Origin of the sequence: Halobacteriovorax sp. RT-2-6 (assembly GCF_047085025.1) — a bacterium.
In the GTDB taxonomy this organism is placed as follows: Bacteria; Bdellovibrionota; Bacteriovoracia; order Bacteriovoracales; family Bacteriovoracaceae; genus Halobacteriovorax_A.
On record NZ_JBKIYH010000001.1, the window covers coordinates 1623506 to 1680490 of the forward strand.

Below are 56985 nucleotides of genomic sequence, written 5' to 3' on the forward strand. Positions count from 1 at the left end.
TTATAGTATTGAAGATTTAACCCTAATGTAAAATTGTCCTTGGCCATTGACCTCTGAACGCCTAAACTTGCATTAAAGGATCGATAGTCGTACTCAGAAGAGAATCCAATTGATACACTTGTTTCCCAATCACTAACTTCTTTGCGCACACCAATATTACCTGAGAATCGAGATTGCTCTTTACGACCTGCTCCACTGGCCCCTGTCGATCCATCAAGCTTTGTATCAGAAGCAGCAGTCCAAAAATCAAAAACAAAATGTGCATTAATAGCAGTACTTTCTGTTATTTGATGTTCTATAAAGATCATAGGCTCAATAACATTTGCCTCTTCCTTTCCGGAGTCATCATAAACTTGATTACCTTCATCACCATTTTGATGATAAATATTAAAAAGTAGTTTAAATTTGGTTTTTCCACTTTCCATCATTTCAGCAAATGTATTTTTTGTTGCAAGAAATAACAAGATACTTCCAAACAATACTTTGTTGAGATTAGTTGCATCCACATCCACCCCCAACAGCATTTGTACCGCCAACAGCACCTTCTCTAAAAGCACGTACTTCATTTTGAAAAATACTTTCTTCAGGATGGGGATCTAATTGCATAATTTGTTTTGATAATAGTCCACGATCAATTTGATCGACATTAGCGCAAGACATAAATATTAGTAAAAATATAAATATATAGATTTTCATGGGCATCCTTTTTCACACTCACATCACCTAAGCTATTTTGGAGTCAAAGGACAAAGTGCATCTAGCACTAACGAAGGTGACTTAGTAAAATCATCAAACCATTTACACTCTGACAGATCTCTATAATGATTTGAAAGAAATATTTGACCATTTAATTTTTTACTACAGAGTGAAACAGAATTCTCCTCACCACTTTGTAAATTTGTTAATTTATCTTTTAAACTTTTTAAAGCTTCTTCTGTAAGAATTTGGTAGATAGTTGCAAGTGCAATTCCTGCTCCGTCAGAGTCGAGATGATTTACAAATAATTTCTTCTCATTACCACGAAGGGGCCAATCCCTTAGCATTTGATTGCGACAAACTTCAAAACGTTCTACTATACTTGCTTCATAAGCAATTGCATCACTCATTAGTCGTGCGACTTCCATATTTTGATAGAAGTTAAACCAATGTGCACGAGATGGCTCAACAGGTATGGGCTGCTTTGAACTACGTACAAGATAATTATAAAATGAAGTTTGAAATTGATCGTTATAGCCCCAAGGAGTGTATTCCATCGCCATATAAAGACCAGCATCTGACGAAAGCATTGTAGATTTTATTTTTGATATGAGAATTCTAAATTCTTCAATATCTCGAAGGTTTTGAATTGGCACAGAAAGTGGATTAACCCCACGAAACTCTGCATAGAGAACAACTGCACGATTAGCTAATTCTCTGTTTAATTGAGCTCTTAGCTTTGGCTCGGCCGTTGAATCAAATAAACGAATATAGGCTTCAAACAAATTTGTAAAGACTGTGTCATCACCATCTGCACTTCGATTGAATACAATTGTGAACCAAGCACCTGCATATTTATTAAAAGAATTCACATAGCCACTACTACATAACTCACTAAAGCCAAAAAAATCACCATTCACAATTAATTGATTATATCGTGTATTTATGTCGACATAATCAGTATCACGCTCCCGTGCATATGTAGTTTTATGTAGTGCGATTTGGAATGCATTCGTTATTTTTTGATCTTGTGCCTTAAGTATTTTATCAACATGACTACTATAAATATTATTATAATATTTACTGAAGAATGGATTAAATAGGTTTGTTCCAATCACTTTTTGATGAAAATCAAGTTGAATGTTAGATTGCTGTGTGCCTTTAAAGTTCTCGAGATTGAAACATGTATTTGATTGTTTAAATAGTTTTCTTGAAAAACCATCCAGTAACTTAAGATGACCATTAATTTGTGTCACGCGAGGATCATCAATGTAGATTGATGAGTGAAAGTTTTCTTCATTTATTGTATTTTGTAGAGGAAGGGCCATTGAACTGGCCCCGCCTAGGAAAATCACTAAAAATATTTCTAATATTCTTTTCATATATTATGCATCATCAGGAATTATCACTCTGGCCAACTCTGGCATACAGTAGTTATCTAAAAGTGGTGAAACAGGAACCCCCGTAAGTCTTGCTTCAACACACGCAGGTATATTTCTAAAATGTACTTGATCAATACCCTGCTCATGGATTGCCTTAATACAGGCCAAGGCTCCAGTTTCTGGCTCAGGTGTAGGCTCAGCTTGACCATAATTGAAAATATAATTTGCGATTAAGTATTCCTCCACCTTATCAGTTGAAAGAACAGCATCAAACGCCTCTAATGAAATTTCGGAACTCTGACTATTCGGTTGAGAAAGATTTGAGAAGAATGTGTTCTCTGGTTCGTACCCTCCTCCAAAGTCGTCATCAATATTCAAATACTCATCTTCTAAAATTCGTCGACAATTACTTGCTTTAAAATATTGATCTACTTGAGCTCTATCAATACGATCTAGCTCGCTTATAATTTCAGCATTTGCTTCTAAATTCTTCTTTTTCTCAAATAGTAACTTATCTTCTTCATCTTCAAGTTCTAAGAGATCTTGAAATTGAGTATTTTCAATCCAAGGTGCTACTTCCATTGTCGTTATACGACCAGCGTTTGGATCTTGCATTGTTTTTACAACATCACGTACAGAATCTTTAAAGCTGTCTATGTCAGTAGGAATAATATCCGCTAGTTCGCCTTTACCAAGCCCATATGCCCAAATATTGATTTCAAGTCGTTTTGTTTGAGTTTCAGTTCTAAACTCAGTTGATATCGTTGTATCAGTGGATCCACCAGAGAAGAACCCTCGCATTTTAGATTTTAACTCTAACTCAAAATTGACATCTCTTTCAACTGAAGTCGTACGGTAGCGTAGAAGACCAAGAAAGCTAGAGTGTCTCCCAATCGAGCGAACATAATATGGTCCACAGGAATCAAAGAAACCAACCACATCCCCTTTAGTTAAGAGACTTGCAGCACTCTCGCTTAAATCACTATTTCCTTCTGATAAAGAATGGTAGTAACTATCAACATCAATGTCTGCAAATATATAATGGTAGTGATAGGTAGTATTGCCTTCTACTTCTGAAAAGACATTTACATTATTTTTAAGGAATAAAAATTTAAATGTATTCTTCGTTTCAAATGAACGGCGATATTGTGTTTCCCAATCTTGTTCAATTTCAATGTATCGATATTTTAAGTCATAAGATGGTTGTGTAGTTTCGATCTTACTCAAACAAGTACTTTGATATGTATTTGTAGCTATTGAATATCCCCTGCCAAGTACTGGCGCAATTCCTAAATCTTTTAAACGGTTGTCACGAATTACTCTCGATGAAGCAGAAACAGACGTTGCGACCGTTGAGATAACGGCCAAGGCAACTGCCATATTTGTTAACTTTTTCACATATCCTCCTATGATATTGTTCAGTCCCGAAAAAAATTTGTATATTAAATAAATGCCAGTGAGTAAATCATGTCAAATTAAGCTAAGGTTAAAACAAGACAATTAAAACTAACTCAAAACACGGAGTCTTTATGAGCATGAAAGCAATAGGTATTGCATGTAAAAAAATTGAAAACTCTCTCAGGTTTTACGAACTTCTTGGATTAAAATTTGAAAAGTTTGGTGAAGGACACTATGAAGCGAAAACACAGCAAGGAATCAGAATTATGCTCGATTCGCATGAATTATTAAAAGAAATAAATAACGAATGGAAAGAACCTGTTACTCCAGGAATCACTCTTTGCTTTGAACAAGAGTCATCGAATGATGTTGATCAAATTTTTGATAAAATCATCAAAGCTGGATATCAGAAAGAGAAAAAAACCTGGGATGCTTTCTGGGGTCAAAGATATGCATCAGTGAGAGATCCAGATGGTAATCAAATTGACATATTTGCTCAACTTTAAAAAACAAAAAAAAAGGCCCTCGCATAAATGCGAGGACCTCTTTCGATGCCCACAGACAGTAGCTGCGAGCTGAGCAGTCATCCAGAAAGGATTCCTACCATCTTCATAATAGCAGAAAAACAGGTTCATACATTTAATTTCATCTTAATTTTTCCAAATCATAAGCACGTAAAAACTAACCTATTGTTAAGTATGCTTTGGTCTAATAAAATAGATTTATCTAAATTGGAGGCTTAAATGTTAAAATCCCTAGTACTTTTAAGTACGTTACTGATTACTTCTTGTGCAACTAAGGTACATGGACTTAGAAAAACCGCAGATTTTACATATTCAAATGTACAAAATGGACGCCTCACTATTGCTGGAATAGTTCATACAAGTGAGAATTGGGATTATAAAAAACAGATAACAACAGCAAATCAATTTCGAGTTGAATTACAAGAAAAAAGAAGAGATCTAGTTGTCGATAACGCTGGACCTTTAATTAAAAAGATTGGCCGAGGGTTATATCGAGAACTACTAAGAGAAGTAGAAGAAGATGGAATCCTTAGTGAAAACTCACTTACAATACTTTCTCAAAATGTAACGAATCGTCGCTATATAGTATTTGGAAGAGTAGAAAGTGATATTGTTGAAAATGATAGAACAGAAACGGCACTAACGAATTCAGAGGGAAAAGAAACCGGTGATAAAAGTCTTACGACAACAACAAAAAGAAGCATGGATATCAATTTCTCTGTTTACGACATTAGAAATAAATATCTTGCCTGGAATGGTGTTATAAAAAAAACAGATCGTAATGATTTAGAATACACTATTAGAAAAAGAAACGGTGTTGATCAGATCATCGATCTTGTTGAAGCATTTTCATCAAAAAATGCTGAGAGTATGAATAAGAAGTATCCGTTCCCTAAAGCACCTGTTGATCGAGATATTTTATCTTATGCATTCAAAGGATTTGCTGAAAATCTTCCTCAAAAAGACTAAGGTTATAACAATGAATTTCGAAACATTCACATCATTCCTAGGGTATTGTTCTATTATAAATATGAGCTTTTTACTACTATCAACTTTTATGATTTTAGTATTAAAAAAACAAGTCATTGAGATACATTCAAGTATGTTTGGTATTAAAGAAAAGAAGCTCCCTAAGATGTATTTTAAATATTTAGCAAACTTCAAATTACTAGTGATTGTCTTTAATATTACACCATATCTAGTTCTAAAGTTTATTTTATAAAGCTATTACTGGAAAACTAATTCAATCTCTTCGAGAGGAATTTGCACAACTTCTGTTGCGTCATGAACACTTGTGAGTTCTGCAAATTTCCTATCCTCAGATAGCACGATTACACCATCTTCAACTTCACCATTGTTAAGTCGTACAGATACAAATTCACCTTCATAGGTTTGTACTTCTTTTCTCGCAGCAGCAGAAGGATCAAATGAAGAGAAATGATAAACCTCTTCTAAAGGAATCTGATATTTCACCCCTTGTAAATTTTGAAAACTAATTGTCTCACCATCTGTTTTAAAATTTTGACCTTTTATATCCTCAAACTCTAAATTATTTAGAACTCGAACTATTATATGATCTGCACTTGTTTTATTAATTTCAGCAGCAAGAAGTAAACGATATATTTCAACTGAGTTAAGCTCTTTTCCGTTAATTGTTGATATTTCATCATATGAAATTAACTGGTGGCTACCGTAACCTCTAATTTCGATACCACCACGTGCATAAGCAACAATTTTCCCGTTAACCTTTCTTTCATTATCTTTAAGCACAAGATTAACTTTCGCATAAGGCTCAATAACTTTAGGGCCTAGGAAAGAGCTAATTGCGCTCATACAATTTTTAATAAGTCCTTCACTTGCGATTGATCGCTGGATTGTTCTTGATTGTTCAATATAGTTTTCAGTAAAGTAAAAAGTAGATGCACCAATTGCTAGTACGGCCACCCCGTACTTTAAGTCTTTTATATTCATAGGGTTCTTATCGACAACCCGAGCATTTTACTTGAGTATTTTTAATGAATGTTACTTTTCTTTTAGCTTCTTAATACAAGCTATTAATAATAGGACAGCACCTGCCTCATCGAGATTGCCAACATATGGAATATTATCTGGGATTATTTCAATTATTCCTGCAGTGGGATTTAAAAGATAAATCACAGAAATAATCAAACCTATGAATGGAAATATTTTGTTTGAAAGTAACTTCATTTATTTTCTCACCAATATTAGTTTTACTCAGATAAATTGTAACAAATTTAATTTCAAACTTACAAAATTGTTAGCTCTTCGAACATAAAAACTGATTAACATCACTAACAAATACATTTCTTTTACCGAAGTTATAGCAAGAATCTTTAGAAAATGTATAGAAAATCAGGAGTATTATGAAAACGTTTGTGAAAAGTCTAAGTTTAAATACTAAGATAATTTTAATGGCCCTCATACCATTCTTTATCTTTACCTCAATCTTCATTGCCTATTCTTATAGCTCAACAAAAGCTGCTCTCTTACAAGAGAAGAAGAATCAAATTGAAGACGTTACTAAGACTGCTTATCATTTTCTTGAATCAATGGATGAGAAAGTTAAGGCCGGAGAATATTCGCTAAAGGAAGCCCAAGAAATTACTAAGCATTACATAGCATCAATTCGTTATGGACGAGATATGGATGATTATGTTTGGATTAACGACCTTGAGCCAAGAATGATCGTTCACCCTAGTAATAGCCTTCAAGGAAAAAGTGTTAAGACATTTGTTGATAAAGCGGGGAAACCACTTTTTAATGACGTTGTTGCACTTGTAAAAAAACAAGATAAAGGTTTCGTTAACTATATCTGGAATAGTAAAACAGATAGTAATAAGTTTGTTGAAAAGTATTCTTACGTTGAGTTATATAAACCTTGGGGCTGGGTACTTGGTACAGGAATTTATGTTGATGATGTAAATGATTATATCTTTAGTGTATTTCTCAATCAGGCCATGTTTGGTTTCGTAGGACTACTAATCATCGGTGCACTTTTTACTTACGTATTAAAAACAAGTGTTTCTAACCCTCTTCTAACGATGGCAAATCAACTTAAAGAAACATCTCTTCAAGTTGCTAATGGTTCTAAAATTACTTACAACACTTCAACACAATTATCGGCTGCAACAAATGAACAAGCAGCTTCACTTCAAGAAACTGTTGCCTCAGTTGATGAAATATCATCAATGATTCGTCGAAACACTGAGTTTGCAGAGGATTCGAAAAAATCAGGTGAGCTTTCAGAAATGGAAGTACAAAATGGTAAACGCACGATTGATGAAATGCTTTATGCAATTGAGAATATTTCTAAAAGTAATACTGATGCTATGAAGAAAATGGAAAGCAGTAACGGGCAAGTACAAGAGATATTGAATATCATTAAAGAAATTGAAGATAAAACAAAAGTAATTAATGATATTGTTTTTCAAACAAAGCTGCTCTCTTTCAACGCTTCTGTTGAAGCTGCAAGATCGGGAGAAAGTGGAAAAGGATTTGCAGTTGTTGCAGAAGAAATTGGCTCACTCGCTTCAATGTCGGGAGCAGCATCAGATGAAATAAAAGTTTTAATTGATGAATCAATCAAGAATGTAGAAGCAATTGTTTCTGGTACAACAACAATGGTAAATGAAGTTATTCAAAGTAGCTCAAAGACAGTCGAAGCTGGTCGCCAGAAAGCAGGACAATGCAAGGAAGTACTAGATAAGATTGTATTCAATGTACAAAACGTAAATGGAAAAATCACAGAGATTGCAAGTGCATGTAATGAACAAACACAAGGTGTAAATGAAATTACAAATGCAATCAGATTAATTGATGAAACAACAATACAAAACAACAATTCAGCACAAGAAGCCTCACGCTCAGCGGCCAACCTTAAAGGCCAAGCAGACAATCTAGACGACATTGTAAGGCTAGTAATAGATCTCGTCGGTGGTGATAAGGCCGCCTAACCATAAATAACCTTGTGAGTAGGGCCCCTCCCTACTCACTCCCTATTTTCAAGTATTTATAATTTTCAATTCACCCTGTTTTACATATCAAACTTTTATTTGACATTAACTACCAAGGTGTTATTATAGTTACAGATTTAGGATTTATATCGGTTAGATGATGTGTTTCAGTATACTTTAATCACTTCTACTTTCTTTTTTATAGCAATTCATTCTTATATATCTTTTTGAACATTCCCAAATACACATCTGACCGTATAAATTTCCTAATCTGATTCTTAACTCAAATATCCCAGTCGTTTTCTTTACTCTTTAGTATTTTCCAACGTAAAATATTTATATGGAAAAAAAATTTGAAACATTATTCTATTTTATGAATGAGAATGTATCGATTATCGAAGTAAAAAAGTTGGGATTAGCTGATGACGCTCCAAAGTCAGAAATCTATCACTGGTTTTTTATTTTGAACGAAGAACTCTCTTTAGATAAACTTAAGTTTGAATCTTCATTTGTAGATCAGGTCAATGGCAATGAAATTAATGTGCGTACTTTTGAAAATGCGGAATTTCGTTTTGATGATAGTTTTGGTAAATTTCAAAACAAAGAAGGTGGCCATATTATTATGAAAGTACCTAACAACATCCTTCCAAAACCGCTCTCAGAGCTTATTTCAAACAACATATAAAGAACTTTTTTCTCTCTTAAATAAATTTTAATAATACTTAACAATGAGTTTAATATTTATTTAAGGGAGAGATATGAAAGTTTTATTTCCAATTTTAATTCTATTTTTATTAACTTCATGTGCAGCAAAATATGGAATAGTTGCTGGTGCACAAATGCCATCATATGAAGAAGAAGCAACAATCAACGATCTCATGAGTGGAACAAGTACAACTCTTCCTCGTTTCAAAAATAGTGGGTTTGGTTATCATATTGGTATCTCAGAAGAAACAGATATTCTACTTACTAAAATTACTTATTTTGCTAATAGCTATGACAAGAAGTCATATACATATGAAAGCGTAACTGAAGATTATTCAATTGAAGAAAGTGGAATCGAAATTAGTACAGCATTTAAACTTTGGTGGTTTCAACCACTTTTCGGTGTGAAATTTTATAATTCAGAGTATACAGGCGAAACAAATAGCAATGAAGGAACATATGCTTCATTTATTTTTGGACTCGACTTTGAAGTGCCTATCTCTGATCGCTTCTATGTTTATACAGGTTATCATTACGAAAAAGGCTATAAGACTAACATCACAACAGAAGTTGATTACTATCACTACAATTATGTTGTTGGCCTAAGATACAATTTTTCAAAGTAAGTAATTAATGAAACTAGTATTAATTTCACTTTTATTTATTTTAACATCTTGTGCTGAAAAGTATGGAATTATCGGTGGTGCCCAAAAGTCGACAGTATATTATGAAACGACTTCTTGGGATTACTCGATGGGATTTGAATCTTATGAAATTGATTATAAGAATAAATCAGATACATACTTTATCGGCATGTCTTTTGAAAACGATATTTTCATTGGGAAATTTAGTTACTTTAAAAGCTCATATAAAGACAAGTTAATTGACGAAAATGGCACTGACCAGATTGCGAAATACAATGAGAATGGCTTTGAACTCACATATAGTTTTCCTTATAAATGGCTTCAACCACTTGCAGGAGTAAGACTTATAAAAAATGATTTTGAAAGTAGTAATCAAAGTTCATTTGAAAGAACCTTATTCTTTGTTATAGGCCTTGATGTTGAATATAAATTCAACGAACGCTTTGCTCTCTATGCTGGATATCATTATGATATAGAAATGATGTTTTTATATTCGAGTGCCAATGATGAAAAAAAATATCATTCAAATATTGTAGCTGGTTTTCGCTTTATCGTATTTTAAGACTTAAACTTATCCCACAACTCTAGGAGCTTTATTGGAATAGGCTCCTTAAGTTGTGATATCTTATATTGCTCATAAAGATACTTATTAGCTCTATCCTCTGCGCTTTCATACAAATCATTGCGTTCTTCTTGAATTGATAGATCACTTTGACAGTTCCCACCATCCTCTTGATTCGCTTCACATGGATTAAATGCAATACATCCGTAAGGTTTATGATCAACACCTAGTCCACAACCAAAACTTGGATAAAAATAGAAAGGGCATGTATATGACTTTCTAAAAAACTCTCCAGGGCCTATTTGAATATACTTATCTAGGCGAAACTCTGAAATACAATCTTCAAGCCTTTTCTTAGTTTCATCATTAAGAAGATTCTTCTCTTCAAGAACGGCCATAGCCTCTAGAGCCTCAATTGAAGTCATTTGCATCGAATTTGCTTCATACGTACAACATCGGCCAGTACACTTAAGACAATCAAGACCAGAAGCTTCATTAGCAAACATTTGCTCGACAAGAAGCTCTCGACGCTTCTTTGCTGGTTTCAATGATGTATTTGAATATACTTGCTCCAAGGCACTTTTAAAGCTCAAAGAATTCCTCTTCTAGTATTTGCTTACTTCCACTTTCTTTAACAGTTACCTGCTCAAATGAAAGGGCTTCCTTTTGATAGGCTAACATCTCTTCTTCCGATATGGCCTTAGTAACTTTCATTTTTCGAAGGATTGAGTTAACTGTTGTCGTTGCATACTCAGTTAGCTTCTTGTCTCTAAACGATTGTGAATAAATTTTTGGATTAGGAAGTAACATTGCTAAAAAAGCAGATTCTTTTGGATTTAAATCAGCAGGGCGCTTTTTAAAATAGTACCAACTTGCGTCTTTTATTCCATACAAGCCTTTTCCAAATTCAATGACATTCAAATAGGTTTCAAGAATTCGATTCTTTGATAACTTTTCTTCTAAATACATTGTCGTAAAAAGTTCAAAGACTTTTCGTTCAAGACTTCTTTCACTCTTAGTATAAAGATTCTTTGCAAGCTGCTGAGAAATTGTACTTGCACCTCTCAACTTCTCACCTTTTAAGTGATCACTAACAGCATGATAGATTTGTCTAAAGTCGACACCTTGGTGCTCATAAAATGACCAATCTTCACTAACAATGAAGGCATAGTAAACATGCTTCGGCATAGTATTGATATAGGCCCAATTGCGAGGTCTCTTACTTGTTACAAGATAAGACACATCTTCATTCTTTACAGTCGTTTTAACATAACCACTGGCCAGTCTATTAATGTTTAGAACGGGCACACGTGATAATACATAGCCTGCTAAGACAAATAGAAAGATGATAAATAGGAACGTAATTTTCTTGAACATTTCTCGCACTTTAACACAAAAACTCGATTCTTGAATAGTCTATCAAAGTGAACAACTACTGTATCAACGAATGTAAATTTAACAACTTAGACTCAACTAAAGCGGCATTATTTACCCTTTTTTCTAAGAGCTCATCAAATTCTACGTAAAGCATGAATTTATCCCGATTTTGTTTGTAACCACACACAATCAAACGGAGTTGTTTATGTTGAAGAAGTCATGTCAAATGATAGCGGCATCCTATTGCCTAATTTTCACCAATATTTCCACGGCCTATGCCAATGATCTTAATGAGAAACCAGCATTTCCTATTGGAAAAATCAACCAGCTGAATGCTAATTATACAAGTCCTAAAGGGACGGGAACAAGTAAAGAAATTTCAATTAAGGGCTTTGGAGACTTTATCAATCCAAATCTAGAAGTTGAAAACTATGGTGGAACATTAATCTTTTCTATTGATAACGAATCTTTTGAGTTAGACCTTTCATCACTTCAAATCAACGATGCCGATAAAATTGGAATCTCAAATATTAATTACAATAACGGCGACACTAATATTGGATTGAACTTAAACCAAGTACAAGCTAGTGGAGAAGGATTTTCAACTCGTCTATCCGGAACAAGCTTAGAGTGTCAAAAGCAAAGCCGTGAAGGTAATGAATACGAGCAGCTTCTACAAAACTGTTTTAATTATCTTAGTCTAAATGTTGGTAGTGCATTTTTTCAAAGTAGCGAGAGAAGTTTCTACAATCTAACAAATGAATATGAAACTCTTGGAAGTGCTGTCGAAATTGATGACTTAAAACTTAATATTCGTGGTGGAAAGTTTGATGGCCACCTTAAAGGAAATGTTTCTAAAGGTGTAAAAGTTAAGTTTGAAGGACGTGCATCTTACGACCTTGGAAATAAAATTGTTAATATTAGAATTGATAAGGCAAAAGCTGGACTATTTAATGTTCGTCGTACAATTTTCAAAGAATTAGAAAGATTTGAAAATGATAAAATCGAAATCGACGAGCCAAATATTTATATTATTCTACAAGAATAAAATATATGAGAGGATCTTAATTGATCCTCTCCATTAATTCTTCATTTGAATTTAAAATCGTAATCAACTCAAAGTGCTCTTTCGAGATAAATCCCTCAGCAACTGAATTTTCAATATGTTTAATTAAATGATCAAAGTAGCCGTTTACATTAACTAAATAGATTGGCTTCTTGTGATATTGAAGCTGTGCCCATGTTGTAATTTCAAATAATTCATCAAGTGTTCCAAACCCACCAGGATAAGTCACGAAGACATCTGAAAGCTCATACATTCTTTCTTTACGAGTATGCATTGTATCCACTTCTATAAACTCAGTTAGACCTTGATGCCCTACTTCCCAATCAATAAGAGACTTTGGCATAACACCAATAACGTGTCCGTCTTTAGCCAGCATTGTATCTGCAATCTTTCCCATTACACCAATAGAGGCACCACCATAAACGAGGTAGTGGCCATTACCGACAAGCTTCTCACCTAAGTCCTTGGCATAATTTAGATACGTTTCACCCTTTCCACTTGATGATCCACAAAATACACATACTCTCATTTTATTCTCCAACTTCTTTATTCAAATCTTCTAGCGAAAGAAGAGATTTAGCGTTCTTCTTTAAATATAAAAAGTATTCTTGATTTCCACTCTTACGTCCTTTAATTACACAAGGCTTAAATCCAAGAATCCCAAGTCCCATGGCCTCACATTGAATCTTCATTTCTTCAACGGCCCTTAGAACATAACTATTATCTTTTACAATTCCCTTCTTACCAATACCATCTCTTCCAACTTCAAATTGAGGTTTAAAAAGAACGATCATTTCAGCATCGTCATTACTGATATCAACTAAGTTTTTCCAAATCAAGTTCAGGGAAATAAATGAAAGGTCAACAACACAAAGATCAACAGCTTTGTCTAACTTATGAAGCTCCCTTATATTTGTCCCTTCGAGGTTTACCACTCTAGCATCACAAACAAGACTTGGTGCAAGTTGTCCATGCCCAACGTCAATGGCAAAGACTTTAGAGGCCCCATGATTTAGGCAAAATTGCGTAAAACCACCAGTGCTGGCACCAACATCTGCGACTAATTTATTTTCAATAATAACATCAAATGCTTCGAGGGCACCGGCAATTTTATGAAAGCCACGGCCAACTTCTTCGCTACTTTCATTCAGTTGAACGTCATCGCTACTTGAAACTTTATATGACGTCTTAGTGACAACTTTACCCGCAACAGTAACTTTACCATCACCTATTACCTGTTGGGCACGACTGCGAGTAGCAACAAGGCCAAGCTCGACGAGTTTCTTATCTAATCTTTCAAAATTTTCTTCAGACATTAATGAACTACTGGTTTGATTTTAATTTTTGTTTTTTGTCCAAGCTCAGGTTCACTGAAAACAACATCACCTTCAGTTCCTAAATTAAGACTCAGTTCAAAACTCTTTGAGAGCGTTTTGGAAAGAACTCTCCCTTCTATTCTAACCATAGCACCTGGGCCATAGATTTCACCGCTATCAACAAATTGACCACTTAAGAGAAGATCGATCTTACTCTTCATCACAAATCGGCTCATCTTTTCTGGCTGAATATTTTCTATGAAGTGAAGTTCACTCATGAGAATCGTTTGCCCTTCGAAGTCCTTTTCATGAGTCATCACAACTTCCACAAAAATTGTGGCATATGTGTTTAGACATAGAAGGAGAAGTAATAAAAACTTTTTAATCATTAAATTCACCAGTATAGACAAGTTTTGTCTGGCCCCCAAGATAGATGAAGCCATCGACTCTTTTAACAAATAGTATACCACCATTTGTGAGAAATTCTATTTCGTCTCTATGTTCATATTCCTTATCCCACAGCATACATGCCGCTGCGACATTCCCCGTCCCACAAGCAAAGGTCTCGGCTTCGACCCCACGCTCATATGTTCGAATACGCCACTCACCTTCATCAATTTGATTAATGAAATTAGCATTTGAGCCTCGAGGGAAATCTTCATCAAAGCGAATGCGTCTGCCAACAGAATCAACATCAACTTCTTGTGCGTCATAGACCATAAATACACTGTGTTCAACACCAGTATTAATATAGTACGAATCCTGAGCATCTTCATATTTGCTAGAGAGATCGTATAGGTCAGCATCTTTAATGACGGCCATGTGAACCCAGATCACATCACCTTCAATACCCGAAGAGTAGAGCCCACTTCCCGTGGTAAATTTAAAGTCAGTATTCTTTGTTTGCGTCGTACGGCGATAGAAGTCAGTAATGGCGCGAGTTGCATTTCCACACATACTCTCTTCATTGCCATCGGCATTGAGGTAGCGCATATGAAAGTCATACTTGTCACTACTTTCCAGAAAAACCACACCATCGGCACCAATGCCAAAGCAGCGCTGACATAGTTGCTGCCATTTTTGTGTGTTGCCAACGTCTTGCTTCCCATCGCGATTATCAATGAGAATGAAGTCATTTCCATTAGAGCTATACTTACTAAACTTTGTCATAAATTAATCATTTCATTATTTTGCGTATTTGACTACTCCCGCCAATTACACATCGCACCACTGCCACATAGCAAAATTTTGTAGCCAGATTACCAAAACTTGGATAAATTTAAGTTTCAAAATTCCAATTGAGGGCCATTAGCTCAGTTGGTTAGAGCCCCCGGCTCATAACCGGGTGGTCGCAAGTTCAAGTCTTGCATGGCCCACCAAATATAAAAACCACCCTTGCGGTGGTTTTTTTATTTTCCACCAGCGGTACGCGCCACCTTTTGAAGATTACAACGACTTACAAATTTAAAATGACTTTTTTAGCTTCTATTAATGGATTATTTAACATTTTATAAATATCGCTAATACAGCATGACATCAAACATAAGAACAAACTTATACTCCAATCAAATTTTGGGAAAAACAAAAATAATTAACTGCTAAAGAATTGAAATACTCAAAAGGTGGCGCGTACTGATCAGGGAAGGGCGAGAGATCACCCTTCTTTTTTATGGGCGCTATAATTCTATCTTAGATTTCAATAGAAAATTCAATATATTAAATAGCTTAGGGATTAAGGAGACATAGTTCATAGTAACATCGATGTCCCACCACTAAAAAAGCTCAGGCGTTTACGTCTGGGCTTTTTTGTTTTGGGTCAAGCAAGGTCATTGAAACTAGTGACTCGCAAGTTGTTGAGGCGGCAAATGCCACGATGGCATTTAAAGCAGAGCATCGCTGACGAGCGAACACAAAGTGAGCGAGAGAGCATCCCTCTCACACCACGAAACCAATTCTAAAAATGAAGCCGAACAAATTCGAGTCTGCATGACTTAACAACAAAAAAGCCTTCTATAGAGAAGGCCCTTATTTTTAAAAATAAATTTAAGACTCAGCTGTGGTGGGATCAATAATAGTTCCAACCTTAGCAATACTAGTAATAGGAAAATCACCCTTATGTGCGTGTTCCCTAATAAGATCTTCATTAGGAGCTATGTACTCACAATAGATCTTATCATTTGTTACATAGCTTTGTACCCACTGAATACTTGGTCCCATTTCCTCTAAAACATCACAAGATTTCTGAGAGAGACCTTGTAGATCCTTTTGCGATAATTTACCAGCACCAGCAAGCTCCCTTTCAATGATGTATTTTGGCATGATAACTCCTTAGTTTAGATTATGTACAATGACTCTACACCTAAAGTGTTAACCAACTATCAAAATTAATAGTAGAAAGTATAATAGTGTTCAATCCATTTAGATCAACAACACTGAGGAAAAGTTATTTTGAAAAAATACTAATTATTCTCAATTCTGATTTTTTATTGAAATTATTCACCCAAATTTCCCCTCTTCCATACATAAGCCCCGTTGACTTACAGAAAAAGGAATCTTGATCTTGTTTTAGAATTATTCTTTTAATTTTTTTATTAATAATAGAATCGTAATTTTGTATAAATTCACTTTTGCTTTTCACAACTTTTTTCTCAGAAAGCCTCAGAGGATAGTTAATCATACTGGCAAGTTCTGTTTTTTTATCTTCTTTAATATGGCCAACTAACTTGTTGTGAAATTTCAAAAAGTCTTTTTTATCTGCAAGTCCGAGAGAATGCTTAACATTACAACCAGAACTTTCCTTTGTAACTGGAGTCAAAACTGGATCATTTGCAAAAGCACTCATGCTTATTAAAGTTATAATTAAATTTTTCATACATTTATCATCTCTTATTTTAAACAATATTCCCTTACTTAATTTCAGATATTTTCTTATAAGAGGTCTCAAAAGATGAAAATAGTTCTTCGCATCTATCAATAGCGTCATTTTCAGAAATAGTTGTCTCTGAACACTCTTTTCGAACAACATTATAAGAGTCTAAACTTCGAGCAGCAGATCGTCGTAGTTCTTTAAACTCATCACTTGTCGTTCTCTCAAAGAAAGGCTTTAGAGAGAGCATCTCTTTTTGAATCTTAAGTGAAGCAGAAATATTATCGAGTATGCCTCTTTCATGGTCATGAGCAACTTCGATTACAATATCCATAAGCCTAGGAGGCAACATATTTGAAAAGAGAGCTAATCCTAGGACCTTCTCAATTCCAATGGAATCATTTAAGACACTGCTTGGATTTGTATTAAGATATTGTGCAAATAATGTTGGTGAAATTTTCTTATAATTACTTTGAGAGCAAATATTAGAACAGAAAGACTTTATCGAGTTAGCTTTTAAAAGATCATCGACAATAATTCGTGCGCTAGTAGCGGCATTTGTCATCTCTCGCATTTTCTCTACTCGCGAGACCTCTTTATTATCCTTCTCATTTTTTTTATCGTTTGATTCTTCAATAGCAGCATTAGGGATCACATTCTCTTCATCAGAATTATGTACTTCTTTATTATCATGCTTATTAGATTTTTTATTATTAACTTTAATTACTTGGGGGTCTGCGACTTTAATGCCCCTAACAACATAGACTGTCGTTCCTAAGAAAATCATATAGCTTACGATGACAATAGCTATGATTGCGATAATAAAAACCTTTATCAATTTTTTGAATAATTTTATAACTCTCTCCACGAATTAGTCTGTCTTTAGTTAATGGTGTGAATCTTCAGGTACCCAATAGGGTGCTGTAATAATCAAATAAATAAATTCGTCATTACCATCATTTATAAAGGCATGCTTTTCATTCGGTTTCGTATAGACCAAACTTCCGGCCTTAATATGATTTTCGACTCCATCAATAATTGCCCTTCCTGTACCGCTAATAACAAAGTATGACTCTTCTCTTTCTTTATGGTAATGCTCGTCTGATTTTGTACCTGCAGGAAGCTTTACAATTGCAACTGTATGGTGCTCGCTTGCACCTGTTGAGTCATGCCTTCCAACAAGTACGCTGAACATATCTCCACCTGGAAAAGTTTTAAAATTAACATCTTTTACTGAGTCGATAATTTTCATCTAATCTCCAATAATTTATAAGGTGGCGCGTATCTTTTTCTTAAACTTTTAGAATCGTATCTAAGACGATATCTGATACTTGATGTGATGACCAAGATGAAACTAAGTTAGATGTTCTGATATAAACATAGCTAAAAAAACAAGACCCTAAGAACACAAGACATTTAAACTCAAATGGATATTGAGTATGTGTACTAACCATAATCAATGATGGAATAACTATCGCAATCCATTTATTGCGAAATAGAGCTAGAGTAACACCAACAAGTAGGGCCCTATAACTTATTTCTTCATAATAATTAGAGAAAATATTCCCAAGAATACTTTGAGAGTTAATTAGAAATTGAAAATCATATCCGCGGATTAACCAATAAATAATAAAAAGCACAGATAAAGCAAGAGCACTTACTATACCATATAAGAGGGCCGCCTTTATATTAACTAAATACTTTGGGAGTCTTATTACGCCTAATTTGTAAGCAATAAAAATCATAACATATGAGCAAATCGCGCTAAATATTGATCCATAAATAAGTAAGTGACTAAAAAAAAGCTTTGGTTTTAAAACACCGTTTTTAATATAACCATAGAAAAGATTCATTAAAATATCTTTCCCATAGTACCAACTTACATAATAAATAGTTATGGCCATGATAAATATGGCAACTCTTTTTAATAGTTCGCAATCTTCATAGTATAATTTTTCATTTAAATTAGAATTCATAACCTCTACTTTCATTTATTCTCATATAATCGTCTATTTCACTGGTGCATATATCATTTTCAATATAATGACAGAATTAATAGAATTGAGGTCATAATTGGAATCATTACAGAATACTGTCTGAAAAACATACAAGTCTAACTAAACTATACGGTACGCGCCATAAAAACGATGATTAGCTACAAGTAGGATCGATATCCACGTCGCAAATTCCGCACATCTCTTTCTTATCAGCATACTGTGTGTTTTCACAGTAGCCAGCATAGTCACCGTGGTCTAAGTGATCTTGAACTGCGTTCTTATTGATTGTGATTTCCTTAGCCTTATCTGGATTTCCTGGAGGCACGTGACAGATAATAATCTTGTTACCTTGCTTTGGGCATCTAAGAAGTGGTCTTCCTTTGGCGAAGATAGAAGACGTTGCCATGGCCAATACTAAGAATGTGATTGTTACTTTCATAATTCCTCCAAAATCTCCTTTATTATAACATCAAATAAGGAAGCTCCTGCTTTTGTTAAACCATTAAAAATACGAGATTTTTCAAGATTACTTTAATCAATAATTAATATTCAAACACTCAACATATTGAAATCCTTATGTATAATTATGAGTGATCGAAAATTTTGAGGGATATATGCCAAATACAAAAATCAGAGAAAGTTACGACTATATTATTATTGGATCAGGTTTCGGCGGTTCGGTTTCAGCACTAAGACTTGCTGAAAAAGGATACAGCGTCTTAGTCGTTGAAAAAGGGAAAGACTTCTCTGATACAACGAAGTTTCCAAAAACTAATTGGAATCTTCCAAGGTGGATGTGGCTTCCTCAGTTGAAGTTCTTTGGAATCCAGCAATTGACCTTCTTTAAGCATATTTCAGTTCTAAGTGGCGTTGGTGTCGGTGGCGGATCTCTTGTCTACGCAAATACACTTCCAAAGCCTAAGTCACAATTCTTTAATCACGGCCCTTGGAAGAATTTGAATAATTGGGAAGAAGAACTATCACCTTACTACGATCTTGCATGGAAGATGCTTGGAGCAGAAAAGACAAGACACTATGGTGATGCAGATCATACGATGCTTGAGCTTGCTAAAAATATTGGACGTGAAGAATATTTTGATTCAACAAAAGTCTCCGTCTATTTTGGAGAAGAAGGTAAAGAAGGTGTTGAAGTAGCAGATCCATACTTTAATGGGAAAGGCCCAAGCCGCTCTGGCTGTATCTCATGCGGTGCCTGCATGACAGGTTGTCGTCATAATGCAAAGAATACTCTTGATAAGAATTACCTCTATCTTGCACGACAACTTGGAGTTGATATTCTTGCTGAAAATAAAGCAGTAAAAGTTTCACCTCTCGATGGTGCTAATGGAAAGACAGGTTACGAAGTTGTTTTAAAAGAATCGACAAGGTACTTTGGAAAAACAAGAAACCTGAAGGCCAATGGGGTTATCTTTAGTGCAGGTGTTCTAGGAACTATTAACTTACTACTTGATTTAAAAAAGACAACGCTTCCAAAATTATCACCAGCTCTCGGTGATACTATCAGAACAAATAATGAAGCGCTTATTCTCAATACGACCTATAGGAAAGATATTGATATGACCAAGGGAGTTGCTATTGGTTCAATTATCGACATTGATGAGCACTCTCATCTTGAGCCAACTCGTTACGGCAAAGGATCGGGATTCTGGCGTGTGCTTATGGTTCCAATGATCTCAGAGCCTAATTTCTTTTTAAGAATGATTAAGCTTGCGATAGAGCCATTAAGAGATCCTATTAAGTGGTTTAAAGTTTTAACAGTAAAAGATTTCGCAAAACAAACAAATATCCATCTATTTATGCAGCACCTTGATAGTACTCTAAAATTCACAAAGGGTATTTTTGGAATGAAGTCAGTTCTCTCAAAAGGAGAGGCCCCTACTGCGTTTATTAAAACAGCACATCAAATGGCCAAAGAGTACTGTAAAATCATTGATGGAAAGCCAATGGTTATGTTTACTGAAACCTTAACAGGGATTCCTTCGACGGCACATATTCTGGGAGGAGCATGTATGGGAGAAAGTGAAAAAGAAGGTGTTATCGACAAAGACAATAAAGTATTCAATTACGAAAATATGTATGTCTTTGACGGATCAATGATCTCAGCGAATCCTGGAGTTAATCCTTCATTATCGATTACTGCAATTACTGAATATGGAATGAGTAAAATACCAGCTAAGAGCAATTAAGATACTGGTGGCCACTTAAGGCCACCTACTTCCCATGCCAGACGACAGAATATAAATCATGTCTGCGATCTTTTAAATTTTTCACAGCTCCATTTTGTCTTGCTTCTAAAAGTGTATCAATTCTTAAGTCTGCAATTGCGACCATCTCAACATTTGGCGTTGTATCTGCAGCAATTCCATCTTTTGCAAAAGGAAAGTCACATGGAGTTAGAATACAACTTTGAGCGTATTGGATATCGACATTGTTTACACGAGGAAGGTTTCCAACATTTCCGGCCATGGCTACATAGATTTGATTTTCAATGGCACGGGCCTGACAACAAAACTTCACACGACAATAGGCTTGTCGGTTATCAGTTAAGAATGGAACAAAGAGAATGTTTATCCCTTGATTGGCGAGGTGTCTTGTGAGCTCTGGAAACTCACTATCGTAACAGATTAAAACACCAATCGGGCCACAGTCAGTATCAATAACCTTAACCTCATCTCCCCCTTCAATATTCCACCAATATTGTTCATCTGGCGTTGGGTGGATTTTTGCTTGTTCGTGAATCTGTCCATCACGAAGGCAAATATAGCTAATATTATGGACACGATCCCCAACTTTTGTTGGATGAGAACCAGCGATAATATTGACGTTATACTTTACAGCGAGGCGCTGAAAGAGCGCTTTTACATCTTCTGTGTAAGCAGTCATATGCTCAATTGCAACATTGGCCTCAACTTCTTCATTTTTGATTGAAAGCAGCTGCATCGTAAACAATTCTGGAAATAGAACGAAGTCAGCACGATAGTCTGCCGTTACATCAACATAGTATTCAACAAGATCTTCAAACTCCTTGAAGCTAGAAATACCTCGTTGTTGATACTGAACACTAACGACTCGAACTGAATTTTGCTGAACAGGGCGATCTTTCTTACTCTCTTGCGCTTGATATTCAGGGTTCTCCCAAATCAAGTGAACTCCATATCCCATAGACTCTTTATCAGTAGGAAGATATTTTTTAAGAACACCCAAAACTTCAAAACCATTTCGAAGTTGGAAGCCAAGAGTTGTATCTCTAATTTTTTTCTCTTTTACTTTTTCAATATAATCTTCAACACTTTCAACTTGTTTGATACGTCGGTGTAAACTTGGAATGCGACCGACAAATACGATACCTTTTAATCGCTCATACTTAACAAGTCTTTTTCTAGCATTATATAATCTTTGACCTATTCGATGACCACGAATTGATGGGTCGACACAAGTTTCATAACCATAGAGATAATCTCCATCTTCATCATGAGTCGAGCCATATCCCCTTCCTGTAATACTGGCCCATGTGTGTTTTTTAAATACTGTTTTTTCAGGAAGTAGAATACTTGCCGAGTAACCAACAATTTTACCATTTAGTGTAGCAACAAAGTTTCCTTCTGGATAATTTGTAATCTGACCGCGAATCATTCCCTTTGTATAATCATCAGGAAACCCAGTATAAGAACGGGCCACTAAATCATGAATTCCATCAATATCTTTTAAATTAGAAAGCCTTACTTCAAGCTTCACATCTTTTGCTTTTATCGTCATTTAATCATCCTTGATAAATCTATTTTATCAATAAAATCGCTGCTTTCAAGGCTCACTTAAGTATTTAAAATCTTTAGAGAAAATAAAGCTTTTTTACAATTTTGGACCATGTTACAATTAACATATGACAGCAAAGCGTGATGAATTCACTATCATTACTACATTCAACTGCAATTGGGATTGTACTTACTGCATTATTGATACTCATGAGCGCAATAAAAAGAATCCAATTAGCAAGGAGATGCTGCTCGACAAAGTTTACTCTGTTACAGAAGGTGCACAAGTAAGCTTAAGCGGGGGTGAGCCTGGCCTTATCGATCCCAAAACAATGGAAAAGGTTTTTGATCATTTAGTAAAACTGAATTGTACTATTGATGTTTTTACAAATGGTCTTTTTATCAAAAGATACGGTGATAAGTATTTAAAACATATTGATGAAGTCCTTTATCACTGTGTTGAGTATCTAGATCACGAAATCGAATTTCCTGACTTAGATGAAGAACAAGTCACCTACGTAATTATTGTAACAAATGATAATCATCATCAAGTTGATGACTTCCTTGATCGCTACCCTCATATTTCATTCAAACTGGCCTGTAACTCGAAACATGGCCAAACCCTGAACCGTGGTGATGCCTTTAAGCTATTTATGAGAAATAAGCATAGAATTAGCGAAGATAGTTTTGAAACTCTCTTCCGCTATCACTGTGACTGTAACCTTATCTAATAATAGACCTTGATCGAACTACTTAACTCGTCTCTTAGAACTTGAGCAAAGTCTAAAATAGCACCGTTTTGATTAACAAGATTTAACCAATCATTCGCAGTCATTTCGACAAATTCATTATGAGCAACGAGTGTTAGAACAAAATCAAAGCCGCTGTTTTTATCTTTTTTATGATCACGATAAGGATCATAAGCTTCGACAACTCGATCACTTATATTCTTGAGTTCTTCATAGACTTGCATCGCTCTAGAATCTCTAAAGTCATTACAATTCTTTTTATACGTAAGACCTAGTACGAGAATTTTATCATTATTCTTAGTTAAGGAAATAACCCTACTTACAATAGACTCAACCATGGAATCATTTATACGACGTGAGTGAAGTATTATAGAATCTGAAGAGTTATCTAGGAACTTAGAAAGGTAGTGCGGATCAACACTAATACAGTGTCCACCGACAAGGCCCTTATTAACATTTGGGAAATTCCACTTTGTTCGTGCAAGCCTTAGGGCCTCATTGAAATCGATACCTTTGCTTATTGCACCAAGATAGAATTCATTCATCATGGCGATATTGATATCTCTAGACGTATTTTCTAGAAGCTTAGCAAATTCACTTGCAATGATGTCATAGCTTCTCTCAACTTGCTTAAATATCTTATTATAAATTCCAACAAGTTCTTCAAGCTTCTCACTAGACTCACAGGCTACAACCTTAACAATGTCTTCAAACGCTACAGTATTATCACTGGGACTAATTCTTTCAGGAGAAAAAGCAAAGTTCACATCATCCCTACCAAGATACTCTTTAAGCGCGTTTGTTGTACCAGGTACGACAGTTGATTCGATAACTATCGTATCTCCAGGGTACAGGTAATCTCTAAGCCCCTCTATGGCCTTAATAACAAGATCCTGGTTTGGTTGTTGATTAGAGTCTATAGGAGTTGGAACCGTAATTAGATAGAAATCAACGTCCTTTAAAGCAGATACATCAGAGCTGAAATCACAGCCACATTCAAGAATGTCATTTTTAGAGAATTGATTAGACGGATCGACACCTTCCTTTAGAAGGTTGATCTTTTCTTCATCAATATCATAGGCAATTGTTTCAAAGAATTGTGGGAATCTAACAGCTAAGTTGATTCCCACATATCCGACACCGATAATGGCGATTTTTGTCTTATTCATTTTTTTATTCTAAAGGTGCTATAGGAATAGAGCAAACCTCTTCATACTTATGTGCATCTTCACCATTACAAAGAGCATTCATTAGTAGATTTACTCTAAACTTGAGTTCATCGTTTTCACGCTTAAGCTCTTTAATGGCGGCAGTGTTTACTGCTGGCATTTTTGTATATTGTACATTCAGTAAACCAGTTTCAGGATCTCTCTCAACAACTTCAGGAAATACCTTTTCTAAATCTTGTGCGATATAACCAATATCTTTTCTTCCAGTATCCTTCCACACAAATGAAACACCTTTTACTCTTTCAAGTTTATCTAGTACCCCATCTAATACTGCTACATCATCTTTAACACTTTCGTCTGAAAGGAAGTTAATGTACGAACCGTCATATAAATTAATAACTCTAGTAGTGGTAATTGTCGAACTTGGATCACCTATATTCAAATTACCATATAAATTCAAATGCGCTACTTCTTGTGATTTACCAATTGTCACACTTGGTCCATATGGATTTAAATGTAAGCTTCCAGTAGATGTACCATTTGACACCTGAATCTCATTTTCATCAAAGGCCATAAAAGTTGAGCCTGCTCCCATAACTTTAAGAGGCGCATTCGCAGGTGCTGTTGTTCCATTACTAATCTCTGAAGATCCTGCACCACCACCTACTTGGACACGGCCAAATGGGTTTAATTCAAGTGGACCACCATTCGTTTGTATAGAACTATCATCAACAGATAAGTATCGACTTGCACTTCCTAGTTTTACTCGTAAAGGAGCATTGGCGGCACCAGCATCACCAATTGCAGCAGAATCACTACTACCAATAGTTACAGCATTAGTAATTGAAGTATCTGGCGTAGTTTTAAGAGTTGTTAGCTTAACGTCTTTACAACCACCATCGACTCCATCAATTGTTCCACCTAGATTTCGACAAGCACTATCAAGGAACTCATCCGCTGTACTATAACAAGACTGTATTTGTCCTGCAGCATTTACAACGACCATCATGCTGATTCGCTTTGTAATATCGATACTACCAACAGAACTCTTCTTAATAACATCATCACTTGTTCCAACTGTTCCCTTTCTAAATGTGATGAGTAGTTGTGCTTCTAACTTTGTAAAAGGGACTGCTCCAACTGTATAATTTTGAAGAGAACCATAAGTACCTGTCTTAGGATCAAAGTATCTTCTTACCTGCATTGAATTAACGTTTACAGTATCTGGACCTGCACCTAATTCCTTACCTATTGTATAGATATTATCGTCATTTGCATCTTTAATCGCTGGTACATTTTGAGTAGTTGAATAATTAGGAGCATTACCGATATCTATTCCTTGTAACGTATTCTTACAGGCATCTCCATTAGATAAAATCCCCGTAATTCTTTGTGTTTCTTGCTGAACATTAAAGACTTGAGATGCACGCTTAGAAGTTCTGTTAATATTACTCATCATATTAACAACCGCAAGCGATAGTACACCGATAAGACCGGCCGCAACCATTACTTCAGCGAGAGTAAAACCAAATTGATTTGAGTTATTTTTCTTCTTCATTGAGACACCCCAGAAACATGCAATATGCTATAATTATAAATGTAATTAAAATTTGATGCATTATTATTAACTAAATAATTTTACCAATAGATAAAATTACTGCAAGTGGCTGAATTTATGACCAGACGTAAAATGATAGTAAGTGGTGGCCTTGGCTTCCTTGGTAGCGAAATCGCCAAGAATTTCTTTCAAGAATTCGACATCACGATAATCGACAATTTATCGACAAACGTCCTTACAATAGACGATTTAGCACGTATATGTGGTGAAATCTCGTACAAAAATATGGACTTGGCCAATATGTCTGAAGAGGATAAAATCTGGCTTAATACTGAACTAAAAGACACCACAATTTTTTGTCACTTTGCTGCCGCTGTAGGAGTAAAAAAAATTGATCAATCACCCAGAGATGCAATCATTAATGAGAACAAGATAAATCACGATCTACTACCACTTTTGGCCAAATTCAAAACAAGGTTGATCTTTGCATCAAGTTCTGAGGTTTACGGTAACCAAGAGGATTGTAAAGAAGAGCAAAATCTACAAATAGGCTCTCCCGATACACTTAGATGGGGATATGCCTGCAACAAGCTTATGACAGAGTTCTTAATCAAGAGTCACGAAATTCCACATATTATTTTAAGACTATTTAATGTAACAGGACCAGGACAATCACCTGAGTATGGCATGGTTATTCCTAAAATGGTTAGGGATGCTAAAAGAGATGGAAGAATACAAATATTTGGAGACGGAAAACAAACGAGGGCGTTTTGCCACGTTAAGGACCTTATCAGCGCAATGAAATATCTTATCAACGAAGATCGATTTGATAATCAGACAATTAATATTGGAAATGATAAAAATCGAGTCACGATCGAAGAATTAGCAACTCAAATCAAGTTAACATTAGATAAAAGTATAAAAATAGAAAAGAAACCTTTTAACCATGAGTATAGTAAGAATTCAAAAGATATTTTGAAGAGATCTCCAAATATTGAAAAACTAAAAAGCTTCTATACTCCTAAAGTTACACTTCAAGAAATAATTAAAGACATAGTGCAAGGTTATGATGAATAAATTGGATAAACCTATATTAATGATTCATGAAGTATATGAATGGATGCTTAATTTGGATCTTTCAGAATATATCATTACATTTGATGATGGTCTTTATTCTCAGTACAAATACTTAGAGCATTTCTTAAAATTTGACACACCAAAAATCTTTTTTATTTCTACAAATATAATTTCTCCAGAAGACGAAATTCAAAATAAAGAGACAATTCCATGTGCAAGGGCACATGAGCTTTTCTTTAAGAATAAAGTAACAAATAATTATATGAAATGGAGCCAAATTAAAGAAATAGCAAATACAGCAAATTGCTATATAGGTGGCCACTCTCATAAACATAAAGATCTAAGAAAAAATATAAGTTTAAAAGAACTACATAGTCACTTAAAAAATGATACCGACACGATGATAAGTGAATTCGAGAAGAAAGGAATCCAGATCAAAGACTTTTGTTTTCCATATAATTACGAAGCGCCATTATATAAAGAAGTCTTAAAACAAAAAGGTATTACTAATATATACGGGAGCGGACGAATCGCAATTGAGGAACTCAAAAATGCAATATAACAATCAAGACATTATTGCTATTGGAGAAGGATCCCCTCTAAACATAAATTGGGAGATGGTATCTCATTGTCAATTTGACTGTAGTTATTGCTATTACAGACCATTTACAAGTGACACTAATTATTCAACATTAAGTAAAATCGTTTTAAAGAAACTCAAGGCAATAGAAGAAGACTTCATCATTAATTTAATTGGTGGTGAACCCACACTACACCCAAATTTCCTAGAAATAATTGAAGAATTAGTTAAGATTGAAAAATTAAGAGAAATTAGAATAGTTACAAATTTTGTAAAACCTGAGAATTTTTGGTCTAAAATACCTAAGAATAACAAAATCAAAATCACTGCAAGTTTTCACCCTGAATACCCAAACAAAGATTTTGTAAAAAAAGCGGATATTCTATCTGGCCAGTATAAAATTGATATTGCCTTTCTATTCACTAATAAAATAGATGAGTATAATCAATATAAGAATATATTTGATGATTTATACAGACTAGCTTCAGATAAAAAATTAACTTTAAATTGCATAAGACTACACAATGAGACACAACAACAAGTTTCGTATGAAGCATATCAAGAAGTAATCGAATCCTTTATAAAAGAATGTGAAGCTAAAATAACTCTACTAGAAAATAAAGAAACAACCTTAATAAAATTAAAAAACTCGATTCACCACCTTTCTAAATCAGATTTTTTAAATCATGGTTATAATAGGCTTAAAGGTTGGAGGTGTGACATTAGGGCATTTATCATTCATTATGATGCTCAAGTATCCTATGCTTGTAAAAACACGAAAAAACACATTCTAACTTGTGACTTTAAAACGACAGCAATCACATGCCCTTTTGAAGTCTGCCAGTGTGATGATTATTGGAGTTTTGAAAAGGTAGCGCCATGAAAAACAAAGTATTAGTAGTAGTTGCCCATGCAGATGATGAAGTACTAGGTTGTGGAGCAACAATTAATAAACATATTAATTGTGGTGATGAAGTATTCATACTAGTCCTAACGGACAGTACTTCTGCACAAGGGAAAGATGTAGAAAACCGTCATCAAGAATTCCTAAAGGCCATGAATATCCTAGGAGTAGAAAAATTTAAAAAGTTAGATTTTAAAGACAATCGCCTAGATGGCCATGAGCTCATCGACATAATACAGAAGATAGAATCTGTTAAAAAAGAATTTTGTCCCAATATTGTCTACACACACTCATCTAATGATTTGAATATTGATCATCAAATCACCAATAAAGCAGTATTAACTGCTTTTAGAGCACTACCAGAGAACTTAACCACCCATATTTTTTCTTTTGATATACCTTCAAGTATTGAATTTCAATCTTCGCAATATCAACAAACAAGAAAAAACTATTTCAATTCAATAGATAGTGAGGACTTGAAAATAAAGATTAAGGCCATGTGCGCTTACGAAAGTGAATTGCATGCCTTCCCTCATCCTCGTTCGATTGAAAATTTAGAAATTCTCGCAAAAACAGAAGGCACAAAGTGCGGGAAATTATTAGCTGAGTCCTTCTACATCGAGCGTATTATTAATTAGAATAAAATTTAGCTATAAGCTCCACGATGTAACTTATTTCATTATCTTCGAGAGTTTCGTAAAAAGGTAAGCTTAAAGATGTAGAGTAATAGCTTTCAGCACCTGAAAACACTAACTCATCTTTTTTCCAATATGAATGTAAATGAAGAGGTTTAAAGTGAATAGATGTTTGGACTCCATTATCAGCCAAATGAATTTGAAGCTCTTTTCTATTTTTAGCATGTATGACAAAAAGAGAGGAAATAATATTTTCACTATGATCTAAACAAGAGATTTGTGGAATATCCTTAAGAAGATTCTGATATCGAGCAACTCTTGATTGTCGACGTTTTATTTTTTCATCAAGAGCATATATCTGATCTTTCAAAATAACTGCACTAAGATCAGTCATATTTGCTTTTCGGCCAAGACATTCAATATCATATTCTATCGGAGAAATACGCTTAATTCCATGCAAGCGAACCTTACGTAAATCTTCTAATTTACTTTCATCAGATAGAACAAAACCACCTCCATCAGGAGATGATAGTATTTTATTAGGATAGAAACTAAAGAATGCTGCATCAACAAAATGATCGAAACAATCTTTATAAATAAGTTGAGCTAAATCTTCAATAATATCAAATCCATAGCTTTGTTTTAATTCTTTAAGCTTCTCTCTGTCATAAAGATGTCCACCAATTGATACGGGAATAACACAATCAACTTTATGAGAATTTAATATCAATTTTAGAGACGCTATATCAATCATTCCTGTTTTTACATCTACATCACAGAAAATAACCTTATGCCCTAATCTACGAGGTACTTCTGCAGTAGCTGCGAATGTATTCACTGGAACAACGACATTGACCTTTGAATCAGGATAAAATGTATCTATTAAAATTTCAAAGGCTGAAGTAGCGCTACTTGTACAAGTAAAATTGGGAAAATTAAATGTTTCAGCTAATATATTCTCAACCTCGCTAACTTCACGTCCACCAGTCCAGTGACCTGATTCAATCACCCTTTTAATTTCCATTGGTAATGAGCTACTAGAATATGGACGAAAAAGAGGTATTTTCATTATTTATATAGAATTTTCTCTTGGGCTTCATACACAGGGTACTCTCGCGACAAGATATCCTTTAAGTCGTAGAATGGATTGAGATTTTTTTCAAAATAAAATATTGTATTTATATTATAATCGCAGATATACATAAAAATTGGTCGACGTTTTTGAATTTCAACATATTTTAGATCGACAATTTTAATTTCACCGCTGTCTAAATGCTTATACACTTTAGAATAGAGTTGATTATAGAAAGGAAAAAGCACATTTCGATCACTTCCCCATAAATTTCTTGTTAAGGTTACAACTGTTTCACAATCGCTTTTTTTAAGATCATCCATCTTGAACCAACCATCTTCTTCGCGATAATATTCAAAAACAAGAAAACTCTCAGATTCTTCTAGAAGCGTAGGTAGAATTGTTTTTTTATTCATTACTTTACGATATTTATTCAAGAGATCATCAAAAGTAAAATTCAGTTTACGATCGATATCTGGAGCATCAGTAACAAGATACTTAAGCGCCGGCTTAAAAACATATTTACGATTACCTACAGGTATAAAATAAAAGCTTTTACTCTTACCAAATCCTGTACCGACTGGTACATCGATATCAAATTCCTCTTTTAGCTTTTTTTGAGCTGCATAAAGAAATTCAATCTTTTTTTCTCGCATGATATGTTCAATATCCATCTAGACTTCCTTCATCCTTTTGAAGTAGGCAATACGCTCTCTAACTTTATCATACTTTGAGCTAGGATAAAGATGCTCATGCCAAAAGTAGATATTCTTCAATTTTTCTTTAGGGAAAGTAGAAATAGATGCATATCCTTCACCTACTTGATAATACTGAATTGGAAAAACATCTAGTCGGCCTTCATTATAAGCCTTCTCTATTACATATTCTTCCAAGAAGTACTTCTCTACATTTTGACAATTTTTTTGCCAACGCTCATCACCATTAGTTTCATAAAGCTTCATAAGTTCTTCAAAGAAAAATTTATAAAATTCACTTTCGCGGCGAGAAATGATAAATCCAGTATCGAGAGGATTATCCCAATCTTCTCCGATAAAACGCTGGTCTTTCTTAGAAATATCATCATACTGCCCTACAACAATCTTATTTTCATTGTAAACGACATCAAATAAATTTGGATCAATTGGTTTAATTAAATTCATATCGAGATCAATATGAATTAGAATATCTTCCTCTAATTCCTGTTCAAGAAGCATTCCACAAAAAGGAACATTCACAAAACCTGATTCAAAATACTTTGTTTCTTCGTGATACTTTTCTATATAGGTAACATCTAGTTCCTTGAATTTCTCTTTAGTCTTTTGCGAAACAGTATTGTGAGTTGGGCAATAAGTATATATTGGAATATCCTTCAATTCACCAGCGTTAGTTCGCCAATTCTCAAAACAAAGAATCGCCTCATCTTCATAATGTCTTTGATTTTCAAAAGTAATCCCCTTCTCATCGTTAGTGCTTTGGCCATTACTTTCAATCATTGTTATAAGTGCAATCTTCATATGTACTACTTTGTATAATCGATATATTCATCGTCTCTATTTATATCCAGGGTAGAGCAATGTATCCCACCACCAAATATTTCACAATTCTCTAATCTAACAGGATGAGGTTTAAAACCATGCTTATCTAAAAGTTCAATGACATTTACAGCACTTTCACTTACTAAAACATTTTCTTCATCAACACTTACTATATTGATATCCATCCCACGTGTACTTGCAAGTTGAATATCGATATCCGTTTTACCGGATTCAATAACTGGCTCTGCCTTATAGTCATCAGGAAATAAACAATCCCAATTTTTAAATTTATCAGGCAAGAAATCTTTTATATTTCGATACTTAGGGTTTACTAAAAATGTACCAGGCTTAAGGCAAACGAGAACACCATCAATATGATTATCCGCTACATTAACAATATGGAAATCACTCTCGGGAAAAAATGACTTCACCCACTCAAGTCCTAGATAGTGATTATAAGAATTAACATTCACAATGACATCTTTCCCAATACGTAGAAATTGTGCTCCATCAATGGCCATTGTATATTTAGAACGATCAAAATTTTCATAATCTCTTACTGAATCCCAAGGACTTAAATCCATAGTTTCTTCAATTAACTTATTGTGTGGTGAGCGAATCCATTTTCCACCGCGTCCCCCATCAAATAATCCGTTGTATACATTATACAAAAGGGTATTTTCAAAAAATCTATTTCTTACATAAGTTGGAGTTTCAATAATATAGTCACGATATACCAAAGATACATCACGTACATTACTGGCACTTGAAAGCTCTGTTTTATAATCAGGCGTCTTAATTGTTACGACCTGCCCCAATCGCTCAGGACGATATACTTCAATACCAAGTCTCTCAAAAGTGTTTGCCAAATCATCGAGCTGTTTGTTTCGTTTTAATAAAAGATCATGATTCACATAGTATTCTTGACCTGCATGTTCTAGCCTGTCATATACTGCATGTGTTAAATTTTCTCCGTAGAAGTGCTGGAAAGTAAAATCAGCGATACGCTTACTAATCTCAAGTTCTCGTCCAACAATTATAGAGTTTAACTTACCAAATGAGGTATTACTTTTAATCACGAAATATCCTTAATACTTTCTAAATCATCATATTCAAAATCATTCATATAAAAATCACAATTAAGTTTACACTGCGTGGTATTTCCTAGAGCTTGATAGCAGTTACAAAATTCTTTTGAAAATTTTATAAAATCAGAAAAAAACTCAAAAGTACTCTCATATGAATAGATATTTACTGGCTTTACTTCTGTACTTGCATAAATAAAAGAAACGCACGGATAACAACTTCCATCAGAGTTGATATAAATTCTTTTAAACCAGGGCACAACAGGCTTTGAATACTTCTTATCATAAAGAAAATCCATATTCCCTTTAACACTTCTCTTTCTTGGAGGCTTAATTTTTCTCGTAACTAATGTAGTATCTCTAAATAATAAATCCAGGCCAATTTTTTTATTTATTAATTCCGCAGTTTCAATTGCATATTCTTCGTTAAGTTCATGCCTAGAAAAAATTGGTTCAATATTTAAAAAGTTTTTTGTTTGTTCAATATTACTTAAAACTTTAGTAAAACTACTTCCACAACGTGTTAGTTCATGTATCTCTTGTCTTGGTCCGTCAATGGCAACCTGAAAGACCATGTTTTTATATTTTTTTAGTTTATCCACATCGAGACTGAGTAGGTTTTCCCCATTAGTTGCAATAAGGATATCTTGTGAGAAATTTTCCCCCAATGAAATGAGGATATTATTAATATCACTATGCTCTAATGGTTCACCATCATTACCACAGACAAAAACTTCTTTAGGGTTAAATTTTTTGATTATAGGCAGGACTTTTGAAAAATCGAGCTCTCTTCTATTTTTATGACCAGGATTAAGGCTTGGACAACCCTGGCACTGTAAATTACAGCTGTTATTTAAACTAAGTTCTATGAATTCAACAAACTTATTATATTGCATTATAGAATCTCAAGCTCCCACATATCCATTAGTCGCTTGCAGTTCTTTTCACAAATTTGACAACATTCATATTCGAAATTTTGAATTTTTTTATAATCAAGATCCCACTTTTCTAAGCGACTTTCTTCAAGCCATACATAACATGGAAAGACTGTACCATGCTGATCAATATGAATACTTTTATTGTGAAATGAGCGACAATCGATATCATAATCTTTACTACCACTAACTTTCTCGCCCCATTTCTTCTTGGCCGAGTTTATAATGACATCATACTTTCTCTTAAGTTCAGGCGTAATAAGCATTTTATCGAGATTAAAAGGGTTCTTATATACCTCTGTTTCTCGGCGATACAATGTTTGCGTCAAATTGATATTACTAAACTCATTTAAAAGTTCATCCATACTTCCATTTTCAAGATCTTCAGCATTGTAATCGAATAAGATATGTTGGATATAATCAATTCCATAGGGATTTGTTTCACGAAAGGCCTTCGCATTGGCCCTAATATTAGCAAGACTAGTATTAACTCGATAGATTTCGTGAAGCTCTTGTGTTGAACCACAAACTGTAAAGTAGACACTATCATCAGGACCTAATATCGTACCTAACTCGGCCCACCATTCAGGATTGTGGGTGTCACCATTTGTACATATTTCGATTGCGATATCTCTTTTTCTTAAATAACGACAAAGATCAAAAATAGAGCGATATAATGTTGGTTCAGAGAAAGCACCTACCAAATGTACATACTTTGCATTTGGAAACTGATCTAATTGATTAGTAATCTCATTCAAGTGTCTCTCATTATATTTAACTTCAATATGCTTATAGTTACGAGCACACAAAGGACACTTTGCATTACAAGTACCTGTGAGATCAATTTCAATTCTCTCACTACGAATAAGGGCATCATTACTAGCAGACAAAGTCTAACTCCATTACATCAATTAATTTTTGAATTCTTCTTTCACATTTAAAACAGTCTTTAAATTTAAAGCTTAATACTTCACCATAATCAAATACTTCTCCAGAAAAATGTCCTGGTCCCTCGTATTCAGCATGGCCATAACAAGGTGATATTTGTCCAAATTGATCAATATAAATTTTACGATCTCTAAGACTCATGCATTTTATTTCAATATCCTCACTCTCACCTGGTGATGGTTTTATATTAAATAAAGCATCAATCGCTCTTTTTCTTTCATCTTCAGGACGTATTAAATCCTTATCAAAGGATTTTACATACTCATTAAATGTTCGCTGTCCTTCAGTGTCGACATTGAAAGTTTTACTAAAGCGGGCAATTATGTTCTTCATCGCCTCACTTTCATAATCTTCACGATTATATTTGAACATAATATGCTGTATATGATCGATCCCTTCTTTATTTGTCGAAATAAATCCTTGATGATTATCCAAGATATCTTGAAGCTTACTACCTACACGATATTTTTCGTGTAGCTCTTGTGTTGAGCCACAAATAGTAAAATATATGCGATCATTTGATGATAGTATCTCTCCTAGTTCGGCCCACCATTTAGGATTATGAGTACTACCATTTGTAAATAGTTCGATAGCAACACCACGTTCGACTAAGTATCGACAAATATCTTTAACTTCAGGATGAAGTGTTGGCTCAGATATATTTCCGGCCATGTAAAAAACTTCAAGATTAGTGAAGGTATCTAATTGTTCTTTTATTTGCTCATAGCTTCGTACATTACGTTTTAATAAATGACCCGCATGTGCGTAGTTTCTTGTACACAGAGGACAGCGTAGATTACAAGTACCCGTTAGATCCATTTCAAGCTCTAGGATTTCACTACGATGTAATGTCGTCTGTTTACAGCTCATTACCCCATCCTCTCTAAACCTATATCTTCTAGCATTTTTGTCGTCATGGCTTCACACTCATAGCAGAAGTCATATTTAAATTGATTAATTTTTGAATAATCTAAATTAAATTTCTCACCAACATTATAGATACGATAGAGAAAGCATGGAAAGATTTCACCCCATTGATCAATGGCCACAAATTTTTCTTCAAGACTTTTACAACGCATCTGACATTTAATTTCACCAGATTTATTTCGTTCGTAACGTCTCTTAGCATGACGAGAAATTAGGTTATAACTTTTTGCCAAATCTGCGGTTAATGCAATGTCATTTTTTTCATCTTTAATGAAACCAAATCTTTCATTGTATGGAAGAGTATTAATATTATACTCACGACTAAAGCGAGAGCGAATCTCTTTCATCGCATCACTTTCAAAATCTTTAGCATTATATTCAAACATGATATGCTGTAGATAATCGATATCGTACTTACATCCTTCTTTAAAAGCTTCATGATTGTCTAACACTTGTTGAAGATTAGAACGAACACGATACTTTTCATGTAGTTCTTGAGTTGATCCACAAATTGTAAAGAATACGTGATCTCTAGGACTCATCATCGAACCAAGCTTTCGCCACCAATCTGTCGTATGTAGAGAAGCATTCGAATAAAGCTCGACTTCAATTTCACGACCAATTAAATATTCCATTATCGTGAAGAATTCTTTATGGAGTGTTGGCTCAGAAATCATTCCGGCCATACAGCACATCTTAATATTTGGGTATTCATCAAGTTGAGCAATAATCTCACTTGCTGGTCTTTCATTATATTTAACTAAATGCTTAGCATTTGAATAACTTCGTGAACAAAGTGGACAGTCGAGATTACATGTTCCTGTCAACTCGAGTTCTATTTCAAGAATATCTTCTTTTGCTAATGAATTTGGTAATTTTTCCATAACTTACCTACTTATAGTCACACTCTGGATAATGGCCACGACGATAATGTTGTACATCATCAATTTTATCACCATCAACAGGATAGACCTTTTGTACATTTGAAATTTTCTTTTCTACGCCATCACATACAAAGAAGTACATACAATTAAAACACTCCTTACCTTTTGTGTACGTGTGCTTTCTCTTTTGAGCGGCAACTTCGAAATATTCTTTTGTATCGAGTACCTTCTCTTCAATTTTCTCCACATCGTAAGCATAAATATTCCAGTCATTACGATCATAAATATGCTGATAAACACCAACGACATATTTCTCATACCCCTGCATAAAACAAAATGGGATATAGCGGACATTAATTTGAATACTATTGTTGAGACTATCAATGGCCTTTTTAATATATTTACTTAGATGTTCATAACTTTGTGACTCAAGTCGATCAGCATCTTCCCAATAATTAAGAGGAAGGAAGTTTAATTGATAAGGCATGATCTTATTGATTAATTCGACATATTCATTGAGTAGTTCTGCATTCTTATCAGTTACAGTACAGTTTATACGAACCCTAATGCCTATTTCTTGGCAATTTGAAATGGCCTTTAGCATTTTTCGAAAGGCACCCTTTCTTCCAACGATTGAATCATGATTTTCTTCATTAACTCCGTGAAGACTAAAAAGTAATTCCGTTAACCCATGTTCTTGCGATTTTTTACAGAATTCTAAGTTTGCAAACTTCGCACCATTTGTCAGAGCAGAAATATTTGTAAAACCTACTTCCTTGCAATAGTCGAGAATAGCAAACCAATCACGGTGGACTGAACTTTCTCCACCACTAAGATCAATTTCTCGCATTCCACAGTTATAGATTTTTTGTGCTCTTTTTTTAATAGTTTCTAATGGAGTCACTTTATCGAGATCATCAAGATAATAGCAAAAGTAACATTCATAATTACAGAATGTTCCCGTATCGAGCTTTGCTCTTTTATTGAATTTGTCATTTATTAGCCTCAAACCTGAATGGCTAAAAATATTATAATCCAATATGTTCTCCCAAGATTTCTAGTATGGGATCTCCCTCTTTTAAGAATATCGATTCAAAGTCATTGTCGATATCCCACTTTCTCCAGTAGAGGCCTTTATCTTCATCCCAGTAGTCTATATTATAATACACAACCTCTTTTTCAAAAAATTTACATTCCGCAATCATTCGAGGACTACAATCAAACTTACGAGGAACGGGTGTATAGATATATCTATCAAACTTTTCAAATAAGTCAGGTACTGGCATCTCTGGAAAAACAAAGCGATCAGAGAGCCCATCTAGACGCTCTACAGGTCGGTTTTCCCTATTGGTTAAGCACATGAATTTTCCATCATATTGATTTAAAAGGTCTAGATACATCTGATCAGGGATATTTCGACAATTTTTTGTGCCATACAACAAGTTACAACGATTTGATTTTGTAGGCTTTTTAAGACGATCAAAATTGATACGTTTTTTGTAATCAATAGCATTCTTACAATCACGATAAATACGGGCATCTTGTAAGATATAAACATTATCTTTATCGTTATCTTGAAGTTCTTTATCACCACAGGCGAAGTGAAATATCTTCTGTGCAAGAATATGTTTTCCCATAAGTGATTTAGCACCACCATCAGTAAAGAGAATATTATTAGCGTGTACTAAATTAGGACGATTAACAAATATTGTATCTTTTTCAAGTTGCAACAGCTCTTCATTTGAAATGATGTATTTACCAACAACAGAATCTCTAAATGTAGGCCAATCAATATCTTCACAAAGAAGAATTCCAACTCGCATATAATCTTTCAAAAAAAGATAGTAATCAATAACCTCGTATGTATGTCCACATAGGCCATGATTATTTGCACTCCAGCTATATGTTAACCAGAGATCATAATTTTCTTTATCTAATCTAAGAATCATATTAATCCAAAAAGTCTTGAATTAACTTATCTTCATCCGTTAAGTGATAAGCTTCAAATCCATTTAATAAGATATCATTATATCGCATATTTACGGAGTCTTGAATAACACTCTTAAAGATTTCGACCTTCTTCTTATAATAAAGGCTTTCGGGAACAAGACGATTATTTGTATCAACTTTACCAGATTGGTAATACAACATTGTATCAAATTTCTCGTGTAAATTTTCGTGATGCTTATTAGCGATTTTATAAATTAGTTTTCGATCCCTGTAGAGCTCAGGTATCACAACATTCGTATAGTCTAGAGATGGCGTATTAACAAAGACATAGTTATCAACTGTATTAAGATCTTTATAATTTCCAAATGAGAATTTTAAAAGTTCTTGCTCATCAAAATTTTGATATTCATAGAATCCGTAATACTTGACCTTTTTCATCCCATAACGTCGCATTTCATGGCCTTCATTTGAAAAAACCACCAGGTCACATGGAATTGTTTCTCCAAGAAGTTTAAGCGTATGAATATCAAGAATCATACAACGCTTAGGCTTTAATTTAAAAATATCATAAACACTATTAGTAACGAGAAAGTCAGAAATATATTCATCCGGAAAATGGTATCTTTCTTTGAAAACACTAATCCAGTTGATTCTTTCTTCTTGGGTGCAGTTATAGAGGACAAATTTCACATCACTGCTTCGAGCTCTTGAGAATAAGAAATACTCGAAGCAGTAAAATAATGTTCCATTTACTTTACGGTGATCTTTTTGCGAATAGAGAATAATTCTAGAAGAATGTTGAATAATAATCCTCTAAGAACTTATTTGTAAGCTCATCGATTTTATCAGTACACTCTTCTTCGTTAACGATTTTTCTAAAGTGATCAAATTTCTTATTAAGAGCACTGATTCTTTCAATCTGATCGCGCATATTCAGGTAATCTTCTAATTTTTGAATAAGTTCTTCATTACCTGTTTCTAAGATTTCTAAATATTTTGACTCGCGGTTTTCAGCAGTAATAAAGTAGCCCTTATCGCAAAGCTCATTATTTAAACACATATAGCTATAAAAAGTATAACCACTTACAGAAGCAAGATCCTGCGTTACGACCATACGGGCCTTTTTAATTGCGGACTCTCTTGCAAAATTATAATCGTTAGCATCACCTTCGATAATTTTGATTTCATGAGGCATTACTTCATTAAATTCAATTGGCTTTGCAATTCTTACTTCATAGCCTTCTTCTAAGGCCCTTTTGATAAGAGAAGCAGATACTGCTGAAAGATTTAATAACTTCTCATGTCTTTCAATAGGATCAAGGGTATGAGGATAAACATTCGTTACATACCAGTGTGATCCACGATCCTCTACAGAAGCTACATCATATAACATCATAATTAATTCCTTTTAAATCTAATAGTGACATCCACAATTATTGTGACATGAACATACAGCATTACAATTACAATCAGAGTTACAAATACAATCTGCTCTAATTGTATTATAGTAATTCAATAATTCTTGTACATGTGATCTAACAACTTTTTGTCCATACTTATTCCATGTTCTCGCTCCCGATGAACCACCAGCAGTAGGATCATCCGCGGTACGAGGTCTATTATCGGCCGGAGAAACACCTGTTGGTGCTGGCGTATAACTTACAGTTGAATCATTATTAGGAGAAAGGTCATTAATCTCGTTATTCATTGATGCTGATGCGGCATTTGTAATTCTAACACCAACACCAAGTGACGCCGAAGGAGTTCCTGGATTATAAAAAGGGTGTACACGATATCGTGCTAACTCCGCAGCTATATTATTTCTTAAGTTAGTTATATGACTACTTAAAACTTTATTACCCGTCGCAACTCCAGTACTTAGGGTTACACCTCTATTTGACGTACAAACACCTCGGTGCCCTGAACAAGTAGCTGTTCCTGTATTGTGAAAGGTACAGTGTCCACCACTACATGCCATTTGTGACCTCCTTTTCAATATACTCTTCTGTAGTCATTACACCAACAGAGTATATATGCTTCTGTACAGCTCGATCAATCTCACCAAAAGTTTTAAAGAAACCACATAATTCGTTAACCCAATTATCAGTCCATTTTTCAAAAAAGTCTGTTTTTTCACTCTTCTCGTGACTTGCCACAGGACAAATCATACAAGTAGTTGCAACACAATCCTGACAATCTTTGTGAATCTTCTTAAGTGGTTCTTCAAATTTTTGCGTATATGCACTTATTTTTTCAACAAATGCATCATCATTGATATCGCTATAAGCTAACTCTTCTTTATGTTTTGAATAAATCGCTCCGTGACAAGCATAGAGATTTCCACGTTGATCAATAGCGGCCATATTATAACCTGCAGAACAATGCTTGCGGTTATCTTCACCACCAAACCAAGAACATAGGTAGCGACCATTTTCTTTATAGAACTCGATTTCTCTTTTTGCTATTTTTAAAAACTCTGCCCTAAAAACCTTGATGGCATCTTTTTTCTCATCAAGAGAAAATTTTGTAATATAGTCAATCGTTGGAGAATAACTAATATTAATATCTTTTGATACCTTCCAAAGAAGCTTTTGAATGTCATGATAATCTTCCCAACATGAATAAAGATTCTCCATACTATCAATAGGAAGAGTTGCCTTCATACTTACGTTAATCCCAAGATTAGCAAGCTCATAAAGGTTATTGATAACATGATTACTCGAAGGCTTTTTATTCTTCATTAAACGATAGCTATCATTAACGGCACGGCCATCATACGAAACCTGTACATGAAGTTTGCTTGTATCTACATTTTCAATAATCTTTCTCATATTGTGAATATTGAAAGCATTAGTATAAAGGTGAAAGTCTACATTATCGTGGTCACGATAATTGTTCATCAACTCAATAATGAAATTAGGGTTAAGAGTTGGCTCTCCACCCCAAAGAGATATGTTTAAACCATCATATTTTTCTTGGAACCAATTTTTATCCGCAAGGATACTATCAATTCTTTTAAAGATAACAGGAAGCTCATTATCAAGACGAGCCTTATCGACTTTTTCACCTTCGAAACAATAAGTACAATTTAAGTCACAAAGTGCCGACGTTGTAATTTCTAAAGTAAAGAAATTCTTTGCATATCTTTTTTTAGCTTTTGCTGGATTTTCAAAATTATAAGCGACCATTATTCTATCTCCACGTTAAGGATTTCATCTAGAATTCCGTCCAACTTTTCATCTGATACTTTCTCAACTTCTGGCTTTATCATTGAAAGAATTTCATCTGCTTCGAGCATTAGCCTTTCACCATATTCTGGTGAAATTGGCATCAAATGTTTACCCGCTTCAAATAAATGTTCAGCCGCCAAAAACATACTGCGATTTAGAGCTTTAAGATTCATACACTTCTCTTTTCAAGATTCTAGTAAAATATTCATTAGACCTAATTTCAGAAATCATGCGTTGTATTTCCTTATAAAAATGGCGATACATTATGCAAATATTTTCAATAGGTCCTTCGTTCTTAATGTTCTCATATAAACAACCTTTTCTACAGAATTTTTTTACACTACAGCTCTCACAAGCGGCCATATTCTTATATTCTGGGATTTTTAAATAAAGGTCGTCATCTTTGAAGCGATTACAGGCAATTAGCTTATCTTCTGAAAAAGATAAATGAGTGTCTCCTGCTCCGCAATAATCAATCGTTATATCTTTGGCCGTATAGCGAAGAATGTGTCTTAAGTAAGTGAGAATTATTTGTGGCATCTCGACATCATCAACATTTTCAATATACCAATCAACAAGCTCACTAAATCCTTTGTTTACATCATTTGCACTCTCATAGGTCCAAACATCAACATCTCTAATGAGAGTAAGATCAGGATTTAGATTTAAAACTTTTTTGATAAAGAGATGATTCTCAAGAAGATTACTATTTCCTGCATAAATCATGGTGTGACAGCTTAAATCATTAAGTTGTTTAATAAGCGGAAGCTTCTTTTCATATAAGTAACTTGTTGCGCGATTATCATGCTGTTTACGATTGATATCTTGCCATAGTCCATCATATGAAAGAGAAACTCGAATGTTATTTTCATTTAAAAAATCGACTTTCTCTTGATCTAATAGCAGACCGTTCGTTGGCATATAGAATTGAATATTATCTTCATTTTTTAATTCTTCAGTTACTCGAACAATCTTATCCCAATGAAGAAGAGGTTCGCCACCGTAGAAATCAACCTGAATTAACTCATCAGGATTTTCAGCGCGAACCTTCTTATATGATTCAAAAAATAAATCTGTATTGATTGATTTCTTGGAAAGCTTATCAACATTGCAGTAACTACAACTTAAGTTACAAGCTTCCGAAAAAGCAATTGATAAGACTATCATAGTAGACCTTTTATTACTTAACTTTTACCCAATGACGGCCATCAACTTGAATCTCAATATTACCATCACCGAATGTATCTTTGTGTTCTTTTTTCTTATAAATAGCAACTAATCTTTCAGGATAATCACGTTTCTCTTCAAGAGACATTTCCGTTAAGTTTCCATTTTCATCATTTGTTAATGGTGTTCCACACGGGTACTCATCGTCAACATAAGCAAGAACCCAACCACCAATGGCTATAGGGACTTCAAGACCTGCATTACCTTTTCCAACACCAAAACCAAAAGTATCTGACGCAATACCAATAACACTTAATTGGCATCTTTCAGAGCATATACGTGCACCTTCAATAGTATCGTAATAACACTTTCCAGGGATTAATTCATCATTAAGAAGCTGATAATCTGCAACATCATTCCAAACAGCATTCCATACTCTGGCACCTCTTACATCACCTGTTGCTGTAATAGAGCCACCATTTGTGATATTTCCACCTGCATTAATATTTGAACCTACACTTAAGTTACGAGCAGCACGAATATCCAATCTTGCAACTAGGTGATTATAAGCAACAAAACTTCCACCTGAATAGTAAAGGTCAGGTCCTGTTACACTAGCTGTCGAAAATGTCGCCGTATTAAAATTTGTTAACGTACCATTTCTTAAAGTCATAACCGTATCCTCTAATAAATAATTTTCTGTATTTTTATAAATCTATTATATAATAGTATCATGAAACGAAGAAATTTTATTTTATCTACAATTTTCTCGCTATTTACCTACAAATCAATTGTACACGCATTTTCGCGTTCCAAAGTAATTGACTCAGGTAACATCCTAATTTCCAATGATTTTGGTACATGTGTAACTTTAAAATCGGGAATGAATTATAAACTTCCTGAGAATCCAACGAGCGTAAAATCTTGTATTCACTTTAAGGTCGTTAAAAGTAAATTATCACAAACGCCAACAGTAAGTAGTAATAAACATATGATTGCCAATAATACGGGCCAATTTGTTATTGATAAGAATGTAGATCTTGATAAGTCACGTTTTTTTACACTTCAGTATATTAACGAGAAGATTGGCTGGATTCTTTTTTCTTAGGAAAGCAAAAAATTAAGCCTAGAAGAATTATATTTGATACAAACTCAATCTTCATAACTGCAACAGTCAGTAAATGAAAGGCAATTATTAACAGCGCCCAAATGTATAAAGCCGACTTTTTCCTAAAGTATAAGATTAGACCACTCAGTTCTAAGGAAACGATAAGTAATCCAAAAATAAAGAATATAAACGTTGGTACTTGATCTAAAACTGGCCAGCTATAACCAATACTAGAATTATAATTATATATAATTTTATGTAAGCCATTTAAATGAAGATAGCCTTGTCCTTCGGAAAAGAAACTTGTGAGAGAATAAAAAACCTTCCAAAACCCAGACATAAAATATACTAGAACAGTTAGAAGTTTAGATAAATTTAGAACATCATAACTTGGATCTTTATTATTATTTTCAAAAATCAGAATTATCGAAATATAAAGCCATAAGAATAAATCGTGGTCTATATCAGCACCATTTGTCATTCCTATTATTAAAAAGAGTAATATAGAATAGAGAATACGAAAATATTTTCGACAAAAATCACTTATGGCCCCAAATGTAGAGATAGTCCATAAGCATAAAATAGGAAAAAGAAAACTTACTGGAAGAAATGAAGATATCCAATTTGTTTGTTTTTGAGATGGAAAACTCTCATATAAAAACATGCTGATAATTGAAAATGTCATTAAGTAGAATATCTGAGAAAAACTACTAATCATTTAATTAGTCCTCGACACACTAAATAAGTTCCAACTAAAAAAAGGATAGATATTCCCACGATGGCCAAAGATTTCGCAAAAGATTGAAATCGAAATAAAGGCCGAAACAATTATGATTTCAATCTTTTTCACTAGGCGATTACCTCAAAGAAATCAGGAAACGACTTCTCGACACAATCCTTATTTTCAAGATTTCCACCGCCGTTAACCAATTGGTAGAGGTAAGAAACCATAACCATACGATGATCACGAGGTGGTACAATATCAACAATTCGTCCATCTGGCTTGGTACCTATAATCTCTAGAAAATCTTCTGCTTCATTATAGTGATGTTCGATATCGTAAAGTTCCATTAAGTCCATTACAGCACTTAAGCGATCTGATTCTTTATGAATTAAGACTTCAACACTTCTAATAATTGTTGCTCCATTAGCATATGAAGCAAGGAAACATAATGTCGGTATAAGATCCGGACAATCACGACAATCGATCTCAAATCCATTTAAATTATCCATTCCATTAAAGAGTAAACCATTTGATGTGAAGTCAAATTGACCTCCAAGCTCCTCAAGTAAACCAATAAACTTACTATCTGCTTGAAAACGGTCGATACCTTTACAATTTTCAACGAGCACAGGGCCTGTTAAACACCCATAAGCTAATGGATAACCAAGAGAACTAAAGTCCACAGGAACCTCAAAGACTTGCTCACCATTTTTAAATCGTTCAATTAAATTTAGAGTCATGTCCCAATATGGGCGACTCGTTGTTAAGTTAACTGGCTCAACATCAATATCACGTGGAGATAAGGCCATAGCAAGACCTGTAGCAAACTGCGTTGATCGACTACAGTCAACTTCATAGACTCCTCTAGAAATACTTATTGGACCTTGGATTTGAAACCATGTTTTTTCATCACGTGTTACAACTGCATCAAGATCATCTAAGACACTTACTAATTCATCCATGGGTCTTTCAAACATTTTTTCACTTGGAATAAGGCTATACTTATTTTTTCCAAGTGCAAGAAGTGGAATAATAAAACGATTTGTCGTTCCACCATCACCGGAGTAAAGTTCGACCACATCTTCCGTCTCGATCTCGCACTCTGGAAATGATCCACGAATAATAATTCCATCTTCTGCTTTTTCAATTGTAAGGCCAATACTTTCTAGGCAGCTTAGCATATTAACAACGTCTGTTGATTCAGGCATGTTAATGAGTTGAATGTCTTGTGGATATATTGCTGCAAGCACAAGAGCTCTATTGGCAAAAGATTTTGACGAAGGTACTTTTATTTTCTTTATATAACTCTTAGTTGAGCCTGCACCGTTTGCATAGGCCAATAAGTGTTGTCTAATATCATCTAAAGATACCGTTTGAATTGATGGAGAACCAATACCATTTGGTAGTATCACCTCAATTGTATTACGACTTATTATCTTTTTATCTTTTGCGATGAATTCCATCATTTCATCAACTGGAAGTGAATCCTCCCAGGGACACATCAAGGCATCCAGCCCAAAAATACTTGAGAATTGATTTAAGAATTGGCTTTCTTCATCTCTGTGAAAAATATTAAAAATTAACTTAAGGCCCCAATAAACAGCTACACCATGTGGAAGTTCATAAACCTTTTCAATTGCATGACCTAAAGTGTGACCTAAGTTTAATACTTTTCTTATTCCACCTTCTTTGAAATCTTGCTCAACAATTTCTTGCTTATACTTTGCACAACGAAGTGTGATTTCATCAAAGCTTGCTTCATTATTAATCAAATTAAAAACTTGCTCATCAAGAAAGTAGTATTTTGCCAATTCTCCCAGACCCGAAATAAAGTCGTCTTCCGCAAGTGTTTCCAAAAATTTTGCACAGATATAAACTTTCTCTGGAAGATGGAAAGCACCTATTAGGTTTTTTCCGTATTTTGAATTAACTGCAACTTTTCCACCGATACTTGCATCAATCATTGATAGAAGTGTCGTTGGAATAACACTCCACTTAATTCCACGAAGCAATAATGAAGCAACTAGGCCCGCAAAATCAGAACATGCGCCACCGCCAATAGCAACAAGATGAGCTCCACGATGTACACCCTTTTCAATAAAGAACTCACATGCCCTTTCTACTTCAGAGACATTCTTGCAATCTTCACCAGCAGGTGCAATATAGATTTCAATCCCCTCTCGAACATCGATGAGATCAAGATATAGACTATTAATATTAGAATCGAGCACAACGAGAATTCGATCAGAGTCAATCTCATTTAGGATTTTATTAACATCATTAATTTCATCAAATAACTTTATTTCTGACAAATTATACCTCGTACGCCTTCTGTCTTAGAAAATGATCGGCCAATACTACCCTAACCATTGACTCTACGACAACAACAGCTCTTGGTAGAATACAAGGATCATGACGTCCCTCTTTAGCATTTGCTCCAACAGTCGATGTTGGCTTGAAAGTTAAATCAAGATTGATCATTTCACCATTACTGATTCCGCCCTCGATTCCACCAAAGTTAGCACTATTAGAGCTTACTTCTTGTCCACTCATATCGGCCATCTTAGAACCTGCACCAAAAGAGAATGCGACACAAGCTCCAATTGAAAGAACAGCTTTTGCAAGATCAGCTTTTAATTTATCAAAAGCTGGCTCACCTAGACCTACTGGACAATTTTCAATATTTACTGAAATTCGACCACCAATTGAGTCTCCTTTCGCCTTTAAATCTATTAAGTACTTTTCAATTTCAGCATCTTTCGATGGATCACCAAAGTTATATGTTCCAAGATTCTGTGGAAAACTCTTAATTATATTTTCACATTCAAAAGGGCCTAACTTGGAAATAAAAGTATTAACCTTAACCTGTGGTAGAACTAGACTTGCAAAATACCCTGCAACAACACGGGCAACAGTTTCGCGTCCACTACTACGTCCTCCACCGCGGTGATCGCGAATACCATACTTTAAATCGTAAGTACGATCAGCATGACCTGGGCGGTAGTTATCCTTTAGTTTTTCGTAATCTTTACTTCTTTGATTTGTATTGCGAATAATAACGGCGATTGGAGTCCCTAAAGTTTTTCCCTCAAACACTCCAGAAAGAACTTCCGCTTGATCAGGCTCTTTTCTTGCAGTCACACCCTTTGAGCGTCCTGGTGCCCTCTTATCTAACATTTTTTGTAGATCTTCTAAATTAAAATCAAGTCCACTTGGAACACCATCTAAAACGACTCCAAGGGCCGGGCCATGTGACTCACCAAACGTGGTCATAGAAAACATTTTTCCGAATATACTTCCGCGCATTACAACTCCTGTTTCCCTATTATCGCCTCAAATAAACAAATATTCCAATCGCGACTGCTAGGTAAATATGTTATTAATTACAAATGGAAAACTTAAAATATCTAAAAGATGTCATGGATTTAGAAAAAGTCATTGAGGGCCTAGAGTCCGCGACAGACGAAGAGTTGAAAAGAATTGATTTTTTAAATAAACAACTAGACAACAAAACAGAGTTAAATGATCAACTTAGTGTGCAACTTACTGAAACAAAAGCAAGTTTAAGTTCTCTTGAGAAAGAACTCTTTGATACAGACAAGAAGCTAGATCAGGCCAAACAGAATTTAAGTTCTGTTACTAGCTCTCAACAAGAAGAGGCCATCCAAAAAACTATATCTTCCCTAGAAGAAGATTCAAATCAAAAGCAAGATACTATTTTAGAGCTACTTGAGAAAATTGAGGAAATTGAAACTGAAATTTCTAATACACAAGAGTTTATTAAAGGTGTTAACGAGACCATTTCAGAAATTAACGAAGAAGTTACACAAATAAAATTAAGTAATGACTCTAAAGTAAATGATCTCAATAAACAAATCGATGGCCTCCTAGACGAGGTAGGTATTCGTGCAAAAGACCTATACCTAAAAGCAAAAGTTAAAAATCATCACAGTGCTGCGACATTTCTTCAGGGAAATAGCTGTGGAAGTTGTCGCTTAACTTATTCTGCAGGTGAATGTAGTGAGTTTAATAGTGGAAAAGATTTAATTCTATGCCGAGGGTGTGGAAGATTGATTCTCCCTAGCACCCTGCGAACATTATAATTTTTTATTGAAAGTAATTACCAAGCTTTCCATAGATATCAAGTAAGCTAAAATATAACTTTTGGCGACGGCTGATATACTCAACAAATTTATTCTCTGTACTAATAAGTCTTTCTTCAGCTGAGATGACATTATCAAAGTCAGCACGCCCTCTTGAATAGAGCTTATTATACTCCTTAACTGATAGAGTCGCTAACTTGTGTCTCTTTAGAACTAAATCAATTGTCTTATCAATAAGACGAATCGTATTTTTAAGAGCTTCTAGCTGATTCTTTGTTCGAATTTTAGCTAGTCTATGTTGATACTCTGTATTTAGCTTATTAATTTTCGCTTCTTTTAAATTATTCTTTTCAACAGTCATACCAAGTGGGATCACAATCTGTAGACCAACTTCGGTAGCGTCATTATCAGAACCAAATGTACCATCACTAAATACATTCCCACTACCTGCTACAGTATAACTATTTGTCTTATATGCACCACTAAGCTCGATTGTTGGAAATACTGAGTTATCGTACTTTTCAATTGCACTTTCCAAAGCCTCTAGCTTCTTATTCAATGCTTGAATTGTCAGGTTAGAATCAATCTCTCCATCAGTAATTGGCTCCATTTTGATTTTTTCGATTTTATATAAATCTATATCTCTAAATGAATGGGCCCTCTCTAGTTTACTTTCTAATGACTTCTTGTAAGTTTCAAGTTGTGACTCAAGCTCTGCATGTTCCTCTCCAACAGAGTTCACAGAAGCTTGTGCAGAATAAAGATCTACTCTTTCCTTAAGTCCATCTCTAACTTGCTTTTGAACAAACTTAAGTCTCTTTTCAGCACGTTTCATCGCTTCATCTTTAAGCTGAATTAAAGTCTTTGTTTTCTTATAGTCATAATATGTTTCAATTAAGCCAAGAACATTTTGAGAAACTTCGGCATCGAATGCATACTTAGAAGAATAAACATTTTTTTCGGCAATTTTGATATCAGCATCGTCATTACGTCCAAAGAAGTTCTTTCCTAGATCCTGAGTATATGAAACTTCTTGGTTATAACCTTCATATTCAGTCCCACCACTAAAATCAATATAAGATCCAGTAATAGAAAACTTTCCACCCCAAACATTTTCTTTCGATAGTTCAACTCCAGAGTTGAATGCTTTGTATGTGTTAACAAGATTCGGATTATTCGGGTTTGATATCAGTCCAACATCATCATGTTGAGCAAGAACACCTAAAGTCCATGGCCTCTTATCACCAGACTCAAGTTCTAGAGTAAGTTTTGAGAGTTCAAAATTGTAACTCGCTTCTTTTACTTCTGTTGAATCTTTTAAATATTCACGTACATAATTTTTTAGATTTGCACTTGCTGAAAATGACACAAGAGCCAATAAAATATATTTCATCAATTCTCCAAGGCGATTGGCTATATAACTTATACGAATATAATTAAAAAAAGTTTTACCATACTCCCTTAGTTCATGACCAGAGGTGTAACAAGACTTTGACATTTGATGTGACATAGGGCATAAATTCGCAAAGAGTTAAGGAGACTATCGCTGGTTTATTATACTTCGGTGTAATAGACGGGAGGAAAGTCCGGGCACCATATGGCAGCTTAGCGGGTAACGCCCGTCGGTCGTGAGACTAGGACAAGTGCAACAGAAAGGAAGTACAGGGGTTTGAACTCGATTGGGGTAGCTTCGGCCGGCCAATCAGTGACGAGATTCGTCTCACCTGCTGTAGTGAAAACAGGTAAACTCTAGGCGGTGCAAGCTTGAATAGGTCGACTCATGGGGTAGCCAGCCCTTGTTGACGGGTTAAGCGCTCGAGCCAGTGGGTAACTACTGGCCTAGACGAATGATAGTCCAATACAGGACCCGGCTTATACCTTGACTCTTTATGGGAGTGTATTGCTAGCGCAATCCACTCCCTTCCTTACATTTCAAACACGGAGGCAGAATGAATTATCCTCAACCCAAAAAAATCCCACACGAAACAAAAATTCACGATCAGGTTTTAACTGACGACTACTTCTGGATGAGAAATCGCGAAGAAGATAGTGACGTTATGAAATTTCTCAATGAAGAAAATGAACTCTTCAAAAACTATCTTAGTGACTCTGAAGAACTTAAGAATACAATTTTTGAAGAATTAAAATCTCGTGAACTTCAAACATATGAAACATGCCCATACCCACATGATGAGTATGAGTATTTTGAAAGATATGAAGAAGGGAAAGATTACCCAATTCACTTTCGTCGCCACATTGGCACAGATGAAAGACAAGTCTGTCTCGATGAAAATGAATTAGCTAAGGGACGTGACTTCCTTGATGTTGGTGCATTTGAAATTTCTCCATGCCATCGCTACTTAATCTACACGATTGATGACAATGGTGATGAGTTATACGATCTATATATTAAAGACTTATCAACAAATGAAATCATTAAAGAAGGTCCTAAGAAAATTAACAGCGGCCCTGTGTGGTTTAACGATTCAAAGCACTACGCCTATATTGAAATGGATGAGAATATGCGTCCATTTAAAGTTCACGTTACTGATATAAATAATTCATTTGATAAAGTTATTTATACTGAAGAGTCTGGTGAATACTTCCTTACTGTTGAAGAAACAATGGATCACAGGTTCTTACTAATCAATGCGGGTGGATCTTCAAATAATTCAATCTCATATTTGAAAGCTGATGCGAGTGATCTAAACCCTATTGAAATCTTCCCTAAAGAAGACAAGATTGAATATACAGTTGAAGCAGATGGGAACGATTTCTTAGTTCTAACAAATAAGTTTAGCGAAAACTTCTCAGTTCTAAGAACTCCAATTACAAACCCTGATTACGCGACTGCTTCCGTTGAAGTTGAAGGAAGTCCTGAGAGATATCTTACAAATATTAATGTATTTAAAGATTTCAAAGTTGTAAGCTTTCGCGAAAAAGGACTAAATCACTTTCTTGTTATCGATGGAGATGAGAGAAGAGAAATTACTTTTCCAGAAGATGCTTATCATGCAGGCGGTGGTAATAACGCAAATTTTGATACAAATGTATATCGTTACAACTACAGCTCACCAACGACTCCGAGTACCACTTTTGACTACAATGTAGAAACAGGTGAATCAACGCATATTCATCAAGTTGAAGTTCCTGGCTTTGATCATGAAAATTATGTTGTCGAGAGAAAATTTATCCCTTCTCACGATGGAGTCCTCGTTCCAATGACAATCATTAGAGCAAAGACAACTAAGATTGGTGATCCTAACAAGTGTCTTCTTTACGGATATGGATCATATTCAATTTCAATTCATCCATGGTTTAACCGCAATAATATCTCACTCCTTGATCGTGGCTTCGTTTACGCTATTGGGCATATTCGTGGGAGTTCTACAATGGGACGTGCATGGTATGAGAATGGAAAATTTCTAAAGAAGCAAAACACATTTAAAGATTTTTACTCTTGTGTAAAGTATCTGATTAACGAGGGATATACTGCAAAAGGTAAAATCGGAATTATGGGGGGAAGTGCTGGCGGAATGCTTGTTGGTGCAACAATTAACCTCGACACAGAAAACCTCATTGGTGCAGCTTGCGCAGATGTTCCATTTGTCGACGTTCTAAACACAATGCTTGATGATAGTCTTCCCCTAACTCAGCTTGAGTATGAAGAGTGGGGAAATCCAAATGATAAGGAATACTTTGATTATATCAAGTCATATTGTCCGTATTCAAATGTACAAAATAGAGACTACCCAGCAGTACTTGCAATTGCTGGCCTAAATGACCCTCGCGTTACTTATTGGGAACCAATGAAGTGGACTTATAAACTACGTGATAACGCAACAGATTCGCGAGTTAAGCTTCTTTGGACAAATATGGATGCGGGACATGCCGGTGCTTCAGGTAGGTTTGAATCTTTCAAAGAATTTGCCGATATTTACACTTTCTTCATTAAAGAATTAGAATAATTTTTTAAGGTCTTGGGGAGAAATCCCCAGGACTTTTGTCATCTTGGTCTTCTTGATTTCTTTTGACCAAATAAATCCTAGTATTTCATCATCGTCTAAAATTAACTTCATCTCCCCTTCTCCAAGTCCAGGTCGGGTACACACTTCATTTGAATGAGGCTGTTTTGAATAATCATAAACTCTGATCCAACCATCAGTTAGAATTTCTCTAATAATTGCAATGTGACCAGTATCACCACTAAATGGAATAGTATTCTTTCGCCAAAGAATTAAGTCACCAACAGCTAGTTCACTTAGGCGATGTTTTACAAAAGACTTGTCTTCAACAGAATCAAAGAACTCATAAACTCGTTCATATGGAATCTTTATTCCATCCGCAAGAAGAATTTCTTTAATGGCCGTGAAACAATTTACTTTCATTACAGCTTAGCAAGGGCCTTCGTTGTTGCCGTCGAAATATTTAACTTCTCATTTAGCTTATACTTTCTAAATGATCCGGAATAACTCCTCTTAAATTCGGCATGAGAAATTTCAAGAATATAATTAGTAATCTTATACTTTGTAATGGCCGTTTTATACTTCTTTAACTTCTTATAGGATAACTTTGAATCAAGCTCTGGATATTGCTTAAGTTTCTTATCTTCACTATTTAGAATAAAAGTCGGACATTCAATTTGACCAGAAAGCCACTCATTATCGGCCTTACGATATCCAAGAATAGAGTCATTTTCTTTGACAATTATTCTTAGTAAATCAAGCTCATAAGTTTTAGCAATCTTCTTCACAGGAATCTCAGGATATTCAAGTGCATCTTTTGAATTACCAGCAACACAATCTTTATGTACAGGACAACCAACACAATTTGCACTTCTTGCCTGACAATAGATTCGACCAAGATCCATTAGGGCCTCGTTGATTTCACGTCCCTTACACTTTGCAATTTCTGGAAACTCGCCTGCTTCAAATTTTTGCTTAATAAGCTTTTGAAGCTTTGGCCCTTTGGCCCCTTGAATACCATAAATACGGCTAACAACTCTTTCAATATTTGCATCAATTGAAAGTGCGCTCTTATTTTGTCCAATACTTAAAATAGCATTGGCCGTGTACTCTCCAATTCCAGTAATAGAGATCAGCTCTTCGTACTTTGTTGGAATTTTACCATTGAAGTTTTCAACGATATCAATTGCGGCCTTTCTAAGGTTTCGTGCACGTCGATAGTAGCCAAGACCTTTCCAAGCAACGCAAATTTCTTCCTCAGTTGAAGAAGCAAGTGTTTCAATATCTGGATAAATTGAAAGGAATCTATCAAAGTGATTTTGAACTGTACCTACAGTTGTTTGTTGCAACATTATTTCAGAGACAAGTGTCTTGTACACAGTTCTATTTCTTCGCCAAGGAAGCTCTGTATAAGTATCTTTCGACCATTTAAGAAGTTTTTTAAACATGATTATTTGTAGCGATTTCTACTATTTTTGACAAGATGCTTTTAAAGTATCGGCCAATTTCAATAGATCTTCTGGATAAAAACCCTTACTTCCGACACCATGGATCGTCGCACCAATATTACTAAGGAAGTCCATTAACTCTCCTTTGGCTTCATCAATATCAGTCAGAACAAAAAGATGCTTTGCATCTGAGTTCTTTACCCAACGAATAATTTTTTGTGTGTTATTGCCACCTTTCGTTTGGCAAAGATAGAGGTCATTTTTAATTTCTCTAATTGATGAGTCAAAAGCCTTGATTGTGACAGGACAGCCATAAGTTAAACGGCTTACAAAACTTCTGCGGTAACAAGTGTCTCCAGATTTAGACCAATCTGAATTACGAAGTGACGCACTTGTATCAATCCAAACCTCATACTTAGGTACTTTCTTCTTTTCAACTTTCTTGGCCTTTCCACAGAAAATATCGAAATATGCACCTGTACATCTAATCATATCGGAATCTATCGTATTCTCGACAGCAACATCTTTATCAGGTGTGCCATACTCTTGATCAACATAGTCTTTGCCTGACTTACCAACCATGTAACCTGTTTGCGGATCAAAGCATCCGTCACCCATCTCTATACAGTGATCGTCATTTTGGGCAATTTTACGTGAGATATTTTTGAATAGAATTTGTTCTAAAAGTGTTTGTTTAGGAGCCGCTGATAAAAAGACAAATTCCACCGTTTGCGGAAGTGCTACTACCGCAGATGAAAATATGAATGCAAGGAGTGTCTTTTTAAAATGCATTAAGCAATCATTCCCCTTTGTCTAAAATATCTAAATAAGTCATTTCCAAGATCGACAATTAAATCTCTAGCGTCGATATCAAGACTTAAAAAATCAGCAACGTAAGCTTTTTGCCTTGGTGTTAATTGGGCCATACGCTCTTTTAACAATTCTTCATTACTCGTATCTGTAACAAATGGCATCGTTCTCGTTTTACCACCAATCTTCATTGTTGGATTAGCATTGATTTGAGCATTGCCAGTTGTTCCACTTTTAATTGTGTCAACGAGGGCCTCTTCAAATCCACCACCGGCTGGTTTCTGTTGAGGTTGCGCTTGTTGTTGTGTAGGCTGCTCTTTCTTTTCATCACCTTTATAGAATTTAACTAATCTTATAAAGTGATCCGTAAAGTGCTCTTCGACAAAATCGATCATTTCATGAAGAGGAATATCCAATTCGGCCGTAATTTTAGCGACTACCTGAGGATTAATCTCAGTTGTCTTCATCGAAAGAAAGCGAGAAACAGTAGAAACACCAAGACCAGTTGATTCAGCGAGATCCTTTTGTGTCATCGGCCCTCTAACCTGCATGTACTTCCTAATAATTCCTAAATAATCGTCTAATTTCTCTTTGTTAAATTCAGACATATACTTCTCCTTGCATATTGAAACACCTGCAACTAGCTGATATTTCGTTAAGGTGCAATTGCGGCCTGAAATTTTATGCCTCAAAAGTCCCTAATATCATTATCGGTTTTAATTTTTATTTCTTGATGCAATTTTATTGCTTGACGCAACTAGTCAAGAATGGTTATTATTGCAGTGTGGATGAACTAATCCACAAATTAAGCAAGGCTTGGGGGGATCACATGGCCACTTTAACAAACTTCATTATGACTGAGACATTATCTGACTTCACAAATGGACAGTATGAAGTAATTGAAAAAGAGCTAGTAAGATCAAGTGATTTAAGTAACTTAACCATATCTGGTTCTCTCTTCTCTCAAACCACTTTCATCGCTGTAAACTTCAAGTCTTGCATTTTCTTTGGCTCGAAGATGAAAGAGTGTAAATTTATCAACTGTTCGTTTGAAAATTGCAGCTTCGAATTTTCACATATTGAAGCTTGCAATTTTGATGGATGCAAGATCGTTGGGAATACATGGAAGTATTCCACTTTAAAGAATTCAATCATTGAAGATTGTGAACTGGATCTTGAAGTATATAAGGTTATCAAAGATGGTGACCAGAATAAAATTGATATTTACGAGGAAACTCAAGATATCGAAGAAATTAAGGAAGAAGTTGAAGAAGTTCTAAGTTTTGAAGCAGCATTGATTGCTTCACCTAACCAATGGGGAACTAGCTTACTAAACTTTATTAAATCTGCAGCTTAAATTTGAAACACCTGGCAATCGTGTTTACGTCACCAGTCTCAAGGATAATACGGCCAGATACAAATCTTTATTAGAGACGATATATCATACCTAGTCTTCTTCTACTGGATGTAGATAAGCAGGAAATCTCGCAACTGATACTTGCTCTCGGGCCAGCTCTCTCAAGGGTGTTGGCCTTCTTTTTTACATTTTACGATAGAAACAACCAATCGATTCTTTATTTCTCATGGACGACTTAACGATCATCGTTGAAACTTCAATAGCATTTCTTAAACCAATTAAGCTGTCATCAAGTTTACAGCTTCGATAGAAGCGAGAAACTTCATCATTGATTTCATTAAACATTGCTAGTGCTCGTTTAAGACGATTTGTCGTTCTTGAAAGACCAACATAGTTCCACATTGTAAGCTTTAGAGTCATCCAGTCTTGCTGAACAAGGGCCTTATCAATTGAAGCGTACTCTTCTTGCCAATTCTTAATTTGCAGATGCGAATAAAGAGTTTCCTCTCCAATATTTTCTGAAATATCAATAGCCGCAAGATAACCCCAAGTTAAACCTTCAAGAAGTGAAGTTGAAGCAAGTCGGTTTGCGCCATGAAGTCCTGAACAAGACACTTCACCTACAGCGTAGAGATTCTTAATTGAGGTTTGTCCCTTCATATCAATCTTAACACCACCACAAGTATAGTGAGCAGCAGGAACAACAGGAATAGGCTCCTTTGTCATGTCCACACCGTGTTCTAGACAGTGTTTGTAGATCGTTGGAAAGCGCTCTTTAATCCACT

Annotated in this window: 65 protein-coding genes, 1 tRNA gene and 1 other RNA gene (2 of these 67 only partly in view); 20 read left to right on the top strand and 47 right to left on the bottom strand. The window is 34.8% G+C overall.

Going from position 1 to position 56985, the window contains the following annotated elements; genetic code table 11:
• From ACMAYS_RS07635 to ACMAYS_RS07650, 4 genes are all read right to left on the bottom strand, one after another.
• A protein-coding gene (locus ACMAYS_RS07635) for a DUF3570 domain-containing protein (RefSeq protein ID WP_412463041.1) crosses the window boundary here: on the bottom strand, positions 1-506 show its start. 658 nt of this gene lie to the left of the window's left edge; only the first 506 of its 1164 coding nucleotides appear in the window; the start codon lies at positions 504-506; its stop codon lies beyond the left edge, outside the window.
• Positions 493-660: a DUF4266 domain-containing protein gene (locus ACMAYS_RS07640; protein ID WP_392990630.1), complete on the bottom strand. Its 168-nt coding sequence runs from the start codon at positions 658-660 to the stop codon at positions 493-495. The genes ACMAYS_RS07635 and ACMAYS_RS07640 overlap by 14 nt, the downstream gene beginning before the upstream one ends.
• 68 nt (positions 661-728) lie before the next feature.
• Positions 729-2078, bottom strand: a complete 1350-nt coding sequence (locus ACMAYS_RS07645) for a hypothetical protein (RefSeq protein WP_412463042.1) — start codon at positions 2076-2078, stop codon at positions 729-731.
• Between the two features lie 3 nt (positions 2079-2081).
• Positions 2082-3476: a hypothetical protein gene (locus tag ACMAYS_RS07650; protein ID WP_392990627.1), complete on the bottom strand. Its 1395-nt coding sequence runs from the start codon at positions 3474-3476 to the stop codon at positions 2082-2084.
• Between the two features lie 131 nt (positions 3477-3607).
• Here ACMAYS_RS07650 and ACMAYS_RS07655 point away from each other — a divergent pair, with 131 nt between their 5' ends.
• The 3 genes from ACMAYS_RS07655 (at position 3608) to ACMAYS_RS07665 (ending at position 5222) form a co-directional block, all read left to right on the top strand.
• Positions 3608-3982, top strand: coding sequence for a VOC family protein (locus ACMAYS_RS07655; RefSeq protein ID WP_412463043.1), 375 nt, complete (start codon positions 3608-3610; stop codon positions 3980-3982).
• A 237-nt stretch (positions 3983-4219) separates the two neighbouring features.
• On the top strand, positions 4220-4969 hold the full coding sequence (locus ACMAYS_RS07660; protein ID WP_412463044.1) for a hypothetical protein: 750 nt from the start codon (positions 4220-4222) through the stop codon (positions 4967-4969).
• A 10-nt stretch (positions 4970-4979) separates the two neighbouring features.
• Positions 4980-5222, top strand: coding sequence for a DUF6868 family protein (locus ACMAYS_RS07665; RefSeq protein WP_412463045.1), 243 nt, complete (start codon positions 4980-4982; stop codon positions 5220-5222).
• Positions 5223-5227: 5 nt separating this feature from the next.
• Here the strand turns inward: ACMAYS_RS07665 and ACMAYS_RS07670 are convergent, their stop codons facing one another.
• On the bottom strand, positions 5228-5971 hold the full coding sequence (locus ACMAYS_RS07670; protein ID WP_412463046.1) for a hypothetical protein: 744 nt from the start codon (positions 5969-5971) through the stop codon (positions 5228-5230).
• 51 nt (positions 5972-6022) lie between these two features.
• Positions 6023-6208, bottom strand: a complete 186-nt coding sequence (locus tag ACMAYS_RS07675) for a hypothetical protein (protein WP_412463047.1) — start codon at positions 6206-6208, stop codon at positions 6023-6025.
• 176 nt (positions 6209-6384) lie between these two features.
• On the opposite strand from ACMAYS_RS07675, the gene ACMAYS_RS07680 reads away from it, so the two are divergent.
• From ACMAYS_RS07680 to ACMAYS_RS07695, 4 genes are all read left to right on the top strand, one after another.
• Positions 6385-7974, top strand: coding sequence for a methyl-accepting chemotaxis protein (locus tag ACMAYS_RS07680; protein ID WP_412463048.1), 1590 nt, complete (start codon positions 6385-6387; stop codon positions 7972-7974).
• 340 nt (positions 7975-8314) lie between these two features.
• Complete coding sequence (locus ACMAYS_RS07685; RefSeq protein WP_392990605.1) at positions 8315-8659, top strand: hypothetical protein; 345 nt, start codon at positions 8315-8317, stop codon at positions 8657-8659.
• A 73-nt stretch (positions 8660-8732) separates the two neighbouring features.
• Positions 8733-9305, top strand: a complete 573-nt coding sequence (locus tag ACMAYS_RS07690) for a hypothetical protein (RefSeq protein WP_412463049.1) — start codon at positions 8733-8735, stop codon at positions 9303-9305.
• Between the two features lie 7 nt (positions 9306-9312).
• Positions 9313-9885, top strand: a complete 573-nt coding sequence (locus ACMAYS_RS07695) for a hypothetical protein (RefSeq protein ID WP_392990601.1) — start codon at positions 9313-9315, stop codon at positions 9883-9885.
• On the opposite strand, the gene ACMAYS_RS07700 is transcribed toward ACMAYS_RS07695, so the two are convergent.
• Together ACMAYS_RS07700 and ACMAYS_RS07705 are read right to left on the bottom strand one after the other, a co-directional pair.
• Positions 9882-10478, bottom strand: a complete 597-nt coding sequence (locus tag ACMAYS_RS07700; protein ID WP_392990599.1) for a hypothetical protein — start codon at positions 10476-10478, stop codon at positions 9882-9884. The genes ACMAYS_RS07695 and ACMAYS_RS07700 overlap by 4 nt on opposite strands.
• Positions 10468-11262 carry a transglycosylase domain-containing protein gene (locus ACMAYS_RS07705; RefSeq protein WP_412463050.1) on the bottom strand — a complete coding sequence of 265 codons (795 nt, stop codon included), beginning with the start codon at positions 11260-11262 and terminating at the stop codon, positions 10468-10470. The genes ACMAYS_RS07700 and ACMAYS_RS07705 overlap by 11 nt, the downstream gene beginning before the upstream one ends.
• A gap of 205 nt (positions 11263-11467) precedes the next feature.
• Here ACMAYS_RS07705 and ACMAYS_RS07710 point away from each other — a divergent pair, with 205 nt between their 5' ends.
• Positions 11468-12310: a hypothetical protein gene (locus ACMAYS_RS07710; protein ID WP_392990595.1), complete on the top strand. Its 843-nt coding sequence runs from the start codon at positions 11468-11470 to the stop codon at positions 12308-12310.
• A 16-nt stretch (positions 12311-12326) separates the two neighbouring features.
• Here ACMAYS_RS07710 and ACMAYS_RS07715 read toward each other — a convergent pair whose 3' ends face one another.
• Genes ACMAYS_RS07715 through dapF form a run of 4 tightly spaced genes read right to left on the bottom strand, consistent with a single transcriptional unit; the run spans position 12327 to position 14814 of the window.
• Positions 12327-12857 (bottom strand): TIGR00730 family Rossman fold protein, encoded by a 531-nt coding sequence (locus ACMAYS_RS07715; protein ID WP_103218793.1) that lies wholly within the window; start codon positions 12855-12857, stop codon positions 12327-12329.
• A gap of 1 nt (position 12858) precedes the next feature.
• Complete coding sequence (locus tag ACMAYS_RS07720; protein ID WP_412463051.1) at positions 12859-13644, bottom strand: TlyA family RNA methyltransferase; 786 nt, start codon at positions 13642-13644, stop codon at positions 12859-12861.
• Positions 13644-14033, bottom strand: coding sequence for a hypothetical protein (locus ACMAYS_RS07725; RefSeq protein WP_103218791.1), 390 nt, complete (start codon positions 14031-14033; stop codon positions 13644-13646). The genes ACMAYS_RS07720 and ACMAYS_RS07725 overlap by 1 nt, the downstream gene beginning before the upstream one ends.
• Positions 14026-14814 carry a diaminopimelate epimerase gene (dapF, locus tag ACMAYS_RS07730; RefSeq protein ID WP_392990592.1) on the bottom strand — a complete coding sequence of 263 codons (789 nt, stop codon included), beginning with the start codon at positions 14812-14814 and terminating at the stop codon, positions 14026-14028. The genes ACMAYS_RS07725 and dapF overlap by 8 nt, the downstream gene beginning before the upstream one ends.
• A gap of 132 nt (positions 14815-14946) precedes the next feature.
• Between dapF and ACMAYS_RS07735 the strand changes: the two genes are divergently transcribed.
• Positions 14947-15023 (top strand) — tRNA-Ile (locus tag ACMAYS_RS07735).
• A gap of 664 nt (positions 15024-15687) precedes the next feature.
• Here ACMAYS_RS07735 and ACMAYS_RS07740 read toward each other — a convergent pair.
• The 6 genes from ACMAYS_RS07740 to ACMAYS_RS07765 all read right to left on the bottom strand — a co-directional run bounded on the left by ACMAYS_RS07740 (position 15688) and on the right by ACMAYS_RS07765 (position 18946).
• On the bottom strand, positions 15688-15963 hold the full coding sequence (locus tag ACMAYS_RS07740) for a DUF4242 domain-containing protein (RefSeq protein WP_392990588.1): 276 nt from the start codon (positions 15961-15963) through the stop codon (positions 15688-15690).
• Positions 15964-16087: 124 nt separating this feature from the next.
• Entirely contained in the window at positions 16088-16516 is a 429-nt protein-coding gene (locus ACMAYS_RS07745) for a hypothetical protein (RefSeq protein WP_392990586.1), read from the bottom strand.
• Positions 16517-16550: 34 nt separating this feature from the next.
• On the bottom strand, positions 16551-17348 hold the full coding sequence (locus tag ACMAYS_RS07750) for a hypothetical protein (RefSeq protein ID WP_412463052.1): 798 nt from the start codon (positions 17346-17348) through the stop codon (positions 16551-16553).
• A 48-nt stretch (positions 17349-17396) separates the two neighbouring features.
• On the bottom strand, positions 17397-17762 hold the full coding sequence (locus ACMAYS_RS07755) for a cupin domain-containing protein (RefSeq protein ID WP_103218786.1): 366 nt from the start codon (positions 17760-17762) through the stop codon (positions 17397-17399).
• A gap of 40 nt (positions 17763-17802) precedes the next feature.
• Positions 17803-18501, bottom strand: coding sequence for a CPBP family intramembrane glutamic endopeptidase (locus tag ACMAYS_RS07760; protein WP_103218785.1), 699 nt, complete (start codon positions 18499-18501; stop codon positions 17803-17805).
• Positions 18502-18661: 160 nt separating this feature from the next.
• On the bottom strand, positions 18662-18946 hold the full coding sequence (locus tag ACMAYS_RS07765; protein WP_103218784.1) for a hypothetical protein: 285 nt from the start codon (positions 18944-18946) through the stop codon (positions 18662-18664).
• A 175-nt stretch (positions 18947-19121) separates the two neighbouring features.
• Here ACMAYS_RS07765 and ACMAYS_RS07770 point away from each other — a divergent pair, with 175 nt between their 5' ends.
• Complete coding sequence (locus tag ACMAYS_RS07770; RefSeq protein WP_412463053.1) at positions 19122-20714, top strand: GMC oxidoreductase; 1593 nt, start codon at positions 19122-19124, stop codon at positions 20712-20714.
• A 25-nt stretch (positions 20715-20739) separates the two neighbouring features.
• On the opposite strand, the gene ACMAYS_RS07775 is transcribed toward ACMAYS_RS07770, so the two are convergent.
• On the bottom strand, positions 20740-22284 hold the full coding sequence (locus ACMAYS_RS07775) for a GNAT family N-acetyltransferase (RefSeq protein WP_412463054.1): 1545 nt from the start codon (positions 22282-22284) through the stop codon (positions 20740-20742).
• A 124-nt stretch (positions 22285-22408) separates the two neighbouring features.
• Between ACMAYS_RS07775 and ACMAYS_RS07780 the strand changes: the two genes are divergently transcribed.
• Positions 22409-23011: a radical SAM protein gene (locus tag ACMAYS_RS07780; protein WP_103218781.1), complete on the top strand. Its 603-nt coding sequence runs from the start codon at positions 22409-22411 to the stop codon at positions 23009-23011.
• On the opposite strand, the gene ACMAYS_RS07785 is transcribed toward ACMAYS_RS07780, so the two are convergent.
• A complete protein-coding gene (locus ACMAYS_RS07785; RefSeq protein WP_412463055.1) occupies positions 23008-24198 on the bottom strand; it encodes a nucleotide sugar dehydrogenase in 1191 nt (396 codons plus the stop codon). The two genes, ACMAYS_RS07780 and ACMAYS_RS07785, sit on opposite strands and share 4 nt — an antisense overlap.
• A gap of 4 nt (positions 24199-24202) precedes the next feature.
• A complete protein-coding gene (locus ACMAYS_RS07790; RefSeq protein WP_412463056.1) occupies positions 24203-25756 on the bottom strand; it encodes a tail fiber domain-containing protein in 1554 nt (517 codons plus the stop codon).
• Between the two features lie 117 nt (positions 25757-25873).
• Here ACMAYS_RS07790 and ACMAYS_RS07795 point away from each other — a divergent pair, with 117 nt between their 5' ends.
• Genes ACMAYS_RS07795 through ACMAYS_RS07810 form a run of 4 tightly spaced genes read left to right on the top strand, consistent with a single transcriptional unit; the run spans position 25874 to position 28955 of the window.
• Entirely contained in the window at positions 25874-26833 is a 960-nt protein-coding gene (locus ACMAYS_RS07795; protein WP_412463057.1) for an NAD-dependent epimerase/dehydratase family protein, read from the top strand.
• On the top strand, positions 26823-27395 hold the full coding sequence (locus tag ACMAYS_RS07800) for a polysaccharide deacetylase family protein (protein ID WP_412463058.1): 573 nt from the start codon (positions 26823-26825) through the stop codon (positions 27393-27395). The genes ACMAYS_RS07795 and ACMAYS_RS07800 overlap by 11 nt, the downstream gene beginning before the upstream one ends.
• Positions 27385-28296, top strand: coding sequence for a radical SAM protein (locus tag ACMAYS_RS07805; RefSeq protein ID WP_412463059.1), 912 nt, complete (start codon positions 27385-27387; stop codon positions 28294-28296). Before ACMAYS_RS07800 ends, ACMAYS_RS07805 begins: the two co-directional genes overlap by 11 nt.
• A complete protein-coding gene (locus ACMAYS_RS07810) occupies positions 28293-28955 on the top strand; it encodes a PIG-L deacetylase family protein (RefSeq protein ID WP_412463060.1) in 663 nt (220 codons plus the stop codon). The genes ACMAYS_RS07805 and ACMAYS_RS07810 overlap by 4 nt, the downstream gene beginning before the upstream one ends.
• Here ACMAYS_RS07810 and ACMAYS_RS07815 read toward each other — a convergent pair.
• From ACMAYS_RS07815 to ACMAYS_RS07895, 17 genes are all read right to left on the bottom strand, one after another.
• On the bottom strand, positions 28948-30021 hold the full coding sequence (locus ACMAYS_RS07815; RefSeq protein WP_412463061.1) for a DegT/DnrJ/EryC1/StrS family aminotransferase: 1074 nt from the start codon (positions 30019-30021) through the stop codon (positions 28948-28950). The two genes, ACMAYS_RS07810 and ACMAYS_RS07815, sit on opposite strands and share 8 nt — an antisense overlap.
• Positions 30021-30698, bottom strand: a complete 678-nt coding sequence (locus ACMAYS_RS07820; RefSeq protein WP_103218774.1) for a hypothetical protein — start codon at positions 30696-30698, stop codon at positions 30021-30023. The genes ACMAYS_RS07815 and ACMAYS_RS07820 overlap by 1 nt, the downstream gene beginning before the upstream one ends.
• Positions 30699-31538: a hypothetical protein gene (locus tag ACMAYS_RS07825; RefSeq protein ID WP_412463062.1), complete on the bottom strand. Its 840-nt coding sequence runs from the start codon at positions 31536-31538 to the stop codon at positions 30699-30701.
• 5 nt (positions 31539-31543) lie between these two features.
• Positions 31544-32638, bottom strand: a complete 1095-nt coding sequence (locus ACMAYS_RS07830; RefSeq protein WP_103218772.1) for a hypothetical protein — start codon at positions 32636-32638, stop codon at positions 31544-31546.
• Positions 32635-33540, bottom strand: coding sequence for a radical SAM protein (locus ACMAYS_RS07835; protein ID WP_412463063.1), 906 nt, complete (start codon positions 33538-33540; stop codon positions 32635-32637). The genes ACMAYS_RS07830 and ACMAYS_RS07835 overlap by 4 nt, the downstream gene beginning before the upstream one ends.
• Entirely contained in the window at positions 33540-34469 is a 930-nt protein-coding gene (locus ACMAYS_RS07840; protein ID WP_392990557.1) for a radical SAM protein, read from the bottom strand. The genes ACMAYS_RS07835 and ACMAYS_RS07840 overlap by 1 nt, the downstream gene beginning before the upstream one ends.
• Positions 34459-35397, bottom strand: a complete 939-nt coding sequence (locus ACMAYS_RS07845; RefSeq protein ID WP_412463064.1) for a radical SAM protein — start codon at positions 35395-35397, stop codon at positions 34459-34461. The genes ACMAYS_RS07840 and ACMAYS_RS07845 overlap by 11 nt, the downstream gene beginning before the upstream one ends.
• On the bottom strand, positions 35397-36338 hold the full coding sequence (locus tag ACMAYS_RS07850; RefSeq protein WP_392990554.1) for a radical SAM protein: 942 nt from the start codon (positions 36336-36338) through the stop codon (positions 35397-35399). Before ACMAYS_RS07850 ends, ACMAYS_RS07845 begins: the two co-directional genes overlap by 1 nt.
• A gap of 7 nt (positions 36339-36345) precedes the next feature.
• Entirely contained in the window at positions 36346-37377 is a 1032-nt protein-coding gene (locus ACMAYS_RS07855; RefSeq protein ID WP_412463065.1) for a radical SAM protein, read from the bottom strand.
• Positions 37367-38287 carry a hypothetical protein gene (locus ACMAYS_RS07860; protein ID WP_392990550.1) on the bottom strand — a complete coding sequence of 307 codons (921 nt, stop codon included), beginning with the start codon at positions 38285-38287 and terminating at the stop codon, positions 37367-37369. Before ACMAYS_RS07860 ends, ACMAYS_RS07855 begins: the two co-directional genes overlap by 11 nt.
• 1 nt (position 38288) lies before the next feature.
• The gene (locus ACMAYS_RS07865; protein WP_103218765.1) at positions 38289-38978 is read right to left on the bottom strand and encodes a hypothetical protein; all 690 of its coding nucleotides are present in this window, start codon (positions 38976-38978) and stop codon (positions 38289-38291) included.
• A 97-nt stretch (positions 38979-39075) separates the two neighbouring features.
• Complete coding sequence (locus ACMAYS_RS07870; RefSeq protein ID WP_103218764.1) at positions 39076-39684, bottom strand: hypothetical protein; 609 nt, start codon at positions 39682-39684, stop codon at positions 39076-39078.
• 18 nt (positions 39685-39702) lie between these two features.
• Positions 39703-40266, bottom strand: coding sequence for a hypothetical protein (locus tag ACMAYS_RS07875; RefSeq protein WP_103218763.1), 564 nt, complete (start codon positions 40264-40266; stop codon positions 39703-39705).
• On the bottom strand, positions 40256-41476 hold the full coding sequence (locus ACMAYS_RS07880; RefSeq protein WP_103218762.1) for a radical SAM protein: 1221 nt from the start codon (positions 41474-41476) through the stop codon (positions 40256-40258). The genes ACMAYS_RS07875 and ACMAYS_RS07880 overlap by 11 nt, the downstream gene beginning before the upstream one ends.
• A complete protein-coding gene (locus ACMAYS_RS07885) occupies positions 41476-41691 on the bottom strand; it encodes a hypothetical protein (RefSeq protein ID WP_103218761.1) in 216 nt (71 codons plus the stop codon). The genes ACMAYS_RS07880 and ACMAYS_RS07885 overlap by 1 nt, the downstream gene beginning before the upstream one ends.
• Positions 41681-42685: a radical SAM protein gene (locus ACMAYS_RS07890; RefSeq protein WP_103218760.1), complete on the bottom strand. Its 1005-nt coding sequence runs from the start codon at positions 42683-42685 to the stop codon at positions 41681-41683. The genes ACMAYS_RS07885 and ACMAYS_RS07890 overlap by 11 nt, the downstream gene beginning before the upstream one ends.
• A 13-nt stretch (positions 42686-42698) precedes the next feature.
• On the bottom strand, positions 42699-43358 hold the full coding sequence (locus tag ACMAYS_RS07895; RefSeq protein ID WP_103218759.1) for a hypothetical protein: 660 nt from the start codon (positions 43356-43358) through the stop codon (positions 42699-42701).
• Between the two features lie 60 nt (positions 43359-43418).
• Here ACMAYS_RS07895 and ACMAYS_RS07900 point away from each other — a divergent pair, with 60 nt between their 5' ends.
• Positions 43419-43793, top strand: coding sequence for a hypothetical protein (locus ACMAYS_RS07900; RefSeq protein ID WP_146037897.1), 375 nt, complete (start codon positions 43419-43421; stop codon positions 43791-43793).
• Here the strand turns inward: ACMAYS_RS07900 and ACMAYS_RS07905 are convergent.
• The 3 genes from ACMAYS_RS07905 to aroC all read right to left on the bottom strand — a co-directional run bounded on the left by ACMAYS_RS07905 (position 43759) and on the right by aroC (position 47823).
• On the bottom strand, positions 43759-44478 hold the full coding sequence (locus tag ACMAYS_RS07905; protein ID WP_146037896.1) for a hypothetical protein: 720 nt from the start codon (positions 44476-44478) through the stop codon (positions 43759-43761). The two genes, ACMAYS_RS07900 and ACMAYS_RS07905, sit on opposite strands and share 35 nt — an antisense overlap.
• Before the next feature lie 164 nt (positions 44479-44642).
• Positions 44643-46829, bottom strand: a complete 2187-nt coding sequence (locus ACMAYS_RS07910; protein ID WP_412463066.1) for a hypothetical protein — start codon at positions 46827-46829, stop codon at positions 44643-44645.
• 1 nt (position 46830) lies between these two features.
• Positions 46831-47823: a chorismate synthase gene (gene aroC / locus ACMAYS_RS07915; RefSeq protein ID WP_103218755.1), complete on the bottom strand. Its 993-nt coding sequence runs from the start codon at positions 47821-47823 to the stop codon at positions 46831-46833.
• An 83-nt stretch (positions 47824-47906) separates the two neighbouring features.
• Between aroC and ACMAYS_RS07920 the strand changes: the two genes are divergently transcribed.
• Complete coding sequence (locus ACMAYS_RS07920; RefSeq protein ID WP_412463067.1) at positions 47907-48620, top strand: zinc ribbon domain-containing protein; 714 nt, start codon at positions 47907-47909, stop codon at positions 48618-48620.
• Between the two features lie 4 nt (positions 48621-48624).
• Here the strand turns inward: ACMAYS_RS07920 and ACMAYS_RS07925 are convergent, their stop codons facing one another.
• On the bottom strand, positions 48625-50013 hold the full coding sequence (locus ACMAYS_RS07925; RefSeq protein WP_158246923.1) for a TolC family protein: 1389 nt from the start codon (positions 50011-50013) through the stop codon (positions 48625-48627).
• A 134-nt stretch (positions 50014-50147) separates the two neighbouring features.
• On the opposite strand from ACMAYS_RS07925, the gene rnpB reads away from it, so the two are divergent.
• Positions 50148-50511: RNase P RNA component class A (gene rnpB, locus ACMAYS_RS07930), an RNA gene on the top strand.
• Between the two features lie 58 nt (positions 50512-50569).
• On the top strand, positions 50570-52588 hold the full coding sequence (locus tag ACMAYS_RS07935) for a S9 family peptidase (protein WP_392990534.1): 2019 nt from the start codon (positions 50570-50572) through the stop codon (positions 52586-52588).
• Here the strand turns inward: ACMAYS_RS07935 and ACMAYS_RS07940 are convergent.
• The 4 genes from ACMAYS_RS07940 to ACMAYS_RS07955 are packed head-to-tail and all read right to left on the bottom strand — an operon-like array spanning position 52580 to position 55451.
• Positions 52580-53008 carry a hypothetical protein gene (locus ACMAYS_RS07940; RefSeq protein ID WP_392990532.1) on the bottom strand — a complete coding sequence of 143 codons (429 nt, stop codon included), beginning with the start codon at positions 53006-53008 and terminating at the stop codon, positions 52580-52582. The genes ACMAYS_RS07935 and ACMAYS_RS07940 overlap by 9 nt on opposite strands.
• Positions 53008-54033, bottom strand: a complete 1026-nt coding sequence (locus tag ACMAYS_RS07945) for a hypothetical protein (RefSeq protein WP_412463068.1) — start codon at positions 54031-54033, stop codon at positions 53008-53010. The genes ACMAYS_RS07940 and ACMAYS_RS07945 overlap by 1 nt, the downstream gene beginning before the upstream one ends.
• A gap of 21 nt (positions 54034-54054) precedes the next feature.
• A complete protein-coding gene (locus tag ACMAYS_RS07950; protein WP_412463069.1) occupies positions 54055-54825 on the bottom strand; it encodes a hypothetical protein in 771 nt (256 codons plus the stop codon).
• Positions 54825-55451 (bottom strand): helix-turn-helix domain-containing protein, encoded by a 627-nt coding sequence (locus ACMAYS_RS07955; RefSeq protein WP_103218748.1) that lies wholly within the window; start codon positions 55449-55451, stop codon positions 54825-54827. The genes ACMAYS_RS07950 and ACMAYS_RS07955 overlap by 1 nt, the downstream gene beginning before the upstream one ends.
• A 221-nt stretch (positions 55452-55672) precedes the next feature.
• Between ACMAYS_RS07955 and ACMAYS_RS07960 the strand changes: the two genes are divergently transcribed.
• Positions 55673-56200 (top strand): pentapeptide repeat-containing protein, encoded by a 528-nt coding sequence (locus ACMAYS_RS07960; RefSeq protein ID WP_158246922.1) that lies wholly within the window; start codon positions 55673-55675, stop codon positions 56198-56200.
• A gap of 183 nt (positions 56201-56383) precedes the next feature.
• On the opposite strand, the gene nadB is transcribed toward ACMAYS_RS07960, so the two are convergent.
• Positions 56384-56985, bottom strand: the final stretch of a protein-coding gene (nadB, locus tag ACMAYS_RS07965; RefSeq protein WP_103218746.1) for an L-aspartate oxidase. It continues 964 nt past the right edge of the window; 602 of the gene's 1566 nt are visible here — the last part of the coding sequence; its start codon lies off the right edge, out of view; it ends in the stop codon at positions 56384-56386.

What these genes read in the sequence shown, in the direction of transcription:
- ACMAYS_RS07640 (WP_392990630.1), bottom strand. Translation starts at nt 660, where the DNA reads ATGTCTTGCGCTAATGTCGATCAAATTGATCGTGGACTATTATCAAAA.
- ACMAYS_RS07645 (WP_412463042.1), bottom strand. Translation starts at nt 2,078, where the DNA reads ATGAAAAGAATATTAGAAATATTTTTAGTGATTTTCCTAGGCGGGGCC.
- ACMAYS_RS07655 (WP_412463043.1), top strand. Translation starts at nt 3,608, where the DNA reads ATGAGCATGAAAGCAATAGGTATTGCATGTAAAAAAATTGAAAACTCT.
- ACMAYS_RS07660 (WP_412463044.1), top strand. Translation starts at nt 4,220, where the DNA reads ATGTTAAAATCCCTAGTACTTTTAAGTACGTTACTGATTACTTCTTGT.
- ACMAYS_RS07665 (WP_412463045.1), top strand. Translation starts at nt 4,980, where the DNA reads ATGAATTTCGAAACATTCACATCATTCCTAGGGTATTGTTCTATTATA.
- ACMAYS_RS07670 (WP_412463046.1), bottom strand. Translation starts at nt 5,971, where the DNA reads ATGAATATAAAAGACTTAAAGTACGGGGTGGCCGTACTAGCAATTGGT.
- ACMAYS_RS07675 (WP_412463047.1), bottom strand. Translation starts at nt 6,208, where the DNA reads ATGAAGTTACTTTCAAACAAAATATTTCCATTCATAGGTTTGATTATT.
- ACMAYS_RS07680 (WP_412463048.1), top strand. Translation starts at nt 6,385, where the DNA reads ATGAAAACGTTTGTGAAAAGTCTAAGTTTAAATACTAAGATAATTTTA.
- ACMAYS_RS07685 (WP_392990605.1), top strand. Translation starts at nt 8,315, where the DNA reads ATGGAAAAAAAATTTGAAACATTATTCTATTTTATGAATGAGAATGTA.
- ACMAYS_RS07690 (WP_412463049.1), top strand. Translation starts at nt 8,733, where the DNA reads ATGAAAGTTTTATTTCCAATTTTAATTCTATTTTTATTAACTTCATGT.
- ACMAYS_RS07695 (WP_392990601.1), top strand. Translation starts at nt 9,313, where the DNA reads ATGAAACTAGTATTAATTTCACTTTTATTTATTTTAACATCTTGTGCT.
- ACMAYS_RS07705 (WP_412463050.1), bottom strand. Translation starts at nt 11,262, where the DNA reads ATGTTCAAGAAAATTACGTTCCTATTTATCATCTTTCTATTTGTCTTA.
- ACMAYS_RS07710 (WP_392990595.1), top strand. Translation starts at nt 11,468, where the DNA reads ATGTTGAAGAAGTCATGTCAAATGATAGCGGCATCCTATTGCCTAATT.
- ACMAYS_RS07715 (WP_103218793.1), bottom strand. Translation starts at nt 12,857, where the DNA reads ATGAGAGTATGTGTATTTTGTGGATCATCAAGTGGAAAGGGTGAAACG.
- ACMAYS_RS07720 (WP_412463051.1), bottom strand. Translation starts at nt 13,644, where the DNA reads ATGTCTGAAGAAAATTTTGAAAGATTAGATAAGAAACTCGTCGAGCTT.
- ACMAYS_RS07725 (WP_103218791.1), bottom strand. Translation starts at nt 14,033, where the DNA reads ATGATTAAAAAGTTTTTATTACTTCTCCTTCTATGTCTAAACACATAT.
- dapF (WP_392990592.1), bottom strand. Translation starts at nt 14,814, where the DNA reads ATGACAAAGTTTAGTAAGTATAGCTCTAATGGAAATGACTTCATTCTC.
- ACMAYS_RS07740 (WP_392990588.1), bottom strand. Translation starts at nt 15,963, where the DNA reads ATGCCAAAATACATCATTGAAAGGGAGCTTGCTGGTGCTGGTAAATTA.
- ACMAYS_RS07745 (WP_392990586.1), bottom strand. Translation starts at nt 16,516, where the DNA reads ATGAAAAATTTAATTATAACTTTAATAAGCATGAGTGCTTTTGCAAAT.
- ACMAYS_RS07755 (WP_103218786.1), bottom strand. Translation starts at nt 17,762, where the DNA reads ATGAAAATTATCGACTCAGTAAAAGATGTTAATTTTAAAACTTTTCCA.
- ACMAYS_RS07760 (WP_103218785.1), bottom strand. Translation starts at nt 18,501, where the DNA reads ATGAAAGTAGAGGTTATGAATTCTAATTTAAATGAAAAATTATACTAT.
- ACMAYS_RS07765 (WP_103218784.1), bottom strand. Translation starts at nt 18,946, where the DNA reads ATGAAAGTAACAATCACATTCTTAGTATTGGCCATGGCAACGTCTTCT.
- ACMAYS_RS07770 (WP_412463053.1), top strand. Translation starts at nt 19,122, where the DNA reads ATGCCAAATACAAAAATCAGAGAAAGTTACGACTATATTATTATTGGA.
- ACMAYS_RS07775 (WP_412463054.1), bottom strand. Translation starts at nt 22,284, where the DNA reads ATGACGATAAAAGCAAAAGATGTGAAGCTTGAAGTAAGGCTTTCTAAT.
- ACMAYS_RS07780 (WP_103218781.1), top strand. Translation starts at nt 22,409, where the DNA reads ATGACAGCAAAGCGTGATGAATTCACTATCATTACTACATTCAACTGC.
- ACMAYS_RS07785 (WP_412463055.1), bottom strand. Translation starts at nt 24,198, where the DNA reads ATGAATAAGACAAAAATCGCCATTATCGGTGTCGGATATGTGGGAATC.
- ACMAYS_RS07790 (WP_412463056.1), bottom strand. Translation starts at nt 25,756, where the DNA reads ATGAAGAAGAAAAATAACTCAAATCAATTTGGTTTTACTCTCGCTGAA.
- ACMAYS_RS07795 (WP_412463057.1), top strand. Translation starts at nt 25,874, where the DNA reads ATGACCAGACGTAAAATGATAGTAAGTGGTGGCCTTGGCTTCCTTGGT.
- ACMAYS_RS07800 (WP_412463058.1), top strand. Translation starts at nt 26,823, where the DNA reads ATGATGAATAAATTGGATAAACCTATATTAATGATTCATGAAGTATAT.
- ACMAYS_RS07805 (WP_412463059.1), top strand. Translation starts at nt 27,385, where the DNA reads ATGCAATATAACAATCAAGACATTATTGCTATTGGAGAAGGATCCCCT.
- ACMAYS_RS07810 (WP_412463060.1), top strand. Translation starts at nt 28,293, where the DNA reads ATGAAAAACAAAGTATTAGTAGTAGTTGCCCATGCAGATGATGAAGTA.
- ACMAYS_RS07815 (WP_412463061.1), bottom strand. Translation starts at nt 30,021, where the DNA reads ATGAAAATACCTCTTTTTCGTCCATATTCTAGTAGCTCATTACCAATG.
- ACMAYS_RS07820 (WP_103218774.1), bottom strand. Translation starts at nt 30,698, where the DNA reads ATGGATATTGAACATATCATGCGAGAAAAAAAGATTGAATTTCTTTAT.
- ACMAYS_RS07825 (WP_412463062.1), bottom strand. Translation starts at nt 31,538, where the DNA reads ATGAAGATTGCACTTATAACAATGATTGAAAGTAATGGCCAAAGCACT.
- ACMAYS_RS07835 (WP_412463063.1), bottom strand. Translation starts at nt 33,540, where the DNA reads ATGCAATATAATAAGTTTGTTGAATTCATAGAACTTAGTTTAAATAAC.
- ACMAYS_RS07845 (WP_412463064.1), bottom strand. Translation starts at nt 35,397, where the DNA reads ATGAGCTGTAAACAGACGACATTACATCGTAGTGAAATCCTAGAGCTT.
- ACMAYS_RS07850 (WP_392990554.1), bottom strand. Translation starts at nt 36,338, where the DNA reads ATGGAAAAATTACCAAATTCATTAGCAAAAGAAGATATTCTTGAAATA.
- ACMAYS_RS07860 (WP_392990550.1), bottom strand. Translation starts at nt 38,287, where the DNA reads ATGATTCTTAGATTAGATAAAGAAAATTATGATCTCTGGTTAACATAT.
- ACMAYS_RS07870 (WP_103218764.1), bottom strand. Translation starts at nt 39,684, where the DNA reads ATGATGTTATATGATGTAGCTTCTGTAGAGGATCGTGGATCACACTGG.
- ACMAYS_RS07875 (WP_103218763.1), bottom strand. Translation starts at nt 40,266, where the DNA reads ATGGCATGTAGTGGTGGACACTGTACCTTTCACAATACAGGAACAGCT.
- ACMAYS_RS07880 (WP_103218762.1), bottom strand. Translation starts at nt 41,476, where the DNA reads ATGGTCGCTTATAATTTTGAAAATCCAGCAAAAGCTAAAAAAAGATAT.
- ACMAYS_RS07885 (WP_103218761.1), bottom strand. Translation starts at nt 41,691, where the DNA reads ATGAATCTTAAAGCTCTAAATCGCAGTATGTTTTTGGCGGCTGAACAT.
- ACMAYS_RS07890 (WP_103218760.1), bottom strand. Translation starts at nt 42,685, where the DNA reads ATGATAGTCTTATCAATTGCTTTTTCGGAAGCTTGTAACTTAAGTTGT.
- ACMAYS_RS07895 (WP_103218759.1), bottom strand. Translation starts at nt 43,358, where the DNA reads ATGACTTTAAGAAATGGTACGTTAACAAATTTTAATACGGCGACATTT.
- ACMAYS_RS07900 (WP_146037897.1), top strand. Translation starts at nt 43,419, where the DNA reads ATGAAACGAAGAAATTTTATTTTATCTACAATTTTCTCGCTATTTACC.
- ACMAYS_RS07905 (WP_146037896.1), bottom strand. Translation starts at nt 44,478, where the DNA reads ATGACATTTTCAATTATCAGCATGTTTTTATATGAGAGTTTTCCATCT.
- aroC (WP_103218755.1), bottom strand. Translation starts at nt 47,823, where the DNA reads ATGCGCGGAAGTATATTCGGAAAAATGTTTTCTATGACCACGTTTGGT.
- ACMAYS_RS07920 (WP_412463067.1), top strand. Translation starts at nt 47,907, where the DNA reads ATGGAAAACTTAAAATATCTAAAAGATGTCATGGATTTAGAAAAAGTC.
- ACMAYS_RS07925 (WP_158246923.1), bottom strand. Translation starts at nt 50,013, where the DNA reads ATGAAATATATTTTATTGGCTCTTGTGTCATTTTCAGCAAGTGCAAAT.
- ACMAYS_RS07935 (WP_392990534.1), top strand. Translation starts at nt 50,570, where the DNA reads ATGAATTATCCTCAACCCAAAAAAATCCCACACGAAACAAAAATTCAC.
- ACMAYS_RS07940 (WP_392990532.1), bottom strand. Translation starts at nt 53,008, where the DNA reads ATGAAAGTAAATTGTTTCACGGCCATTAAAGAAATTCTTCTTGCGGAT.
- ACMAYS_RS07945 (WP_412463068.1), bottom strand. Translation starts at nt 54,033, where the DNA reads ATGTTTAAAAAACTTCTTAAATGGTCGAAAGATACTTATACAGAGCTT.
- ACMAYS_RS07950 (WP_412463069.1), bottom strand. Translation starts at nt 54,825, where the DNA reads ATGCATTTTAAAAAGACACTCCTTGCATTCATATTTTCATCTGCGGTA.
- ACMAYS_RS07955 (WP_103218748.1), bottom strand. Translation starts at nt 55,451, where the DNA reads ATGTCTGAATTTAACAAAGAGAAATTAGACGATTATTTAGGAATTATT.
- ACMAYS_RS07960 (WP_158246922.1), top strand. Translation starts at nt 55,673, where the DNA reads ATGGCCACTTTAACAAACTTCATTATGACTGAGACATTATCTGACTTC.